Below are 41,075 nucleotides of genomic sequence, written 5' to 3'. Positions count from 1 at the left end.
AGGATCAACCATTTCGCGGGCATTCTTAAGTGATGCACCGAGGGCGTTTCGCGGGCACTTTTCGTGATGCTTGCCGGAACCTTGCGCACGGAGCCAACGAGCGCCACGATTAGCGCAACGAGGGCGACCACAGTCGCTATCGTGCCCAAAGCGATGGCCGGCCACATAGGCCGCCTCCCGGATTGAGCGGCGTAGGTCTGCGTCGACGGGGATGCAGGTCGGAAGTTGTCTGACCTATCACCAACGTCTTCCGACAAGTTGCCCGCCATGTGCCCTCCTAATAGTCCGAAGTTTGAGGCAGCCGCCGCCAAGTACGCCTGCAAACCCATCGACCGAACCTACCGTTTCGATGGTGGAACAGGCATCACGGTGGCAGCAAGTCAATGCATACCGCAACCCAGCCTGGCGCCGTTACTCCGGCGAGCCTTCCAGGCGCGACGCGATGATCCGGATATCGCCGATGCGGAGGTTACTCTCGAACGCTCATCCACCCGCGCGTTACGGTCGAGTGATACCTACACCAACGCCGATGCCCACCAGTTGCGGCGTCAAATTGTTGCAACGTGCAAACAGATGCTTGTTCAGCACGCCATTAGCTAAGCCCCTTCTCCTCCCCTTCACTGTGTCCAGTATCTATTTGCGTTGGAGCGAGTGTCCGCAGGGTCTCGCAAATGGTGTCGATGGTGTGTGCTTCGGAGAACAGTTGCTCTACGCGGTCGCGATTGACGCCCAGCCACTTGAACTCATCGGCAGCCGACCGATGCTCACTTTTATCATTGCCATTCAAATACTGTTTGAGGAGTGATACGGTATACCAATGGTCCGATATCACCGCTTGGGTGGCTCGGTATTGAGCAACATCTGACCTCGATCGTGAGTCAGTCAATTGCCAACTCATGACAGGTCCTGTTAGCATCAGGTAGGCATTGTTCATCGCCACACCGCTCGCGCTCGAATCAGTAATCTGGTACTGCGGGTCGAGATACAGCACGTCGAAGCATTTAAAAACCGCTCCAAGAGCGTTTTCATTTGCTTGTGCCTCCGATAGGCGGAATCCACCTAGCATCGTACTACTGACGATATCCGTGCAACTCAAAGTGTCCTATTTCAGCCGCTGTAAATCTGTCTGGCCCAAGCATATCGAATGGCACCAATATAGTGACCGTGTCGCCGTTCGCGATTGTCATGTCAAGTACATGCTGATTCGCGGCCAATCGTTCGTGGGAGTCGCCGCATTCCATGCGTCCCCTATGTCGAAGCAGCTGGCTCTATGTTACTGCGCGAATTCGATGTATGACGGGCCGCCTCCCGGTTACCCTAAATGGCCCCAGCACGTGTCCTTAGTAACTGGGATGGGACCACTGGTTCGCCACTGTTTGCCACTGGGTTCGGACCACCTATTCGGCTCACTGGGATGATCCGGGGGCCTTTATAGTGTCACAAGTGGTCAGAGGCGTATTTCTTGCGCATACCTTCTCGCTTTGTTCGCACGCCACGGCAGCTTGTGGTATTGACACGCTCTGGATTTACTGGGGCCGCTTGCCACCGAATCTCTCTCGTTCCCTAAGAGATTGGACTGCCCTCAGCTTTATCCCGACTGGTATGACGACCAGATTGGAGGTCTTTCACCTCCAATTGGAACTCACGCGCCTCACGGTGCACTGACAAACCATGATGGGATGACTGTTTGCCACTTACTCTCCGCCCACCCACCGTCTGTCACGCCTATGGTGGGCCCAATAGAGCTATTGCGTAGGTAAGCGACCCTGCGTAAAGCATTTGGCGTCCCACCGTGGGACTGTGGTTCGGTAGCTCACCGCCAGAGAGTGTGGCATGGCATAGCAACCATCCTATTTAATTTTGCACAATGCCATGCTGTGACCATCGGGCCGCTTGCGTTAATCCGTAACGATATTAATAGTGAACCAATCGGCTGGAATGCCCTCACGAAGCAATGTATCGAGTTCCTCGAACGTAAGAACCAAGATATGCGACGCTGCTGCCGCGTCGCTTTCAGCCATCCAGCCGCGATCAGTGGCCTCTTCATCGACCCTAAGGCTCACTCGTCCCGGATAATTTACTGGATCCGGCCTGCTCAAAGAAACCCTGTCGTTCAAGCCCACTTGCGCCCAGCGATAACCGACCGAATCGGTGTACTTTCCAGGCCGGGCCATTTGGCTAATAATGAAAAGCAGATACTTTTCCGCATCCTCATATCGCCTAAACATCCAGTACCTTCGCCGCGAACCCCGTTCCTCGCTATCAATATAGTACTCATCACTTTCGCACGCCAAGTAGTAAGAAACGTCAGCATCGTCAACCAGGCCTAGCTCGCAGTCTTTGATCATCGCCGGCGGCTGTCGACCCCAAAAAACCTGCCCAGGTGTTTCTCGACCCCTCGGTTCGCGCTGATCGCCGCCCGGACAGCGGCCCAACTCGCGGAGATAGATTTCTTGCCACAAATACCATGACTTGACAATCCGATGTAAGAACGGCGGAAATTCGCTCAGATCTACATAGCAATCGGTCATCGTAACTCCTGCGTGCTCTATGGTACCTTTAAGAAGCCTCTATCGATGAGGGCTTGGACTCTGGGGCGCTCACCTGCTGGCGCCATTATGCGATATTGGGGCCCACCACCTGGCTGTCCAAACCAAGGCGCTGCTCGTGAATATTCAATTGTCCACCCAGGTGGAAGACCCTTTTCGGCCTGCACCTCATACACGAAATAGGGCTTGTCTAAGCTGTCATGGGGAATCGCGCGCGTCTCATACGGAGTTCCTTCTGGCGCCAGCCAGCCTCCACCTGGATAACCAATGCGATCTAGCAATGTACCATTCAAATGCGCCAAGATCTCCGCTTCAGTCATATTATGGACGGTTCCGGGAATCGCATAAGGCTTGGCTGGATCATCCGCATCGGGATATATGAGGTGGCCATTCTCGTCTTCGAATAGATTTTGATATTCCGGCTCGGTCAGGTCTCCGTAAGCTTTCGCCTCAGGAAAAACTTCCCTTGCGGTGGGCGGCTTATCGTCTTTACCACGATGCTGACCGTGGTCGCCGCGCTGGCTATCGTCACAGGAGGGCTGGGTTCATGCGGTGCGCCGCCGCCTTCATCCCGGTGCCCGCCCCCTTGCGGTGGTGACGGTTCGTTTGGGTGAGCGTCTCCAACTCCGCCGCTTTGCGTCCCACCGTGGGATAGCTGATGGCCTGCGAGTGTGGAATGACCTGGAGATTCGCTGGTAGGTGTCGAAGCGGCCAGCGGCTTGCTCCCAGCGGCTAATTGCGCAGCTGAGCGAGATTCGCCCGACGAAGCCGCTGGTGCCTGAGCAGGAACGGAGCCACCGTGTTCCGAATGGATTAGCGGTGGTTTCTCGCCTGACGCCGCGGAAACGGATCCCCCGGGCGTACCCACCGAATCCGGTTGTGCCCCGGTGGGTTTGACTGCCTCACCGGTGGCTGGTTTGTTCTCGACTGGTGTCTTGGATTCAGTGGGGCTCTTGGGTAGCGGATTATCTCCGGCTCCGGGTTTGGACTGCGGCCCGGGCGTCGGGCTTCCCGATTGCGGCTCTTGGTCCGTCGGCGGGTGAGGCTGATCAGGCGGTTCTGTTTTTGAGCCAGTGCTTGCGGGCGCCCTGGGAGGCTTCGAGTCACCGGGGTCACGGGTCCCGAACAACCTCTCCCTGAATGCTTTTAGCCTATCGGCGATCTCGCGGGCCCTGTCCAACTTGGCGGCCGGCCCTTCGGGAAAGAAGTTCGTCGCGACGTCGGCTTCCATTTTTCCGTAGGCCTCGCCAGGGCTTCTTGCCCAATCGTCCCAGTGAACGTTGTCTTTCAAGACCTCCTTCCACGACTCCAAGACTCCGGGCGCGTGGTCGTCGCCGAGGCCGACCAGCGGCGCCATCCCCAACGCCATGCCCCCCACATCGCGGCCATAGCCAACCGGGTCGAGCAGGGCGCGGATCTGGTTGTAGTGCCAGGCCGTTTCCCCCAGGCCCCATGCTGCCTTCCCGAGTCCTTCCAGCCGCTGCCCCGCAAAATCAATGACCTGTCCCACCGGATTGGCTTGCAGGAACTGCTCCCATTCCTTGGCGGCGAGCCGGCCCATGTTGGTGATCGTCGTATGGGCCTGCGCAACGGCCTCACCGATCTGGTTGCCGAGCGCATCAACTTCGCCGGTGAAATTATCGACCACGGTGGCGATGTCATGGGCGATGCGGGCGATCTCGTCTTCGTCCTCGTCGGTGACGAAACTCCCAGACTTCTTTGATTCCCGTCAGCGGATCGCAGATACGTGCCAGCAGATCCAGGATCGCCGCATGCACCGCGTCGATTTTGGCCGCATATTTGTCGAGGCCGGTTGCGATGGTCTGACACTGCCCCACTATGGCGGTCGCGCCGGAGTAGGCATCGGAAAACGCGCCCTCGATGAGCCCTGCTTCCGGGAGTTGCTGAGCGCGAATGGCATTCATCGGTCCGGCGGTAGCGTGGATTTCGGCCACCGCGAACTGAGTGCCGGCGTTACGCCAAGCCGCCGCCGCCGCACGCAGCTTCCCCGAATCCCCATTGGGCCAGATCATCCCGATGTAGGGAGCTACCCAGCCCCAGCCCGCCGGGGCGCTATCGCCGTTACCAATGGCCGACGGCGCCGAATTCGCGGCCGCGCAACTCGTCGGCTGCGGCACCGGTAGCGGCGCGGCGCGGCCGGCGACATCGGACATGGCCTCGGCCACCGAGTAGTTGTGCGCGGTCATGCGCACGCCATCGCCGAGGTTGCACAACCCATTACGCGTAACGGCCATCGCCTGCAACACCGTGGCCGCCGTCTCGTCATACGCACGTCCGAACTGCGCGCCGGCCGGATCATCACCGGCCATCCCAGCAGATCCCGCCAGTGCGCCGGTCAGCGTCGAGGTCACCGACCCGAGATTCTCACCCGCAGCCACGACCGCCGCACCGGCGCCATCAAGGGCTGCCGGATCCACCGCCAGCGTGGTCATCAGCTCACGACCACATACGGCTATTCGTCGACACGGCGCCGGTGTAATTGGCATGCGCGCCCTGCCCCGCGGCACGCAGTTGAGCCAATGCCTGGCGCATCATCGCCTCACCCAGAGCCCAATGCCGGTGCGCCTCAGCATGAGCCGCCGCACCCTGCCCCGTCCACGCCACATGCAAGCGGGTCACCAGCGAGTCGATTTCGGCCAGCATGCTTTCGGTGTGACGCTCGAACTCGGCCATCCGCTGCACCGCCTCCGACACCGCCGCCGGATCGACCCGAAACGGCTCAGCCACCACCGACCTCACGCATCGCTTGGGCGGACGCAGTCTCATTTTGCTGATACCCCGCCCCCGCCTCGGCTACCGCCTGCGCCAAGATCGACAACCCCAGCTGCACCTCACCGGCACCGCGATGCCACAACTCCCATGCCGACCCGTACGAGCTTCCCGACGCTCCGCGCCAGCCGCCCAGCACCTCGCCAACCTCAGAGTCAAGATCTGCTAACTGCGTTGCAAAATGCTCAGCCGCACCACGCAACGACTCGGCGAAACCCTGCATCACCACAGGATCTACTCGCAACGTGTCATCAGCGCCCATGGCGGCAACCTAACAACATCGGCACGTCGCCACAATTCAGCCGACGCCTATCCGTCAGCGAAGTGACTTACACCACCGAAGATCGCGATAGCGCACGGCCCGTCGGTCTTGTCGACCGTCACTAGGCCATCGCTAAGCGCGAAACCCTAGCTTGCCGCCACGGTTCCACCAAATGGCAAGCCCTACGACCGAGCGGGTGTTTCGTACGTGAGAGCGCCGCCAACTCTCGGTACCTTCACGGGCACATTTCCGGCCAAGGCAGCAGAAATGTCTCCATGTACGACGAAGGCGACCGCGTCGTATGGAAAATACCATGCTTCTTCTGTTTCTATGATTGCCGAATCGACGATCATCAATTCGCCTAGCCGCTCCGTTCGCATCAATTTGTTGATCGCCTCAACAGCACGCATTCGAGCGCTTTTCAGGTCCATTTCCTTCATCGATACCTCGTGAACTTGGCTACCGAGACAGCCCTGGGTAGCCGGCGGCATCAGGGTCGCTGAATTTCCTTACCGATATCGACGGCCAGCTGGAGTGATCCTTACGGTCATCGAAGGTGTCGCGGCACTCGCTGTCCAGTTTGACGCCGACATGGCTGTTGAATCCTTCCCCGCGGGGCGCGGGCGCTACCACCGTCACGATGGGTTTACGTCCTTCTTCCCTAGTGCCGGCGAACGGGACTTGAAATCGGAGTCGGTGCTTCATCGGTAGGTCCGTCGCGTGAGACACAGAGCATCCAGGACGGCATGTCCGCCACCCCGCGAAACGGTGGCTTTCCCTTGTTATTACGCCGATCAACAGTGGAATGCTTACGTAGCGGAGCTGCATCGCACCGCCCGCAGCTGCGCGGCGTTGCGCTCGTCCATCGCGGTGAACCCCGCCGCCGCTCCACGCGCATTGCCGCCGACCGCGGCGAGCGCCTCTTGGTGGGCCTGCAACGTTTTCACCTGCTGAGCGTGTGCCGAGGTGACTGCGCCATGAAATGCCTCGGCTGCGGCAAACTCTCCGAACATCCCCGACAGCAGTGGTCCGCGCGATAGACGGCCCACCCCGTCCTGGGCATGGTCACCCGCACGGTGAGAATCGTTGGCCCCCAAGTGCAGCAATCCAGTGTCAACGAACATCGCCACCTCTTTTCGGACAGCTTCGGACAGCATTCACGCCGGCTTGGCTCAGCAGTCGCGGGCCAGGCTAACGACCGGGCGCAAGCCGGTCAATTCACAATGAACTGGCGCCATCGGCGGCGCCGTCGCCGTCGGTGTCACGCAGCCTTACGTTCCAATGCCCGTCCCCGTCGGTGTCGACATACGCGGTCACACCCTCGTCCCCGGCACACAGCACCCGGTCGGCCAGCCCATCGCCGTCGGCGTCGATCAACTTGTCGTCGGCATGGCCGTAGCCGTCGAAGTCGACCAGCGGACCGCCGGTGTGCTCGACGCCATCCAGCCCGAACCAGCGCACCTGTCGGCCCCGGTCGACCGCGACCGCCCACGTCCCCGACCCGTCATCGGTGAAGTAGCTTTCCGGCGTGCCGTCGTTGTCGACATCGAGCACGGCATGGTCGGCCAGCCCGTCGTCGTCGAAGTCCGTCAGCGCATCGTCGCGCAGGCCGTCGCCATCCAAGTCCAGCCCGATCGCATCGAGCCGGCCATCATCGTCGAGATCGAGGTCGGGTGCACGGCTCCAGATGGCCGCAGATCCGTCGTCCCCGCCGAGGCAATAGTCCATAACCGATCTGACGCAACGCCCGGGCTAGGGGTTCCCCCGAGTTTTCCACCAGGCCAACAGTTCCGCGGTAGCTTCCTCGGTGCTCAGCGGCCCGCGGTCCAGTCGCAGTTCTTTCAGGTAGCGCCACGCCTCACCCACCAGCGGACCCGGCGGAATGTCGAGCAGCTTCATGATCTGATTACCGTCGAGATCCGGGCGAATCCGGGCCAGATCCTCCTGGGCGGCCAGCTCGGCTATCCGCTCCTCCAGCCGGTCGTAACTGGCCTGCAGCCGGGCCGCTCGGCGCTGGTTGCGGGTCGTGCAATCGGCACGCACCAGCTTGTGCAGCCGCGACAGCAACGGCCCGGCATCGGTGACATAACGGCGCACCGCCGAATCGGTCCACTTGCCGTCGCCGTAGCCGTGAAACCGCAAATGTAGATACACCAGCTGCGAGACGTCGTCGATCATCTGTTTGGAGTATTTGAGCGCGCGCATCCGCTTGCGGACCATCTTGGCGCCGACCACCTCATGGTGGTGGAAGCTGACCCCGCCGTTAGCCTCATGCCGGCGGGTGGCGGGCTTGCCGATGTCGTGCAGCAGCGCCGCCCAGCGCAGTGCCAGGTCCGGGCCCTCATCCTCCAGCGCGATCGCCTGCCGCAGCACGGTCAGCGAATGCTGGTAGACGTCCTTGTGCTGGTGATGTTCGTCGATCGCCATCCGCATGCCGCCGACCTCGGGCAGCACCACCTCACCCATTCCGCTCTGCACCATCAGGTCGATGCCCGCGACCGGGTCGTCACCCAGCAGCAGCTTGTCCAGTTCGGCGGCCACCCGCTCGGCGCTGATCCGGCCCAGCTGCGGGGCCATCTCTTTGATCGCCGTCCGCACCCGCGGGGCAACGGTGAAGCCCCGTTGGGAGACGAACCGCGCGGCGCGCAACATCCGCAACGGGTCGTCACCGAAGGACTCCGACGGTGGTGCCGGGGTGTCGAGCATCTTGTCGCGTAGCGACGCCAAACCGCCCAGCGGATCAAGAAACTCGCCGGGACCGCTTGGCGTGACTCGCACCGCCATCGCGTTCACGGTGAAGTCGCGGCGCACCAGATCGTCGTGCAGGCGCTCACCGAAGGAGACCTCGGGATGCCGCGACACCTGGTCATAGCTGTCGGCGCGAAACGTGGTGATCTCCAGCCGGTAGGCGTCCTTGCCGACACCGACGGTGCCGAAGTCGATACCGGTGTCCCACACCGCATCGGCCCAGGGCCGCACAATCTTTTGGACCTGCTCGGGACGGGCGTCGGTGGTGAAATCCAGATCGGGGCTCAACCGGCCCAGCAGTGCATCTCGTACCGAACCGCCGACCAGATACAACTCGTGGCCCTCTTCGGCGAACGCCGACCCCAGCTCGCGAAGTACGGCGGCGTGCCGATTGAGGGCGACCGCGGCTGCGGTCAGCAGGTCGGCATCCTGGACGGTGTCGGGCACGTTCGATCAGCCTAGTCGGGTCGGTGAACCGCTCGAGCATTCCACCCGGTCCGGTCCCCGAACGGCGCCGGCGTGGCGACACGGCGACACCTCCGGCGTGCGGATCAGATCCATTGGAAGGCACATCGCGTGTCCACCAACCCAGAGACTTCTGTGACGCAAGTGGCCGACGGGACTCGCCTCGTCCGCCGCCGGCCGCCCACCGGCGTGCCCGCACGCGGCCCGGCCAGCCGAACCTGCGCCGACGATGCCGCCCGCGACGGCGAGTACATCCAGAAGACCGGCCCGTGCCAGCTAATATCGCTTGGGTGTCGCAGGGCGAACAAGCCAAACCACGTCGGCGCCGGGGCCGGCGCCGCGGTCGTGGCGTTGCGGGTTCGGCCGAAAATATTACGGACGTCCAACCTGCCGGCAACGGCGCCGCCACCCCGTCATCGGCAAGACCGGCCCGGCCGCGCTCGCGTCGCGGCCGTCCGGACCGGCTGCGCACGGTGCACGAGACATCCGCCGGAGGACTGGTCATCGACGGAATCGACGGACCGCGTGACGAGCAGGTCGCGGCGCTGATCGGCCGTATCGACCGACGCGGACGCATGCTGTGGTCGCTGCCCAAGGGGCACATCGAAATGGGCGAGACGGCCGAACAGACCGCGATCCGTGAGGTCGCCGAGGAAACCGGAATCCGCGGCAGCGTGCTGGCCGCGTTGGGCCGCATCGACTACTGGTTCGTCACCGACGGCCGCCGGGTGCATAAGACCGTGCATCACTATTTGATGCGCTTCTCCGGCGGCGAGCTTTCCGACGACGATCTCGAGGTCGCCGAGGTGGCCTGGGTGCCGATCCGGGAGCTGCCGTCGCGGCTGGCCTACGCCGACGAACGCCGCCTGGCCGAGGTGGCCGACGAGCTGATCGACAAACTGCAGACCGACGGCCCGGCCGCACTTCCCCCGCTTCCGCCCAGCTCACCGCGGCGACGGCCGCCGACCCACTCACGCACCCGGCACGCCGACGGATCGCCGCCGAGCCGAAAGAACTCTCACGGGCCGTGACTGCGTTGCGAGTGCCTTGGGCCGGTTTGTGGCGCCTCGCCGCCGTGATCGGCATCGTGGCCGGTTTCGCGGGCGTGCTCCAAGTACCGCGCGCGACCGCGGGTGAGCCCACCCCCACGCCCTTCGTGCAGGTGCGCATCGATCAGGTGACCCCGGACGTCGTCACCACCACCAGCGACCCAGTGGTCACCGTCAGCGGCACGGTGACCAACATCGGCGACCGCCCGGTCCGTGACGTGATGGTCCGGCTCGAGCATGCCGGAACCGTCACGTCGTCGGCGGCCTTGCGCACCTCGCTCGACGGCACCACCGACCAATACCAGCCGGCCGCCGACTTCGTCACCGTCGCTGCGGAACTGCAGCGCGGGCAGGCGGCGGGGTTCACCCTGTCTGCTCCGCTGCGTTCACTGACCAAGCCGTCGTTGACCATCGACCAACCCGGTATCTTCCCGATCCTGGTCAACGTCAACGGGACACCCGACTACGGGGCCCCCGCCCGGCTCGACAACGCCCGGTTCCTGCTGCCCGTCGTAGGAGTGCCCCCCGACAAGTCCGATAAGGCGGCCGGCTTCGACACCGCCGTCGCACCGGAAACCACCAAGCCGGTATGGATCACCATGCTGTGGCCGCTCGCTGACCGGCCCCGCCTGGCCCCCGGCGTCCCGGGCGGCACCATTCCGGTGCGGCTCGTCGACGACGACCTGGCCAACTCGCTGGCCAACGGCGGCCGACTCGACACCCTGCTCGCCGCGGCCGAGCTCGCCACCAGCCGCGACGTCGACCCTGAGGGCGCGGTCACCCGCGCGCTGTGTCTGGCGGTCGATCCGGATCTGCTCGTCACGGTCAACGCGATGACCGCCGGCTATGTGGTGTCCGACTCGCCCGACGGCCCCGGGCAGCTGCCCGGTACCCCGACCCACCCGGGAACGGGCCAAACCGCCGCCGCCATCTGGCTGAACCGGCTGCGCGCGCTGGCTCATCGCACCTGCGTGGCGCCGCTGCCGTACTCCCAGGCCGACCTGGACGCGTTGCAGCGGGTGAACGACGCCGGGTTGAGCGCGATCGCCACCGTGAGCGCCGGCGACATCGTCGACAAGATTCTCGACATCAACTCCGTGCGGGGTGCAACCCTGATGCCGGACGGGCCGTTGACCACGCGCGCGGTCGACCTGCTCAGCGCCAACGACGGCATGGTCGCGATCGCGGCCGCCGACTTTGCCGCCCCCGAAACGGCTCAAGGAGCCTCCGCCAACGCCGATATCACCCCCCGGCGGCTGTCCTCCCAGCTGGTCGCCGCGCCGTTCGACCCGGCTGTCGGCGCCGCGCTGGCCGCGGCCGGAACCAACCCGATCGTTCCCACCTACCTCGACTCGTCGCTGTCGGTTCGCATCAGTCACGACTCGGCCACCGCCCGCCGCCAGGACGCCCTGGGTGCCGTGCTGTGGCGCAGCCTGTATCCGGACGCCGCCCCCCGCACCCAGATCCTGGTGCCACCGGCGACGTGGAACCTGCAGGGTGACGACGCGCAGGCCATCCTGACCGCCCTGGCCACCACCATTCACGCCGGACTGGCCGTGCCGCGTCCGCTGCCGGCGCTGATCGCCGACGCGGCGGCGCGCACCGAGCCACCGCAGCCCCCGGGCACCGAAACCAACCCCCCCACCGCCCGCGGCCGGTTCAGCGACGACATCACCGCGCAGATCGCCAGCCAGGTCGGCCGATTGTGGAAGCTCACCGCAGCGCTGACCACCGATGACCGCACCGGGCTGACCGGCGTGCAATACACCGCGCCGCTGCGCGAGGACATGCTGCGCGCGCTGAGCCAGTCGGTGCCGCCGGACACTCGCAACGGCCTGGCGCAGCAGCGGCTGGCGGTGGTCGGCAACACCATCAACGACTTCTTCGGTGCGGTCACCATCGTCAACCCGGGCGGCTCCTACACCCTGGCCACCGAACACAGTCCGCTTCCCCTGGCGCTGCACAACGGTCTGGCCGTACCCATCCGAGTCAAGCTGCAGGTCGATGCTCCGCCCGGCATGACGGTCACCGACCTCGGGCAAATCGAGCTGCCGCCCGGATATCTGCCGCTGCGGGTACCTATCGAAGTCAACTTCACCCAGCGGGTCGCCATCGACGTGGCGCTCAAGACGCCCGACGGCATGGCGCTGGGTGAACCGGTGCGGTTGTCGGTGCACTCCAACGCCTACGGCAAGGTGCTGTTCGCCATCACTCTCACCGCCGCGGCAGTGCTGGTGGCACTGGCCGGACGGCGGCTTTGGCACCGGTTCCGCGGCCAGCCCGACCGCGCCGACCTGGATCGCCCCGACCCGCCCCCGGCCCGGCACACCCAACAGCATGGTGCGCCCGACCGTCGGGTCGAAGAAGAGCACCGGGTATGAGACCGGCTCCGCGGCGAGTGCACCCAGCGCCGCAGCGCCCGGATCAGCAGCCAGGCCCGCGCCGGGCTGAACTGTCCGATGCCGCTCTGGTGTCGCGATCGTGGGGAATGGCGTTCGCGACGCTGATCAGCAGGCTCACCGGCTTCGCCCGGATCGTGCTGCTGGCCGCGATCCTGGGTGCCGCACTGTCCAGCTCGTTCTCGGTGGCCAACCAGCTGCCGAACCTGGTGGCCGCGCTGGTCCTGGAAGCCACCTTCACCGCGATCTTCGTGCCGGTGCTGGCCCGTGCCGAGCAGGACGACCCCGACGGCGGCGCCGCGTTCGTGCGCCGACTGGTGACGTTGGCCACCACGCTGCTGGTCGTGGCCACCATACTGTCGGTGGCCGCGGCACCGCTGCTGGTGCGCCTGATGCTGGGCCGCAATCCGCAGGTCAACGAGCCGTTGACCACCGCCTTCGCCTACCTGCTACTCCCCCAGGTCCTCGTCTACGGCCTGTCGTCGGTGTTCATGGCGATCCTGAACACCCGCAACGTCTTCGGCCCGCCGGCGTGGGCGCCCGTCGTCAACAACGTGGTCGCCATCGCGACCCTGGGGGTGTATCTGGCGGTTCCCGGCGAGCTTTCGATCGACCCGGTCAAGATGGGCAACGCCAAGCTGTTGGTGCTGGGAATCGGCACCACGTTGGGGGTTTTCGCCCAAACCGCCGTGCTGCTGGCGGCGATCGGGCGCGAGCACATCAGCCTGCGGCCATTGTGGGGAATCGACCAGCGGCTCAAGCGATTTGGTGCGATGGCCGCCGCGATGGTGCTGTATGTGCTGATCAGTCAGCTCGGCCTGGTCGTCGGCAACCAGATCGCCAGCGCGGCAGCGGCATCGGGCCCGGCGATCTACAACTACACCTGGCTGGTGCTGATGCTGCCGTTCGGCATGATCGGTGTCACCGTGCTGACCGTGGTGATGCCGCGACTGAGCCGCAACGCCGCCGCCGACGACATCCCGGCCGTGCTCGCCGACCTGTCGCTGGCCACCCGATTGACCATGATCACGCTGCTCCCCACGGTGGCCTTCATGACCGTCGGCGGGCCAGCGATGGGCACTGCGTTGTTCGCCTACGGACATTTCGGCCAGGTCGATGCCGGATACCTCGGCGCCGCGATCGCGTTGTCGGCGTTTACCTTGATTCCCTACGGGCTGGTGCTGCTGCAACTGCGGGTGTTCTACGCCCGGGAGCAACCCTGGACGCCGATCGTCATCATCGTGGTCATCACCGGCGTCAAGATCGTCGCCTCGCTGCTGGCGCCGCATGTCACCGATGACCCCGAGCTGGTTGCCGGCTATCTGGGACTGGCCAACGGGCTCGGATTCCTGGCCGGCGCGACGATCGGCTACTACCTGCTGCGACGGGCGCTGCGGCCCGGCGGTGGCCAGCTGATCGGCGCCCACGAGGGGCACACCATCCTGGTGACGACGGCCGCATCGTTGCTGGCCGGCCTGGTTGCCCACGTCGCGGATCGGCTGCTCGGCTTCGCTCAGTTGACCGCCCACGGCGGTGGGGCGGGCTCGTTGCTGCGGCTGCTCCTTCTGGGGCTGATCATGGTGCCGATTCTGGCCGCGGTCATGCTCGGCGCGCAGGTCCCGGAGGCGCAGGCGGCGCTGCGGGTGATCCGGCATCGCCTCGGCGCTCGGGCCGGCAAACCCGGTCGGCGCAAGGGCGCTGCGGCGGATGGATCGTCCGGCCGCTACCGCGTCACGTACCCTGAGCAAAGAATGTCGTCCCCGCCGGGGGAAACTGCGGTCCATCAGCCGATCCGGCGCAGACCTCCGGCAATCAGAGCCGGGATAGCGAAAGGACCGGAGGTGACCGACCGCCCATCGGAAAGTGCCGCCTCGTCCGAGGCCGTCTCCGGCACCGACCTACCGCGGCCCGTTGCCGACGACTTTCAGCCCGACATTCCCACCGACCCCGATCGGAGTGCCGGGTCGCGGCCCCGCCGGCCCGACCGGCTCAACGGCGACGCCGACACCCGTGGGCCGATTCCCTTTGATGCGCCACGCGAGCGTGGTCCGGAACCGTCGGTGCCCCGAGACGACGTCAACCTGGTTCCGGGCGCCCGCATTGCCAACGGCCGCTACCGTCTGCTGATCTTCCACGGCGGCACACCCCATCTGAGGTTCTGGCAGGCCCTGGACACCGCGCTGGATCGCCAGGTGGCGTTGACGTTCGTCGACCCGGAGGGCGCGCTGCCCGAGGAGGTGCGCCAGGGGATCCTGGGCCGCACCCTGCGGCTGAGCCACATCGACAAACCCGGTATCGCGCGGGTGCTCGACGTCCTGCACACCGGCTCCGGGGGTCTGGTGGTCGCCGAATGGATCCGGGGCGGTTCGTTGCGCGAGGTCGCCGAGACCGCGCCGTCGCCCGTGGGAGCAATCCGGGCGATGCAGTCGCTGGCCGCGGCCGCCGACGCCGCGCACCGCGCCGGAGTAGCCCTCTCGATCGACCACCCCAGCCGGGTACGCGTGAGCATCGAAGGCGACGTGGTACTGGCCTATCCGGCGACCATGCCGGAAGCCAACCCACAGGATGACATCCGTGGCATTGGCGCGGCGCTGTATGCCTTGCTGGTCAACCAGTGGCCGCTGCCGGAGTCCGGGTCCCGCAGCGGGTTCCCCCCGGCCGAACGGGATGCGTCCGGCGAGCCCGTCGAACCGACCGTTGTCGACCGCGACATTCCCTTCCAGATTTCCGCTGTCGCCGTACGCTCAGTCCAGGAGGACGGCGGAATACGCAGTGCCTCAACGCTTTTGAACCTGATTCAGCAGGCAACCGCGGTGGCCGACCGGACCGAGGTGCTCGGTCCCGTCGAGCCGCCGCCGCCAGCCGCCGCGCGCCGCTCGGCTGTGGAGGACGCCGAAGCCTATGCCCGGCGTCGCCGCAACCTGCTCATCGGTATCAGCGCCGGCGCCGCCGTTCTGCTGGTCGCACTTCTGGTACTGGTCTCGGTGATCAACAAGGTCTTCGGCAACGTCGGCGCCGGCCTCAACCGTGACCAGCTCGGCCTGAACACCCAAACGTCTTCGGCCTCGCAGGCCACTTCTGCCCCCGCCGGCAGCACCGTCAAACCCACCAAAGCCACCGTCTTCTCCCCCGACGGGGAGGCCGACAACCCAGGCCAAGCCGATTTGGCTATCGACGGCAACCCCAGCACTTCCTGGCAAACCGACACCTACTCCGACGCCGTCCCGTTCCCGGCTTTCAAGAACGGTGTCGGATTGATGTTGCAGCTGCCGAAGCCGACCGTGGTCGGCGCCGTCACCATCGACATTTCCAGCACCGGGACCAAGGTCGAAATTCGCTCGTCACCGACTCCGAACCCGTCGAAGCTCGACGACACCTCCGTGCTGACCTCGGCCACCGCACTCAAGCCCGGCCATAACACCATCGCGGTCAAATCGTCGGCACCGACGTCCAACCTGCTGGTGTGGATTTCAACGTTGGGAACCACCGACGGCAAGAGCCGCGCCGACATCTCGGAGATCACCGTCCAGGCCGCATCCTGATTTCCGCACAGCGCCGCAAACGAGTGAAGTGCCCTGCGGCTACCGATTGGTTACTGTCCGGCCGTGGGTTTTGGGGGCAGGCGGGAACGCAGTGACGCCGAACTGTTGGCCGCTCACGTCGCCGGCGAGCACCATGCCTTCGAGCAGTTGTTCCGCCGCCATCAGCGCCACCTGTACCGGTTGGCCCGGCTCACCAGCCGCACCCCCGAAGACGCCGAGGACGCACTGCAAGACGCGATGATCTCGGCGCACCGCTGCGCGGCCTCCTTTCGGTATGACGCAGCGGTCTGCAGCTGGCTGCACCGCATCGTGGTCAATGCCTGCCTGGACCGGCTGCGCCAGGCCAGGGCCCGGCCGACCGCCCCGCTCGACGACGTGCATTCGGTTCCGGATGCAACGGCCCGAGTCGAGACCGAGATCTTGGTGCAGCGAGCGCTGCTGCAGCTTCCGGTCGAGCAACGGGCCGCAGTGATCGCGGTCGACATGCAGGGGTATTCGATCGCCGACACGGCGCGCATGCTGGGCGTGGCCGAGGGCACCGTCAAGAGCCGCTGCGCCCGCGGGCGGGCACGGCTGGCGCGGCTGCTGGGCTACCTCGACACCGGAACTCGCGCCCTGGACATCGGTTAGCACCGGTTAGCAGGGACCCGCGCGTTTCTGGGCCGTCCGGTCCCTGGTCATCGAACTGGGCATGAAGGACACTGGGCCGGATGAATGAAACCGGACACGACGCCGACGCGAACCCGCCGCTGACCGTCGAGCTCCTCGCCGAGCTGCAGGCAGGCCTGCTCGACGACGAAGCGGCCGCTGGCATCCGCCGACGAGTCCGCACCGACCCGCAGGCAGCGGCAATCCTGCGTGCCCTGCAGCAGGTGCGCCGCGACCTCGCGGCCGCCGGAGCTGATCCGGCGGCCGCGCCGGATCCTCCCACCGACGTCACCGCCAAAATTTCCCGGACGTTGCGGTCCGCGGCTTCCAGTGAGTCGCCCGCCACTCACGCAGCCCGACCGCGCATCCGCCCGGCGAAAATCCTTGCCGGGATAGCCGGGCTCTGTGCCGCCGTGGCAGCGATCGGCGTCGGTACCGCCGCACTGGTCACTGCGCCCGCACCGGCGCCTAGCACGCCCACCACGGCGATGCACATCACCGTCTCGACGCCGCCACCGGTGATTCCGCTGTCGCACGAACAGATCCTGGAACTGCTGCAACGCACACCCGACTACGGCCCGGCCGACGCCGCCCTCGCCGACCCGTCACGGCGCGCGTCCTGCCTGAACGGGCTGGGCTACCCGGCGTCCGCACAGATCCTGGGCGCACAGCCGATCGGCATCAACTCCCGCCCCGGGGTGCTGTTGGTGGTCCCCGGCGACGGCCCCGATACGGTGGCGGTCTACGCGGTGGCCCTCAACTGCAGCGCCGCCGACACCGGCCTGTTGGCCAGCACCACAGTTGCCCGAGCCACCGGCTCGTAGCGGCATCCCGACCTGGTCCAGCGCGCGGAAGGGAACACCAGTGCCTACGCTGGCGTTCATAAAAGTCCGAGTCCAGCTTTCCGCACCCGAAAGGCCCGCATGACCGCCGCCTCCGCCACTCAAGACACCATCCACGACGTGATCATCATCGGCAGCGGTCCTGCCGGGTACACCGCCGCTCTCTACACCGCCCGGGCGCAGTTGGCTCCGCTGGTGTTCGAAGGCACCTCATTCGGCGGCGCACTGATGACCACCACCGAGGTGGAGAACTACCCGGGTTTCCGCGACGGCATCACCGGTCCCGAGTTGATGGACCAGATGCGGGAACAGGCGCTGCGGTTCGGTGCGGATCTGCGCATGGAGGACGTGGAGTCGGTATCGCTGGACGCACCGATCAAGTCCGTCGTCACCGCCGAGGGCGAAACCTACCGCGCTCGGGCCGTGATCCTGGCGATGGGTGCGGCGGCGCGCTACCTGCACGTGCCCGGCGAGCAGGAGCTGCTCGGGCGCGGAGTGAGTTCGTGTGCCACCTGTGACGGATTCTTCTTCCGTGACCAGGACATCGCCGTCATCGGCGGCGGAGACTCGGCCATGGAGGAGGCCACCTTCCTGACGCGGTTTGCCCGTAGTGTCACGCTGGTGCACCGCCGCGACGAGTTCCGGGCCTCCAAAATCATGCTCAACCGTGCCCAGGCAAACGACAAGATCGACATCCTGACCAACAGGGTGGTGCTCGCCGTGGACGGGGACGCGACCGTCACCGGATTGCGGTTGCGCGACACCGCCACCGGTGAAGAAACCGCGCTGCCGGTAACCGGCGTCTTTGTCGCGATCGGACACGAGCCGCGATCCGGCCTGGTGCGCGATGCCGTCGATCTGGATCCAGACGGCTACGTGCTGGTCAAAGGCGGCACCACAAGCACTTCGCTGGACGGGGTATTCGCCGCCGGAGACTTGGTCGACCGCACCTACCGGCAGGCGGTCACCGCGGCCGGCAGCGGTTGTGCCGCTGCCATCGACGCCGAACGCTGGCTGGCCGAACGCGAAGCAACGGGGCACGCCGACAGTACCGACACGCTGATTGGAGCACAACAATGACCGATTCCGAGAAGTCCGGCGCCACAATCGAAGTTTCCGACGCATCCTTTTCCACCACCGTGCTGTCCAGTAATACGCCTGTGCTGGTTGACTTTTGGGCTACCTGGTGCGGCCCGTGCAAGATGGTGGCGCCGGTGCTCGAAGAGATCGCCGCCGAACGTTCGGGCAGCCTCACGGTGGCCAAGCTCGACGTGGACGCTAACCCGCAAACCGCGCGCGACTTTCAGGTCATCTCGATTCCCACGATGATCCTGTTCAAGGACGGCCAGCCGGTGAAACGAATCGTCGGGGCCAAAGGGAAAGCGGCATTGCTGCGCGAGATCTCCGACGTGGTACCGAACGTCGGCTAGCAGCTCGGCCGATACCCGATTCACGGCCCGTCGGGGGTGTAGCGGCGATGCCGCTTGCACACAGTCGCGGCGGCCGGGACTCGGAATGCGGCGGTTCGGTGCTCACGCAGTTCGGGTCCGGGAGCGGCCGGTGGCGCCCTCTGCTACGCGAGGATGCGTGGGAGCACCCGTGACCATCCCTCCGGTGAAATCTGGTTGGACAGAGCGCTTTCCGGATCCGCCCGAACGGTCGACTTTGCGCATCCCGCTCCCGCCAGCAGCCATAAACGCCCGCGACCGAAGCGTCGCCGTTCTGCGGTTCAGATTCCCTGTCTGACGCGAACTCTGCTCCCGTGCAGCCACTTTCGTAGGCCGTCGGCACACACCGGAATGATCCGTATCCGCACCGCCGAACACCGCGACCGACTTGCACCAACGCCGAGCGTGTCAGCGTCCTTCTTTCCAGTCGTTCAGCACGGCACCGCTCTTCAGTCACCTTCGCTTTGCGATACTCGAATCTTGTTATCTGTCGACGGGATTCGCCTGGAACAGGCGCTCGGGCGCCTAGCCTAGCTAGACCATTGGACCAACCTGCTCGAAGCCCAGGTGGTGATCGGCGACTTCAAGCATGAACACAATCGTCGACATCGGCACTCGGCGCTGGGCTATCTGACCCCTGCCGAGTACGCTGCCCGATGCACCCACACGCATACGCCGGTGGTGTCCTGCGCGATCAACTCGAACCGATATCAACAACAACCTGGCTCTAGAACCGGGTGGACCGACTATCGGGGACCTGCCACTCCAACATGTTTGGCCCGGGGGCAAGACCTTCAAGACGGATTCGACTTGATTTTGGAAAACCGTTCGAAATTCAGCAGGCATATAGGCGCTGACCCGTCAAGTCGACAAACTCGCCGATGAATTCGCTAAGCCGGTCACCACCATCGCCCCGTGCCTGCTGGCCATCGAAAGCCGCCGCGCGCTCGCGCAGCAAAGAGCATCGCGCAATTACCCAATCCGCCCAGGTTTAGTTGCGAAAAGCCGTCACAGGTCACAATGCCGCCGCGCCGGTCATCGTCGCAACAGTTGCGGTGCTGCGACTAACCGCCACCTGGACGACGCGTCGGGCCCCAGATCGGCCTGGGGTTTTCCCGAAATTGGGAAGCGTCTGCGACAATGGCGGCTAGCTGTGTTGCATTTGTCAGCGAGATCAGTGAGTCCTGGAGGGCCTTTGGTATGCCGAGTCCGCGCCGCGAAGACGGCGACGCGCTGCGCTGTGGTGACCGTAGCGCCGCTGTCACCGAGATCCGCGCTGCGCTGGCCGCGCTGGGGATGCTGGATAATCCCGACGAAGATCTGACCACGGGCCGCCACGTCGCGCTCGAGGTCTTCGACACCGAACTCGACCAAGCGGTACGGGCTTTCCAGCAGCATCGTGGACTGCTTGTTGACGGAATCGTCGGCGAGGCCACCTATCGGGCGCTGAAGGAGGCTTCCTATCGGCTCGGCGCCCGCACGCTCTATCACCAATTCGGCGCGCCCCTATACGGCGACGATGTCGCGACACTACAGGCTCGACTACAAGATCTCGGGTTCTACACGGGGCTGGTCGACGGATATTTCGGGTTGCAGACCCACAATGCGCTGATGTCGTACCAGCGTGAGTACGGGCTCGCCGCCGACGGTATCTGCGGCCCGGAAACGTTGCGGTCCTTGTACTTTCTCAGTTCGCGGGTCAGCGGCGGCTCGCCGCACGCGATTCGGGAAGAGGAGCTGGTCCGTCGTTCGGGTCCCAAGTTGTCCGGCAAGCGCATCATCGTCGATCCCGGCCGCGGCGGCGCCGATCACGGCCTGATCACCCAGGGCCCAGCCGGGCCGATCAGCGAGGCAGACGTCTTGTGGGACTTGGCGAGTCGCCTCGAAGGACGAATGTCGGCCATCGGCATGGAGACCTTTCTGTCCCGACCAGCCAACCGCAGCCCGTCAGATGCCGAACGCGCCGCCACCGCCAATGCGGTTGGCGCAGACCTGATGATCAGCCTGCGCTGCGAAACCCAAGCCAGCCCTTCGGCTAACGGCGTCGCCTCGTTCCACTTCGGCAACTCGCACGGGTCGGTCTCCACCATCGGTCGCAATCTGGCTGACTTCATTCAGCGAGAAGTAGTGGCGCGCACTGGTTTACGGGATTGCCGTACCCATGGCCGGACATGGGATCTGTTGCGGCTGACTCGGATGCCGACCGTTCAAGTCGACATCGGCTACATCACCAACCCCCATGACCGACAGATGCTGGTCTCAACACAGACCCGCGACGCCATTGCCGAAGGTATTCTTGCCGCCGTCAAGCGCCTCTACTTGTTGGGCAAAAACGACCGGCCCACAGGCACTTTTACTTTCGCCGAGTTATTGGCCCACGAGCTGTCGGTGGAGCGGGCCAGCCGGCTCGGCGGTTCCTGAATTCTTGAAGTTCCCAGGGCACATCGTTTTCCGAGCCGTCAGAGGGCATTGCTGGCCTTGACTGGCCCTGGAACTGGCCCTGGAACTGGCCGCAGTAGCCGCCCCCACGGGTTGTTGCAGCTGCGCATTTTCCAGCAATCGCTCCAAAGCCGCCTCTACCTCGGCCTTCCACCCAAAGCCTTTGTCAAGTTCGAGCCGCAACCGCGGGAAGTACCTGTGCGGGGCCACCACCACAAAACCCATGTCGGTCAAGAAGTCTGCATCGATGACGCAGTGGTCGACGGAGCAGTCACCGACGGCCTCGAGCACCGGGCGCACCTCGGGATCGACCGATCCAGGATCCTGTAAGTCGGCCACCTCCGCAGTGCGGCCGAAAGCCTCCAGCGCGCGTACCCCGCGTCGGACCAGTTCGTCGACCACCCCAGCGATCAGGCTGTGCGGCAAATCATCGGGGGCTTGTCCGCGTTCGATACCCATCGACGTCAACAGCACCGCATCGGCAGACACCGGGGCCGTCGGGAACCGACGGGCCCGCGGTACCGCTCGGGGCGGAGCGTAGAACACATACCCCAAACAGGGCGGTTCGGCGTCACTGCGTTCATCCGGGATGGCCGTCGCCACCTGACCGCACGAACCCCACTCCAACATCACCATTGACAGCCAGGCCTCTTTTTCGAATTCGGGGTCGGCAAGGTGGTGATCGTTGCCCAGGGTCGCGGGGTCCACTTCCCAGAAGACGCACCGGCGCGCGTGCTTGGGAAGCTGCTCGAAGGCTTCGAGCCGCAGCGCTGTAATACGAGCAGACACTAGTCTCCTGGCCTCCGTGCGGTACTGCAACCGTCAGCCCCGCTCCTCTGCGGGCCCTTCGGTCCGCGTTGTCGCACGGCCACGCCCACAGCCCCGATCTCCCCCGGCTGATGTGCACCAGCAACCTCTCCAGGATAGGAGAGTTGGTCGCGGTTGGGCCAGTATCGGTTGGCCACCCGGGCCGCCACCGGCCGCTGCCGCGTCATGACTGGCTCCGCTGATCACAGTGTATCGGCGGCGTCACGAAAACCCTTGGCGCGCATAGGGTCTGCATCGAAGTACACCGCAACGAGCACTGCCTCCCTATTCCGGAACCGCGTCAGTGTCACAGTGACGTAATTACCCGCTGTTACCGCTCACACCTTGGTATCGGTCATCAAGCCGATGATCCGCTGCAAATCGTCCACCGAGCCGAACTCCACCACGATCTTGCCCTTGCGCTTGCCAAGGCTGACCGTGACCCGGGTGTCGAAGGCGGTCGACAGTCGCTCGGCAACGTCTTGAAGTCCGGGCATTTGGATCGGTTTGCGCCGCGGCGGGGTCGGTGTGCTGGCACCGGCTCGGTTGGCCAGGGTGACGGCCTCCTCGGTGGCTCGCACCGACAGGCCCTCAGCAACGATCCGGCTCGCCAGTTCCTCCTGTGCCTCCGGCCCGGCCTCCAGCGACAGCAGCGCGCGCGCATGACCAGCCGACAGCACCCCTGCGGCTACCCGGCGCTGAACGGGGATCGGGAGTTTGAGCAACCGGATCATGTTGGTGATCAACGGGCGCGACCGGCCGATGCGTGCGGCCAGTTCATCGTGGGTGACGCCGAATTCATCGAGTAGCTGTTGGTAGGCGGCCGCCTCCTCCAGCGGGTTCAACTGGACCCGATGGATGTTTTCCAACAGGGCGTCGCGTAGCAGACTGTCGTCACCGGTTTCGCGCACGATAGCGGGAATCGTGGGCAGGCCGGCCTCTTGGGCAGCGCGCCAACGTCGCTCGCCCATCACGATTTGGTAGCGCGCACCGCTCGGTGTTGCCTCGATCGCCCGCACGACAATCGGCTGCAAGAGCCCGAACTCGCGGATCGAGTGCACCAATTCCTGCAGCGCCTCTTGGTCGAAAACCTGGCGCGGTTGCCGAGGATTCGCCTCGATGTCCGACGGGTCTATTTCGCGGTACACCGCACCCATCGGGCTGGCGTCGAGCGTGGGCCCGCCGATCACGACGTCGGCGGTCGCCGACCCCATCCGTGGGCCGAACGACGGCCCCGCCTCACCGTCGGCAGGACCGGTGGGAATCAGTGAAGCCAGTCCCCGCCCAAGGCCGCCTTTCCGGCGTGACGGCTGTGTCATAGTCGTCCCTTCCCGGCTGATGGTCGATCACGATCGGCTAGTTCGCGACTGGCATCGAGGTAGCTCATTGCTCCACGCGAACCGGGATCGTAATCGATGATCGTCATGCTGTAGCCCGGCGCCTCCGATACCTTGACGCTGCGTGGAATCACCGTCCGCAAGACCTTGCTTCCGAAATACCGGCGGACCTCTTCCGCCACCTGATCGGCCAGCTTCGTGCGTCCGTCGTACATCGTCAGGATTACCGTGGTGACTTTGAGTTCGGGGTTGAGGTGTGCCTTCACCATCTCGATATTGCGCATCAGCTGTGACACGCCCTCCAGCGCGTAATACTCACACTGAATCGGGATCAGCACTTCCGGGGCGGCGACCAGTGCGTTGATGGTGAGCAGTCCCAACGACGGGGGGCAGTCGACAAAGACGTAGTCGAAGTCGAGATTGTCGAGCTCGGCCAGCGCGGTACGCAACCGGTTCTCGCGCGCCACCATGCTCACCAGTTCGATCTCGGCGCCGGCGAGGTCGATTGTCGCCGGCACGCAGAACAGTCGTTCGCTGTGAGGGCTACGCCGTATCGCCTGCCGCAACGACACCTCGCCGATGAGCACTTCGTAGGACGACGGCGTCCCGGATTGCCGTTCGGTGATGCCTAGCGCCGTGCTCGCGTTGCCCTGTGGATCGAGATCGATGACGAGCGTCTTGAGTCCCTGCACAGCAAGGGCGGCGGCGAGGTTGACGGCGGTGGTCGTCTTGCCCACACCGCCCTTCTGGTTGGCGACGGTGAATAGGCGCCGCTGATGCGGGCGCGGCAACGGTTCATGGGTGGTGTGTAGGACGCGCATGGCGCGTTCGGCCGCGGCGCCGATCGGGGTGTCGATTTCGGTTGATGTTTCACGTGAAACATTCACCGTGGGATTGTGCGTTGTTTCCGCCGCCGACGCCAAATCTGGCGGTAGCAAGGCTGTCGGCCTACCGCTATCCATCGCATTGGCACCCGCCGAGGTCCTCGCCGAGTGGGCGGTAACCGTCGGCGCGACCTCGGACCCCGGCGGCATGGCGCAGACTGCGGATACTTCCCCGCTGGGCGCGCCTACTGAAGCGAGCGACGCAGGCCGAGCCGACAAGATCCCCGGCTCCGCCGCAGGAACAGCTGGTGCCGGTGCGCCGAAAAGTCGCCGCGCGTTCATATCGTTACCCGGTGCGCTGATTGCCCCCGCTGCGGTCGGTCCCGTCCTTCGCGCCGGGCCACCACCACGGTTGCGATTGGCCGTAAATAGTTCGCGCCACATTCCACTACCCTGACATCACGCACACCCGATGCGGCCATTACACGCCGATACTTTTCCACTTCATCGGCAGCCCGCTCTCCCTTGATCGCAAGCATTCGCCCGTCACGCTTCAGCAACGCCATACTCCACTTCGTCAATTTGTCCAATGGGGCCACCGCTCTCGACACCGCGGCATCGCTGGCGCCAAGCCGCTTCCGTACCGCCGGGTCCTCGGCTCGGCCCCGCACCACATCCACTGCCAGCCCCAGGTCCGCGACGACCTCCCGCAGAAATTCGCTGCGGCGCAGCAGCGGCTCCAGCAGAACGATTCGAAGGTCGGGCCGTGCGAGGGCCAGCGGCACACCGGGCAGTCCAGCGCCGCTACCGATGTCAACTATCCGCTCACCGGGATCCACAAGTTCGCCGATCACGGCACAGTTCAATAGGTGCCGCTCCCACATTCGCTCGGCCTCACGGGGGCCCAATAACCCGCGTTCGGCCCCGGGTCCCGCCAACCAGTCGGCGTATCTCCGGGCAAGTCCAAGCCGGTCACCGAAGATCGCCTCCGGGATGGCGGACCGGTCGGGATGCATCGGTTCCAACCCGGCTCGCACCAGCCTGCGCGGCTCGGGAAAGCGTCCATGTTTCACGTGAAACATTCTCCGATCTTCCGAGCACCGCCGACGGCCCTGCCGCCGGAACCACATAGCTGTAACTCACCGACACCAGGTCGCGCCGAGATAGCGGTCGGATAACGGGTTAGTCGCGCAACACCACAACTCGGCGCGACGGCTCAATACCCTCGCTTTCGCTGTGCACACCGGGCACCGCCGCCACGGCATCGTGGACGATCTTGCGTTCGAACGGTGTCATCGGCGCGAGCTCCTGACGTTCACCGCTCTCGGCAACACGGCGCGCCACCTTTTCCCCCAATGCCGCTAATTCTTCTCGGCGCCGCCGGCGCCAGCTTGCGATGTCGAGCATCAACCGACTGCGCACTCCGGTCTTCTGATGCACTGCCAATCGGGTGAGCTCCTGCAGAGCATCCAGCACCTCTCCCCCGCGACCCACCAACTTGTTCAGGTCGTCGCTGCCGTCGATGCTCACCACCGCGCGGTTACCCTCGACGTCCAGATCGATATCGCCGTCGAAGTCCAGAAGATCCAACAACTCTTCCAAGTAGTCCCCGGCGATCTCTCCCTCGGCGACCAACCGCTCTTCGAGGTCGGTCTCGTCGGCACCGACCTCCGCCGGCATCACGTCTTCTCCGACGTCTGGGACATCCCCCGCCGCCGCCTTGCGCTCTATGTCGAGTTCGGTGGTTTCGGCATCAGTCATGTCTTTCTCCCTCACTCACGGGTCAGTGTTGGCGATGTTTCGCGGCATTCTGCTAAGGCTTTCTGGGCGGTCGTGCCGCTCGTCCCGCAAAGGCTGTGACGCGCTCTTACCGTTTGCGCTTCTTTGGCCGCGCACCCGGGCGCGGTGTACGGCCGGCAGGGGCGTTGTTCCGGCCGGCCTGAGGCGGCTTGCCCGCCTGTGTCCCGGGCGCTTTCTCGGACTTCCCTTCCGGGCTCTCACCGGCCGGGCCCGCGTTCTTGGCGCCACCCGCGGCATCCGGATCGGCCACCGACCCGTCACCGCCGGCAGCCGCCGTCCTGGGCAGGCGCTTCGGCTTGGCTCCCGGGGCAGGGGCGTTGGCCGCCCTGCGCTGCAACACTTCCTGCCTCTTGGCCTCGTCTTCTTTTTCGATCATCCCGAACACGTAATGCTGCTGGCCAAATGTCCAGATGTTGTTCGAAAACCAATAGAGGATGATCGCCAGCGGAAGGAACGGGCCGCCGACGACGACGCCCAGCGGGAAAACATAGAGCGCCAACTTGTTCATCATCGCCGTCTGCGGGTTCGCCGCCGCTTCCGGACTCTGCCGGGCAATGGATGCCCGGCTATTGAAGTAGGTCGCGATCCCGGCCAGGATCATCACCGGAACACCAACCGCAATCACCGCGGGCCGACTGAAATCGACGAAGGCGTCCAACCCACCGCGCTGAGTCATCGACGCCCCGATCGGGGCGCCGAACAGGTTGGCGTCTAGGAAGTGACCCACGTCGGTGGGGGTGAAGACGTAATTGCCGGTGAGCCGGTTCTCCACCACCGACATCTGTGGCTGGCCGAAACCGCCCGTCGTCCGGTTGAACGAACGCAACACGTGATACAGGCCCAGGAACACCGGGATCTGCGCCAGCATGGGCAGGCAGCCCAGGATCGGGTTGAACCCGTGTTCGCGTTGCAGCTTCTGCATCTCCATCGCCATACGCTGGCGATCCTTGCCGTACTTCTTCTGCAGCGCCTTGATCTGCGGCTGCAGTTCTTGCATCTGACGGGTGGTACGGATCTGCCGGACGAACGGTTTGTAGAGCAAGGCACGCAGCGTGAACACCAGGAACATCACTGACAGCGCCCACGCGAAAAAGTTCGACGGCCCGAAGATCAGCCCGAACAGCTTGTACCAAATCCACATGATCCACGACACCGGGTAGTAGACGAAGTCGAGGCTGAAGAAATCAAACAAAAGACTCACTCTCCCCTTGCTTCGCCGGCAGGTCCCCGCGGACATCGCAGTCCGAACATCCCCGGCGCTCTGGTATCGGATCCCATCCTCCCCGATGCCAGGGTCCGCACTTAGCGAGCCTGGCTACCGTCAGCCAACTGCCCCGGATCAGGCCGTATTCGGTCAGCGCAGCCACGGCGTACTGGCTGCAGGTTGGGACGAAGCGACAGGAGGCCGGCCGTAGCGGAGAAACCATGTGCCGGTAGAGATTGATCATGAAAATCAGTCCGCGGGCTGTCCAACGCCCGGTGGCCTTCGCCACGCTCGCGGGACTCCACGCCAACTGGGTCACCGGCCGTTACCCGCCGATTCGGACGCGCGTCGCAAGCCACGTCGCACCTGTTGTTGCAGCCATACCGACGAGACGTGCCGACTGCTCGGCAGTGCCCGGATCACCACCTGGTCGCACGGATGCAGGTCGCCCAACAACGGCCGGGCCACGTGTCGCAACCGACGTGCCACCCGATGGCGTTCGACCGCGGTACCCACCGATTTAGCGATGATCAATCCCACCCGCGGACCGTTGCAGTCCTGCGATTGGTTACCCCGACGGACATGGACGACGACGTCGGGCTGTACGGTACGGATCCCGTACTTGACGGTTGCGTCAAACTCGGTTGACCGCCTCATGCGGTTGCGTGCGGACAGCACCGCTAAGAAACCTGCCGTGACGATCAGGCAGTCAGTGCGCGACGGCCTTTACGGCGCCGGCCGGACACGATGGCTCGCCCGGCCCGAGTACGCATCCTCAGCCGAAAACCATGAACGCGGGCTCGGCGCCGGTTGTTCGGCTGGAAGGTCCGCTTGCCCTTGGCCACGACGTTCTCCTCGATGTGTCTCGCATACCATCCGCCCGCTCATCTCGCACAGTCGGCGGCCGGAGGTGGTCTGGCTGCTGGCCGGCGCGGTCCCCGGAGGCATAATCCAGGTCGCAGCCGTATCGCCGACTTTCGGGCGACTGTTTGAGGGTACTGACGAGGCTTCGCCTGGTCAAACCTCGCCAGTCCCAACAGACTCAGGACGAACCGCCCCGCCCCGAAAGATGGCTGCCTCTAACGCACTCCGTATTGCACGCACATCCAAGGACCGTCAACGGAAAACGAAAGAACTGTTGGCAGCCGCACCGAAAACTGTTAGCTTCGGGCAGTGCTGTTTCGGACTGAAACGGCGGCCGACGATGAAGCGAGGATGGCGGATCGACTAGCTGCCCCGACAGCCTGGTGGTTGGATGCAGCGCGGAAATCGCGAGCCGTGGCCGAAAGGCTACGGAACGTAGTCGACCGTCCTTTCCACAACTGTGGATAACCATGTGGACAGTTTGCTTCTCGCCGACAATTGCACCTCGATCTCGGACCAGGGGGATGCGTCGTTGACCGATGATCCCGGGTCCGGCTTTGCCACGGTGTGGAATGCGGTCGTCTCCGAACTCAACGGGGAACTCAGCGCCGACGGCATCCCGGGCACTGGCACCACCCTCACCACTCCCCTCACCCCTCAGCAACGAGCATGGTTGAACCTTGTCCAGCCGCTCACCATCGTCGAGGGGTTTGCGCTGTTGTCGGTGCCGAGCAGCTTCGTCCAAAACGAAATCGAGCGTCACCTGCGTACCCCGATCACCGACGCGCTGAGCCGACGACTCGGCCACCAGATCCAACTCGGTGTTCGCATCGCGCCACCTCCACCCTCCGCTGACGCCGACGAGAGCGCTCAGCCGGCCGATGAGCCCGGCCTGGAAATCTCCCGGGAACCCGAAACCATCGGAGACAACGACGACGCCGACGAGAATGCCGGCAGCCCCCGACCCAATTGGCCCACCTACTTCACCAAGCGCCCGTCGGGCACCGATACGGTCGCCGCCACCGGTGGAACCAGCCTCAACCGCCGCTACACCTTCGACACCTTCGTTATCGGCGCCTCCAATCGGTTCGCACACGCCGCCACCCTCGCCATCGCCGAAGCACCTGCGCGCGCCTACAACCCCCTCTTCATCTGGGGCGAGTCGGGACTCGGGAAAACTCACCTCTTGCACGCCGCCGGCAATTACACGCAGCGACTGTTCCCGGGGATGCGGGTCAAGTACGTCTCCACCGAAGAATTCACCAACGACTTCATCAACTCCTTGCGTGACGACCGCAAGGTCGCCTTCAAGCGCAGCTACCGCGACGTCGACGTGTTGCTCGTCGATGACATCCAGTTCATCGAAGGCAAGGAAGGCATTCAGGAGGAGTTCTTCCACACCTTCAACACGCTGCACAACGCGAACAAGCAGATCGTCATCTCCTCCGACCGGCCGCCCAAACAGCTCGCCACGCTCGAAGACCGGCTGCGGACCCGGTTCGAATGGGGCCTGATCACCGATGTGCAGCCCCCGGAGTTGGAGACCCGCATCGCCATCTTGCGCAAGAAGGCACAGATGGAACGGCTCGCGGTACCCGACGACGTCCTGGAACTCATTGCCAGCAGCATCGAACGCAACATCCGCGAACTCGAGGGTGCACTGATCCGGGTCACCGCATTCGCCTCCCTGAACAAGACCCCGATCGACAAAGCCTTGGCCGAGATCGTGCTGCGCGACCTCATCGCCGACGCCACCGCCATGCAGATCAGCGCGGCGACCATCATGGCCGCCACCGCCGAGTACTTCGACACCACGGTCGAAGAGCTGCGCGGACCGGGCAAGACCCGATCGTTGGCCCAGTCGCGCCAGATCGCGATGTATCTCTGCCGTGAGCTCACCGATCTGTCTCTGCCCAAGATCGGTCAGGCGTTCGGCCGCGACCACACCACGGTCATGTACGCCCAACGCAAGATCTTGTCCGAAATGGCCGAACGCCGCGAAGTCTTCGATCACGTCAAAGAGCTCACGACAAGGATCCGTCAGCGCTCCAAGCGATGATCCCGGTCCATTTCCGGTCGCTTTCTGCAAAAAACTTCTCTCCCGCCAGTCACAGCAACCACACCGATTCGATGTGTGTAGTTGTGTGTACAGCCACCCGAAACTGGATTGCACACTTGGGTCTTCCTTTGTACACCTGCCGCTTCATCCCCAGCAGCTAACACGGCCCACACAGCCGGCAAGGTCGTCATCCACACCCCGGTTCGTCGCCTAACAGCACCGATTCCGGGCCATCCCCAAAACTCACACCCCTTATTACTGTTATTGAAATCTATTCGAAGGTTGTCCTTAGAAGAACGGGTCTGGGGACACCCGTCATACCGCGTCCCTCGTGAGGGTGCGCAGCCCGACATGTCAGCGTTGACGATTAGCTTTCAACTTGGAGCCAGACGTTCTACGGTTGTTGTTCGACTGCCGTTGCGGCGCTATGTCACGGGCAATCGCGATGCCGGCGGCGGGAGCTGGCTCACGGATCTAGGGATCGAACTCACTGTTAGGTGAAGGGACGCAATGGACGCGGCTACGACCCAGACTGGTCTCACCGACTTGAAGTTTCGCTTGGTGAAGGAGTCGTTCGCCGAGGCGGTGTCGTGGGTGGCGAAGAACCTGCCGACCAGGCCAGCGGTCCCGGTGCTCTCAGGTGTGCTGTTGACGGGCTCTGACGACGGGCTGACAATTTCCGGATTCGATTACGAGGTTTCCGCCGAAGTACAGGTTGCTGCCGAAATAGCTACTCCGGGAAGTGTTTTGGTTTCAGGTCGGCTGTTGTCCGATATCACTCGCGCCTTGCCCAATAAGCCGGTCGATTTCTTCGTCGACGGTAACCGGGTCGCCTTGACTTGCGGAAACGCCAGGTTCTCGCTGCCGACGATGGCGGTGGAGGACTACCCGACGCTGCCGACGCTGCCCGATGACACCGGCACGTTGCCGTCGGATCTGTTCGCCGAGGCCATCAGTCAGGTCGCCATCGCGGCCGGTCGTGACGACACACTGCCGATGCTGACCGGTATCCGCGTCGAGATCTCCGGTGAGACGGTGGTTTTGGCGGCAACCGACAGATTCCGCCTCGCGGTACGCGAATTGACGTGGACCGTGTTGTCGCCCGAGGTCGAAGCGTCGGTGCTGGTGCCGGCCAAGACGTTGGCCGAGGCCGCCAAAGCCAACAGTGACGGATCTGATGTCCGGCTGTCATTGGGTGCCGGCACCGGCGTCGGCAAGGACGGGCTGTTGGGGATCAGCGGTAACGGCAAGCGCAGCACGACCCGGCTGCTGGACGCGGAGTTTCCGAAATTTCGCCAACTACTGCCGGTCGAGCACACCGCGGTCGCCACCGCTGATGTGGCGGAGTTGACCGAAGCGATCAAGCTGGTCGCGCTGGTCGCCGATCGCGGCGCGCAGGTCCGCATGGAATTCGCCGAAGAGACGCTGCGGCTTTCCGCCGGCGCCGATGATGTCGGACGAGCCGAGGAAGACCTTGCTGTCGACTTCGCCGGTGAACCGTTGACGATCGCGTTCAACCCGACATATCTGACCGACGGTCTGGCGTCGTTGCATTCCGAGCGGGTTTCGTTTGGTTTCACCGCCCCGGGAAAGCCTGCTTTGCTGCGTCCCGCATCAGCCGAGGATGTCATGCCGACCGGTAGCGGTCCCTTTCCGGCGGTGCCGACGGACTACGTCTACCTCCTGATGCCGGTTCGGTTGCCGGGCTGATCGCTGTGGTGCCGAAGTAGGTGTACGTCCGGCATTTGGGTTTGCGTGATTTCCGCTCCTGGGCGCACGCGGATCTCGAATTACACCCGGGGCGGACCGTGTTCGTTGGTCCGAACGGGTTCGGCAAGACTAATCTTATTGAAGCACTGTGGTATTCGAGCACTTTGGGTTCGCATCGGGTCGGCACCGACGCGCCGCTGATCCGGGCAGGCGCCGACCGTGCGGTGATCTCGACGATCGTGGTCAGCGACGGTCGGGAATGTGCGGTGGACCTCGAGATCGCCGCGGGACGGGCCAATAAGGCCCGGCTGAACCGGTCACGGGTGCGCAGCACCCGTGAAGTGGTCGGGGTGTTGCGAGCAGTGCTGTTCGCTCCCGAGGATTTGGCATTGGTCCGCGGAGATCCGGCGGATCGGCGACGTTACCTCGACGATTTGGCGACACTACGGCGCCCCGCCGTGGCCGCGGTCCGGGCCGACTACGACAGGGTGCTGCGGCAGCGTACCGCGCTGCTGAAATCCGTAGCGGGCGCGCGGTATCGAGGCGACCGCGGTGTGCTGGACACCCTGGATGTCTGGGACAGCCGACTGGCCGAGCACGGCGCCGAATTGATGGCCGCCCGTATGGATTTGGTCAGCCAATTGGCCCCGGAGGTGGCAAAGGCGTATCAACTGCTGGCGCCGGAGTCCCGCACGGCGTCCATCGAATACCGGGCCAGCATGACGTCGGTGGTCGCCGGACCTGATGAGACCGACGGGGCTGCCGATCGTGAGCAGCTGGAGACCCGGCTGCTGGCCGCGCTGGCCGCGCGCCGCGACGCCGAGGTGGAACGTGGGGTGTGCCTGGTCGGCCCGCACCGCGACGACCTGGAATTGCGGTTGGGTGACCAACCCGCCAAAGGCTTTGCCAGCCACGGAGAATCATGGTCGATGGCGGTGGCGCTGCGGCTGGCCGCCTACGAACTGTTGCGGGTCGAGGGTAGCGACCCGGTGTTGTTGTTGGACGATGTCTTTGCCGAATTGGATACCAAGCGCCGCAGGGCCCTGGCGAGTGTGGCGGAGTCGGCCGAACAAGTTGTGGTGACCGCGGCGGTGCCGGAAGATATTCCGGCGGGTTGGGACGCGAAACGGGTACAGATCGATTTGCGTGACGGTGACGACGGACGAGTATCGGTGGTGTCAGCGTGAACGGCGAACAATCGAGCCAGGAGCCTACCCCGCAACCCGACAACGGTATCGACTTGGTCCGACGGACCCTGGCAGAGGCTCGGGCCGCTGCTCGTGCCCGGGGACGCGATCTCGGCCGCGGGCCGGTGACGCAGCCGGTTTCGTCGCGACGCGTCGCCGGACAGCGCCGAAGCTGGTCGGGTCCGGGACCCGACGTTCGCGATCCGCAACCGTTGGGCAAGTTAGCCCGCGAACTGGCGAAGAAGCGCGGTTGGTCCGGACGTGTCGCCGAGGGCACCGTGCTGGGCCAGTGGGCTGCGGTCGTCGGCCAGCAGATCGCCGACCACGCGACTCCCACCTCGCTGGACGACGGTGTGCTCAGCGTGACCGCCGAATCGACCGCATGGGCCACGCAGTTGCGGATCATGCAGACACAACTACTGGCCAAGATCGCTGCCGCGGTCGGTAACGGCGTGGTGACCAGGCTGAAAATCACCGGCCCGGCCACACCGTCGTGGCGCAAAGGACCGCGGCACATCGCCGGCAGAGGTCCGCGCGACACCTACGGCTAGACCGTGACCCGGGTCCATCAGGCGTCGGGCCTGAGTGGCGTTTCGTCCGCGTCTCAAATCCACCAGGACGAAGCGGACCCGCATCCCCAACGTCGGGAGGCGTCCTCAAAGAAGATATCGAGCGCACGGCGCAGTTAGATAGGTGGAAACGCGCCTAGAGAATCGGTGCGGACAGCTGCTCACGGTAGAGTAGGTACACGACCCGCTGCGGTGACTGAACCGCTCGCATTGCAACCCCGAGGAGAGCATTCGGACCGTGGCTGCCCAGAAGAAGAAGGCCCAAGACGAATACGGCGCTGCATCCATCACGATTCTCGAGGGGTTAGAGGCCGTCCGCAAACGCCCGGGCATGTACATCGGCTCGACCGGTGAGCGTGGTCTGCACCATCTCATCTGGGAGGTGGTCGACAACGCGGTCGACGAGGCGATGGCCGGTTACGCGGCCACCGTAAGTGTGGTGCTGCTCGAGGACGGCGGTGTCGAGGTGACCGACGACGGCCGCGGAATCCCGGTCGCGATGCACGCCTCCGGCATACCGACCGTGGACGTGGTGATGACCCAGTTGCACGCCGGTGGGAAGTTCGATTCCGACGCCTATGCGATATCGGGTGGACTGCACGGTGTGGGTGTCTCGGTGGTCAACGCGCTGTCCATCCGGCTGGAGGTGGAGATCAAGCGCGACGGCCATGAGTGGTCGCAAGTTTATGAGAAGTCCGAGCCGATGGGACTCAAGCAAGGCGCGCCGACGAAGAAGACCGGCACGACGGTGCGGTTCTGGGCCGACCCCAACGTTTTTGAAACCACCGAGTACGACTTCGAAACCGTCGCGCGACGGTTGCAGGAGATGGCGTTTCTCAACAAGGGGCTCACCATCAACCTGACCGATCAGCGGGTAACCCAGGACGAAGTGGTCGACGAGGTGGTCAGCGACGTCGCCGAGGCCCCGAAGTCGGCCAGTGAGAAGGCGGCCGAATTCACCGCCCCCCACAAGGTGAAGAAGCGTACCTTTCACTATCCCGGTGGCTTGGTTGACTTCGTCAAGCACATCAACCGCACCAAGAACGCCATCCACAGCAGCATCGTCGACTTCTCCGGAAAGGGGACCGGCCACGAAGTGGAGATCGCGATGCAGTGGAATGCCGGCTATTCGGAGTCGGTGCACACCTTCGCCAACACCATCAACACCCATGAGGGCGGGACCCATGAAGAAGGGTTCCGCAGCGCGCTCACGTCCGTGGTGAACAAGTACGCCAAGGACCGCAAACTGCTCAAAGACAAGGACCCCAACCTCACCGGCGACGACATCCGGGAAGGGTTGGCCGCGGTGATTTCGGTCAAAGTCAGCGAACCGCAGTTCGAGGGCCAGACCAAGACGAAACTAGGCAACACCGAGGTGAAGTCGTTCGTGCAGAAGGTGTGCAATGAACAGCTCACCCATTGGTTCGAGGCCAACCCCGCTGATGCTAAAACCGTTGTCAACAAGGCAGTTTCATCGGCGCAGGCCAGGATTGCGGCCCGCAAGGCGCGCGAGTTGGTGCGCCGCAAGAGCGCAACCGATCTGGGCGGACTACCGGGCAAGTTGGCCGACTGCCGCTCGACCGACCCCCGTAAGTCCGAATTATATGTGGTGGAGGGTGATTCAGCCGGCGGCTCGGCGAAGAGCGGCCGCGACTCGATGTTTCAAGCGATCTTGCCGTTGCGCGGCAAGATCATCAACGTCGAGAAGGCCCGCATCGACCGGGTGCTGAAGAACACCGAAGTCCAGGCGATCATCACCGCGTTGGGCACCGGTATTCACGACGAATTCGACATCGCGAGACTGCGTTACCACAAGATCGTGCTGATGGCCGATGCCGATGTCGACGGCCAGCACATCTCGACGTTGTTGTTGACGTTGTTGTTCCGCTTCATGCGTCCGCTCATCGAGAATGGTCACGTGTTCTTGGCTCAGCCGCCGCTGTACAAGCTCAAATGGCAACGTTCCGACCCCGAATTCGCCTACTCCGACCGTGAGCGTGACGGGTTGCTGGAGGCAGGGCTCAAGGCCGGCAAGAAGATCAACAAGGAAGACGGTATCCAGCGCTACAAAGGTCTAGGCGAAATGGACGCGAAGGAGTTGTGGGAAACCACGATGGACCCGTCGGTGCGGGTGTTGCGTCAAGTCACGTTGGACGACGCCGCAGCCGCCGACGAGCTGTTCTCCATCCTGATGGGCGAGGACGTGGATGCACGCCGAAGCTTTATCACCCGCAACGCCAAGGACGTTCGTTTCTTAGATGTCTAAGCGTGCCCGCGTACGAGTTGCAAACGAGGAATAGATGACAGACACGACGCTGCCACCTGGTGACGACTCGCTCGACCGGATCGAGCCGGTCGACATTCAACAGGAGATGCAGCGCAGCTACATCGATTACGCGATGAGCGTCATCGTCGGCCGAGCCCTGCCGGAAGTGCGCGATGGTCTCAAGCCGGTGCACCGGCGAGTGCTCTACGCGATGTACGACTCGGGTTTTCGCCCGGATCGAAGCCACGCCAAGTCGGCACGGTCGGTTGCGGAGACGATGGGCAACTACCACCCGCACGGTGACGCGTCGATCTACGACACCCTGGTGCGCATGGCTCAGCCGTGGTCGCTGCGTTATCCGCTGGTGGACGGTCAGGGCAACTTCGGTTCGCCGGGCAATGATCCACCGGCCGCGATGAGGTACTGTGCTTCCGGAGACGCGTTGGTGCGCTTGCCTTTTGGACAGTCGGCGCGCATTGGCGATGTCGTTCCGGGCGCCCGGCCCAATTCAGACAATGCGGTCGAGCTGAAGGTGCTGGATCGGCACGGCAACCCAGTAGTGGCTGATCGCCTCTTTCATTCGGGTGAGCATCAGACCTATACGGTGTGCACGGCCGAAGGCTATGAAGTCACCGGCACCGCGAACCATCCATTGCTGTGCTTGGTCGATGTCGGCGGCGTGCCGACGCTGTTGTGGAAGCTGATCGAGGAGATCCGCCCCAACGACCACGTCGTGCTACAGCGCACCCCACCGGTGGAGTTCGGTCCCGCGGAGCGGCACGACGTCATGGAAGCGATCTTGTTGGGCGCCTTCATCACCGAGGGCTTTGTGTCGGAGGGGCGCGCCGGATTCAACAACCTCGACCGCGATTACTTCGACAGGGTGGTTTCTGCCTATGACGCGGTCGTCGGTGGTAAGCGCTATGTGTGCCAACGCAATATCGCCTCTGGTTCAGTTCTGTATCAACTCAATGTCCACCACGTTGGCGCATTGATGAAGTCCCGCCTTGGCGCCCTCTGTGGGAAACGGTCGGCAGACAAGACGGTGCCCGAATGGCTCTGGGGTTCCCCGGCCGCCGTTAAGCGCGCATTCTTACAGGCCCTCTTCGAGGGTGACGGATCGTGCTCTGCGCTGCCACGAAACACGATTCAGATCTCCTACTCGACGCACAGCAAGCAGCTAGCCGTCGATGTGCAGCAGTTGCTGTTGGAGTTTGGCGTTGTGTCCCACCGATACCGGCATGCCACGGGCGAGCATATGGTGGTAATCACGACCCGGGCACAAGCCGAAACATTCGCAACACAAGTCGGTTTCGGCGGAGCCAAGCAAGCCAAGCTGACCGCGATCCTGGGTTCGATGCCCCCATGCGCCGGAATGGACGCCGACCACGTTCCCGGACTGGCGAAATTCATTCGTAAGCATGCGGGCGGGACGTGGGCCGACCGTGATTGGCTCGATCGCCAGAACATCGACAGTATCCAGAGTTGGCGCATTCGCGGCATGGAGATCCTGTCGCACATCGCCGATCCCGATGTACGTTCGATCGCAACCGATCTCACCGACGGGCGATTCTACTACGCGCGCGTCGCCTCCGTGACCGACGCCGGCGTGCAGCCGGTGTACAGCCTGCGGGTCGATACCGTCGACCACGCATTCCTCACCAACGGCTTCGTCAGCCACAACACCGAGGCCCGGCTGACCCCGCTGGCCATGGAGATGCTGCGCGAAATCGACGAGGAGACAGTCGATTTCATCCCCAACTATGACGGCCGGGTGCAGGAACCGACGGTGCTGCCCAGCCGGTTCCCCAACCTGCTCGCCAACGGTTCCGGCGGTATCGCGGTGGGCATGGCCACCAACATCCCGCCGCACAACCTACGCGAACTCGCCGACGCGGTGTTCTGGGCGCTGGACAATTACGACGCCGACGAAGAGACGACGTTGGCCGCGGTGATGGAGCGGGTCAAGGGCCCGGACTTTCCCACCGCCGGGCTCATTGTCGGATCCCAGGGCATCGCCGACGCCTACAAGACCGGCCGCGGTTCCATCCGGATGCGCGGAGTCGTTGAGGTGGAAGAAGATTCGCGCGGCCGCACCTCTCTGGTCATCACCGAGCTGCCGTATCAGGTCAACCACGACAACTTCATCACCTCGATCGCCGAGCAGGTCCGCGACGGCAAGCTTGCCGGCATCGCCAACATCGAAGACCAGGGCAGCGAGCGGGTCGGTGTGCGCATCGTCGTCGAGCTCAAACGAGACGCCGTGGCCAAGGTGGTGCTCAACAACCTCTACAAGCACACCCAGTTGCAGACGAGCTTCGGCGCCAACATGCTCTCCATCGTCGACGGGGTGCCGCGTACCCTGCGGCTCGACCAGATGATCCGCTACTACGTCGAGCACCAACTCGACGTCATCATCCGGCGCACCCGCTACCGGCTGCGAAAAGCCAACGAACGGGCCCACATTCTGCGCGGCCTGGTCAAAGCGCTCGACGCGCTGGACGAGGTGATCGCGCTGATCCGGGCGTCGGAGACCGTCGACGTCGCCCGGGCCGGGTTGATCGAGCTGCTCGACATCGACGAGATCCAGGCCCAGGCGATCCTGGACATGCAGTTGCGGCGCCTGGCGGCACTGGAACGTCAGCGCATTGTCGACGACCTTGCCAAGATCGAGGCCGAGATCGCCGACTTGGAAGATATCCTGGCCAAGCCCGAGCGTCAGCGCGGCATCGTGCGCGACGAACTCGGTGAGATCGTCGACAAGCACGGCGACGACCGTCGCACCCGGATTGTCGCCGCCGACGGCGATGTCAGCGACGAAGACCTGATCGCCCGCGAGGACGTCGTCGTCACCATCACCGAAACCGGCTACGCCAAGCGCACCAAGACCGACCTGTACCGCAGCCAGAAGCGCGGCGGCAAGGGCGTACAGGGCGCCGGTCTCAAGCAGGACGACATCGTCGCGCACTTCTTCGTCTGTTCGACCCACGACTGGATCTTGTTCTTCACCACTCAGGGGCGGGTGTATCGGGCCAAGGCCTACGAGCTACCGGAGGCATCGCGCACCGCGCGCGGCCAGCACGTCGCCAACCTGTTGGCCTTCCAGCCCGAAGAGCGCATCGCCCAGGTCATCCAGATCCGCGGTTACGAGGACGCGCCGTATCTGGTGCTGGCCACCAAGAACGGGCTGGTCAAAAAGTCCAAGCTGACCGACTTCGACTCCAACCGCTCGGGCGGCATCGTGGCGATCAATCTGCGCGGCGAAGATGAACTGGTCGGCGCCGTGTTGTGCTCAGCCGAGGATGACCTGTTGCTGGTTTCGGCCAACGGGCAGTCGATCCGGTTCTCGGCGACCGACGAGGCGCTGCGGCCTATGGGCCGGGCCACCTCCGGCGTGCAGGGCATGCGGTTCAACGCCGACGACCGGCTGTTGTCGTTGAACGTGGTTCGTGAAGGCACCTACTTGCTGGTGGCGACGTCGGGCGGCTATGCCAAACGCACCGCGATCGAGGAGTACCCGGTGCAGGGCCGCGGCGGCAAGGGTGTACTGACTGTGATGTATGACCGTCGGCGCGGAAGGCTGGTCGGAGCGTTGATTGTCGACGACGACAGCGAGCTGTACGCGATCACCTCCGGCGGAGGCGTCATCCGCACCGCGGCGCGCCAGGTCCGTAAAGCGGGACGCCAGACCAAGGGTGTTCGCTTGATGAACCTGGGCGAGGGCGACACCCTGTTGGCCATCGCACGCAACGCCGAGGAGAGCGAGGAGGCGGTCGGGGAAACCGACGACGGCAACGGAACAGGCAAGTAGGGTTCCCGAGCCCTCGGGCTGGGTCGTGTGGTCGAAACGGCATCAGCGGGAAATCCCTAACGACTCACGGCTGCGACCCGAGCATCGGGGTCGAAATTCCTGGATTCGTCCGCGGCGGCGACTGAAGTATTCTCGCGTGATGGCTGATTTAGCCGGCGATAGGGTTGTCGCCCGAATATTGTGCGCGCAGTGTGGCAAGCAGGCCGCCTTCGTGGAATTGGTGCCGCCGGGACTGCGGCCACACGACTTCGCGACCTGGTCTGACGACGATCGCCGGGTCTACGAACGGCATTACGGTGCTGGCGGCAATTGGCACTCCATCTTCGAAGGCATCGAGGCGGGCAATGGGTTGGGTGACGACATCGGGATAGCCGAGGCTGAGCGGATCGCCCGTGGTTTTGCCGAGCCGTTCACGTACGCGAAGGTACACAGCGCCGGCTTATACGATGACGCTGGTTTCTGCCGACGGTGTGAGGCCCCGTACTGCTGTGCCCATTGGCATGAACGCGGAGAGGGGTTCTGCCCACGGGGGCATTGGAAGAGCCTGGATCCGCACTGGTCGCCAGACTGAGCGGAATCTTTGGCCGCATATCTCCGCGAGGCCGCCCGGCCGGCGTTGTCCACCGCGCCGAGCGGCGTGCCGGTTATGTCGCGGCGCGTCCGGCCCTGCCGGCCGCGCGTCGTGCGGCCTCCTCGTGTTCGGCCGCGCTGACGACGACCGCATCGGAACCCGGGTACACCGTCGCCTCGTGCCCAGTCACCAGCCAACGCACCACGTATGGCGGCGAGCCGTCTTGGGAACGCACCTCGGTGATCTCGGCATGTTGGTCATGTCGTTCGGTGGTGGTGCCCTTGACCACGAGGTAGTCGCCGACCTTCGCCTTCATCGCGTGCCTCCTGTGTGTCCAGAAAGGGTTGGTGGTTGATCGTGTGAACGATTGATGGCTGATTCGTAACAAGCCCGGGCGGGAGAAACCGAATGCCGCCGGTCAACGGCGTCGGTGAGCCGTGTGCGGGAGAACCGCATGCACGGTTCGAGGTGGCGGGAGCTGGAGCGGCACCGACCTGACCAGGGGCACCAGGGGACGGACAACCGGCCGGAAAACCGGCGGCACCAAGGCCCTGGGCCCTACCGTCAGTGCTCATTGCTTCTCCAGTTCCCGACCCAACTCCCATCTTGTGAGAACCGCCGATCTCTCCATGGTGCGCGCGATGGTCACCAAACGGAAGTACGGATTGGGGAGCCACGAGCCCTGCGCAGATTGCCACCGAGAAACGGCATCCCCGACGCGACAACCACCGCGCCGACGAGGTGCGCGGCCGCGCGCGGTGTCGGTATGAACACTCATCGGCAGGGGGAACTACCATGCCCTGTTGCGAGAAACCGCTGTGGCGCAGGTGATCTGCGTCAGATCTCGAAGGCGCTTGCGCCAAGGCGACATGGTGACTTCCGGCC

The 41,075-nt window shown here is 64.3% G+C and carries 36 protein-coding genes and 2 pseudogenes; 16 read left to right on the top strand and 22 right to left on the bottom strand.

The genetic code is table 11. The annotated features are described in order from the left end of the window. Positions 1-592: 592 nt before the first annotated feature. From AWC07_RS26680 to AWC07_RS07475, 12 genes are all read right to left on the bottom strand, one after another. Positions 593-991 (bottom strand): hypothetical protein, encoded by a 399-nt coding sequence (locus tag AWC07_RS26680; protein ID WP_139829593.1) that lies wholly within the window; start codon positions 989-991, stop codon positions 593-595. Positions 992-1,898: 907 nt separating this feature from the next. Beyond that, entirely contained in the window at positions 1,899-2,531 is a 633-nt protein-coding gene (locus tag AWC07_RS07510) for a hypothetical protein (protein WP_139829592.1), read from the bottom strand. A gap of 17 nt (positions 2,532-2,548) precedes the next feature. Then, on the bottom strand, positions 2,549-2,869 hold the full coding sequence (locus AWC07_RS29510) for a glycohydrolase toxin TNT-related protein (protein ID WP_139829591.1): 321 nt from the start codon (positions 2,867-2,869) through the stop codon (positions 2,549-2,551). 107 nt (positions 2,870-2,976) lie between these two features. Then, positions 2,977-4,197 (bottom strand): hypothetical protein, encoded by a 1,221-nt coding sequence (locus AWC07_RS29505; RefSeq protein ID WP_341865243.1) that lies wholly within the window; start codon positions 4,195-4,197, stop codon positions 2,977-2,979. Between the two features lie 10 nt (positions 4,198-4,207). Next, entirely contained in the window at positions 4,208-5,002 is a 795-nt protein-coding gene (locus tag AWC07_RS29500; protein ID WP_051508036.1) for a WXG100-like domain-containing protein, read from the bottom strand. Between the two features lie 4 nt (positions 5,003-5,006). Further along, complete coding sequence (locus tag AWC07_RS07500; protein WP_036414502.1) at positions 5,007-5,297, bottom strand: WXG100 family type VII secretion target; 291 nt, start codon at positions 5,295-5,297, stop codon at positions 5,007-5,009. After that, complete coding sequence (locus tag AWC07_RS07495; RefSeq protein WP_036414505.1) at positions 5,290-5,601, bottom strand: WXG100 family type VII secretion target; 312 nt, start codon at positions 5,599-5,601, stop codon at positions 5,290-5,292. Before AWC07_RS07495 ends, AWC07_RS07500 begins: the two co-directional genes overlap by 8 nt. Positions 5,602-5,783: 182 nt before the next feature. After that, positions 5,784-6,041 (bottom strand): YrhB domain-containing protein, encoded by a 258-nt coding sequence (locus AWC07_RS07490; protein ID WP_167380029.1) that lies wholly within the window; start codon positions 6,039-6,041, stop codon positions 5,784-5,786. 19 nt (positions 6,042-6,060) lie between these two features. Beyond that, positions 6,061-6,240: a hypothetical protein gene (locus tag AWC07_RS27470; protein ID WP_167380028.1), complete on the bottom strand. Its 180-nt coding sequence runs from the start codon at positions 6,238-6,240 to the stop codon at positions 6,061-6,063. Positions 6,241-6,410: 170 nt separating this feature from the next. After that, a complete protein-coding gene (locus AWC07_RS07485) occupies positions 6,411-6,725 on the bottom strand; it encodes a DUF2563 family protein (RefSeq protein WP_036414514.1) in 315 nt (104 codons plus the stop codon). A gap of 94 nt (positions 6,726-6,819) precedes the next feature. Then, positions 6,820-7,329, bottom strand: coding sequence for a hypothetical protein (locus AWC07_RS07480; RefSeq protein WP_036414511.1), 510 nt, complete (start codon positions 7,327-7,329; stop codon positions 6,820-6,822). A gap of 24 nt (positions 7,330-7,353) precedes the next feature. After that, the gene (locus tag AWC07_RS07475; protein ID WP_036414513.1) at positions 7,354-8,796 is read right to left on the bottom strand and encodes a CCA tRNA nucleotidyltransferase; all 1,443 of its coding nucleotides are present in this window, start codon (positions 8,794-8,796) and stop codon (positions 7,354-7,356) included. A gap of 308 nt (positions 8,797-9,104) precedes the next feature. On the opposite strand from AWC07_RS07475, the gene AWC07_RS07470 reads away from it, so the two are divergent. The 9 genes and pseudogenes from AWC07_RS07470 (at position 9,105) to cwlM (ending at position 21,163) form a co-directional block, all read left to right on the top strand. Then, the gene (locus AWC07_RS07470; RefSeq protein WP_036417376.1) at positions 9,105-9,845 is read left to right on the top strand and encodes an NUDIX hydrolase; all 741 of its coding nucleotides are present in this window, start codon (positions 9,105-9,107) and stop codon (positions 9,843-9,845) included. After that, entirely contained in the window at positions 9,842-12,244 is a 2,403-nt protein-coding gene (locus AWC07_RS07465) for a hypothetical protein (RefSeq protein ID WP_036417377.1), read from the top strand. The genes AWC07_RS07470 and AWC07_RS07465 overlap by 4 nt, the downstream gene beginning before the upstream one ends. Further along, on the top strand, positions 12,241-15,804 hold the full coding sequence (locus AWC07_RS07460; RefSeq protein ID WP_085105017.1) for a lipid II flippase MurJ: 3,564 nt from the start codon (positions 12,241-12,243) through the stop codon (positions 15,802-15,804). Before AWC07_RS07465 ends, AWC07_RS07460 begins: the two co-directional genes overlap by 4 nt. A 63-nt stretch (positions 15,805-15,867) precedes the next feature. After that, on the top strand, positions 15,868-16,434 hold the full coding sequence (sigM, locus tag AWC07_RS07455) for an RNA polymerase sigma factor SigM (RefSeq protein ID WP_036418422.1): 567 nt from the start codon (positions 15,868-15,870) through the stop codon (positions 16,432-16,434). An 80-nt stretch (positions 16,435-16,514) separates the two neighbouring features. Beyond that, positions 16,515-17,276 (top strand): hypothetical protein, encoded by a 762-nt coding sequence (locus tag AWC07_RS07450; protein ID WP_036418423.1) that lies wholly within the window; start codon positions 16,515-16,517, stop codon positions 17,274-17,276. Positions 17,277-17,375: 99 nt separating this feature from the next. Further along, positions 17,376-18,374: a thioredoxin-disulfide reductase gene (gene trxB, locus AWC07_RS07445; protein ID WP_036418426.1), complete on the top strand. Its 999-nt coding sequence runs from the start codon at positions 17,376-17,378 to the stop codon at positions 18,372-18,374. After that, positions 18,371-18,724, top strand: a complete 354-nt coding sequence (trxA, locus tag AWC07_RS07440) for a thioredoxin (protein ID WP_036418428.1) — start codon at positions 18,371-18,373, stop codon at positions 18,722-18,724. Before trxB ends, trxA begins: the two co-directional genes overlap by 4 nt. Before the next feature lie 570 nt (positions 18,725-19,294). Continuing rightward, a pseudogene (locus tag AWC07_RS28515) lies at positions 19,295-19,408 on the top strand (IS3 family transposase); the annotation flags it as partial. A 534-nt stretch (positions 19,409-19,942) separates the two neighbouring features. After that, on the top strand, positions 19,943-21,163 hold the full coding sequence (cwlM, locus tag AWC07_RS07435; RefSeq protein ID WP_036418430.1) for an N-acetylmuramoyl-L-alanine amidase CwlM: 1,221 nt from the start codon (positions 19,943-19,945) through the stop codon (positions 21,161-21,163). A gap of 81 nt (positions 21,164-21,244) precedes the next feature. On the opposite strand, the pseudogene AWC07_RS07430 reads toward cwlM, so the two are convergent. The 9 genes and pseudogenes from AWC07_RS07430 to rpmH form a co-directional block, all read right to left on the bottom strand. Continuing rightward, positions 21,245-21,970, bottom strand: a pseudogene (locus AWC07_RS07430) (acetyltransferase); the annotation flags it as partial. Between the two features lie 356 nt (positions 21,971-22,326). Then, entirely contained in the window at positions 22,327-23,307 is a 981-nt protein-coding gene (locus tag AWC07_RS07425; RefSeq protein ID WP_036418432.1) for a ParB/RepB/Spo0J family partition protein, read from the bottom strand. Beyond that, entirely contained in the window at positions 23,304-24,287 is a 984-nt protein-coding gene (locus AWC07_RS07420) for a ParA family protein (protein ID WP_244187509.1), read from the bottom strand. The genes AWC07_RS07425 and AWC07_RS07420 overlap by 4 nt, the downstream gene beginning before the upstream one ends. A gap of 200 nt (positions 24,288-24,487) precedes the next feature. Continuing rightward, positions 24,488-25,165, bottom strand: coding sequence for a 16S rRNA (guanine(527)-N(7))-methyltransferase RsmG (gene rsmG, locus AWC07_RS07415; RefSeq protein WP_244187511.1), 678 nt, complete (start codon positions 25,163-25,165; stop codon positions 24,488-24,490). 166 nt (positions 25,166-25,331) lie between these two features. Next, positions 25,332-25,829, bottom strand: coding sequence for a Jag family protein (locus AWC07_RS07410; protein ID WP_425271228.1), 498 nt, complete (start codon positions 25,827-25,829; stop codon positions 25,332-25,334). 187 nt (positions 25,830-26,016) lie between these two features. Next, positions 26,017-27,150 carry a membrane protein insertase YidC gene (yidC, locus tag AWC07_RS07405; RefSeq protein WP_036418441.1) on the bottom strand — a complete coding sequence of 378 codons (1,134 nt, stop codon included), beginning with the start codon at positions 27,148-27,150 and terminating at the stop codon, positions 26,017-26,019. Next, the gene (gene yidD / locus AWC07_RS07400) at positions 27,134-27,397 is read right to left on the bottom strand and encodes a membrane protein insertion efficiency factor YidD (RefSeq protein ID WP_208622373.1); all 264 of its coding nucleotides are present in this window, start codon (positions 27,395-27,397) and stop codon (positions 27,134-27,136) included. The genes yidC and yidD overlap by 17 nt, the downstream gene beginning before the upstream one ends. Before the next feature lie 71 nt (positions 27,398-27,468). Further along, the gene (rnpA, locus tag AWC07_RS07395; protein ID WP_036418443.1) at positions 27,469-27,831 is read right to left on the bottom strand and encodes a ribonuclease P protein component; all 363 of its coding nucleotides are present in this window, start codon (positions 27,829-27,831) and stop codon (positions 27,469-27,471) included. A 23-nt stretch (positions 27,832-27,854) separates the two neighbouring features. Beyond that, a complete protein-coding gene (gene rpmH / locus AWC07_RS07390) occupies positions 27,855-27,998 on the bottom strand; it encodes a 50S ribosomal protein L34 (RefSeq protein ID WP_068111553.1) in 144 nt (47 codons plus the stop codon). A gap of 551 nt (positions 27,999-28,549) precedes the next feature. Here rpmH and dnaA point away from each other — a divergent pair. The 7 genes from dnaA (at position 28,550) to AWC07_RS26660 (ending at position 40,190) form a co-directional block, all read left to right on the top strand. Next, a complete protein-coding gene (dnaA, locus tag AWC07_RS07385; protein WP_036418483.1) occupies positions 28,550-30,076 on the top strand; it encodes a chromosomal replication initiator protein DnaA in 1,527 nt (508 codons plus the stop codon). A gap of 510 nt (positions 30,077-30,586) precedes the next feature. Next, the gene (gene dnaN / locus AWC07_RS07380) at positions 30,587-31,786 is read left to right on the top strand and encodes a DNA polymerase III subunit beta (RefSeq protein WP_036418445.1); all 1,200 of its coding nucleotides are present in this window, start codon (positions 30,587-30,589) and stop codon (positions 31,784-31,786) included. A gap of 20 nt (positions 31,787-31,806) precedes the next feature. Further along, positions 31,807-32,973, top strand: coding sequence for a DNA replication/repair protein RecF (gene recF / locus AWC07_RS07375; protein WP_036418447.1), 1,167 nt, complete (start codon positions 31,807-31,809; stop codon positions 32,971-32,973). After that, positions 32,970-33,524 (top strand): DUF721 family protein, encoded by a 555-nt coding sequence (locus AWC07_RS07370; protein WP_036418449.1) that lies wholly within the window; start codon positions 32,970-32,972, stop codon positions 33,522-33,524. Before recF ends, AWC07_RS07370 begins: the two co-directional genes overlap by 4 nt. Positions 33,525-33,780: 256 nt before the next feature. Then, positions 33,781-35,808, top strand: a complete 2,028-nt coding sequence (gyrB, locus tag AWC07_RS07365) for a DNA topoisomerase (ATP-hydrolyzing) subunit B (RefSeq protein WP_036418451.1) — start codon at positions 33,781-33,783, stop codon at positions 35,806-35,808. A 34-nt stretch (positions 35,809-35,842) separates the two neighbouring features. After that, positions 35,843-39,619: an intein-containing DNA gyrase subunit A gene (gene gyrA / locus AWC07_RS07360; RefSeq protein ID WP_036418453.1), complete on the top strand. Its 3,777-nt coding sequence runs from the start codon at positions 35,843-35,845 to the stop codon at positions 39,617-39,619. Positions 39,620-39,758: 139 nt separating this feature from the next. Then, positions 39,759-40,190, top strand: coding sequence for a hypothetical protein (locus AWC07_RS26660; RefSeq protein WP_139829586.1), 432 nt, complete (start codon positions 39,759-39,761; stop codon positions 40,188-40,190). A gap of 73 nt (positions 40,191-40,263) precedes the next feature. On the opposite strand, the gene AWC07_RS07350 is transcribed toward AWC07_RS26660, so the two are convergent. Then, positions 40,264-40,506, bottom strand: coding sequence for a DUF1918 domain-containing protein (locus AWC07_RS07350; protein ID WP_036418458.1), 243 nt, complete (start codon positions 40,504-40,506; stop codon positions 40,264-40,266). Positions 40,507-41,075: the final 569 nt, after the last annotated feature.

The organism is Mycobacterium gastri (assembly GCF_002102175.1).
GTDB lineage: Bacteria > Actinomycetota > Actinomycetes > Mycobacteriales > Mycobacteriaceae > Mycobacterium > Mycobacterium gastri.
Note: the sequence above shows the minus strand (reverse complement) of the source record. Positions and strands in the feature narration are given on the sequence as shown.

Coding starts and splice junctions, on each gene's coding strand:
- AWC07_RS07485 (WP_036414514.1), bottom strand. CDS start 6,725: ATGTTCGTTGACACTGGATTGCTGCACTTGGGGGCCAACGATTCTCAC.
- AWC07_RS29510 (WP_139829591.1), bottom strand. CDS start 2,869: ATGACTGAAGCGGAGATCTTGGCGCATTTGAATGGTACATTGCTAGAT.
- dnaN (WP_036418445.1), top strand. CDS start 30,587: ATGGACGCGGCTACGACCCAGACTGGTCTCACCGACTTGAAGTTTCGC.
- AWC07_RS07495 (WP_036414505.1), bottom strand. CDS start 5,601: ATGGGCGCTGATGACACGTTGCGAGTAGATCCTGTGGTGATGCAGGGT.
- trxA (WP_036418428.1), top strand. CDS start 18,371: ATGACCGATTCCGAGAAGTCCGGCGCCACAATCGAAGTTTCCGACGCA.
- AWC07_RS26660 (WP_139829586.1), top strand. CDS start 39,759: ATGGCTGATTTAGCCGGCGATAGGGTTGTCGCCCGAATATTGTGCGCG.
- AWC07_RS07450 (WP_036418423.1), top strand. CDS start 16,515: ATGAATGAAACCGGACACGACGCCGACGCGAACCCGCCGCTGACCGTC.
- gyrA (WP_036418453.1), top strand. CDS start 35,843: ATGACAGACACGACGCTGCCACCTGGTGACGACTCGCTCGACCGGATC.
- cwlM (WP_036418430.1), top strand. CDS start 19,943: ATGCCGAGTCCGCGCCGCGAAGACGGCGACGCGCTGCGCTGTGGTGAC.
- AWC07_RS07425 (WP_036418432.1), bottom strand. CDS start 23,307: ATGACACAGCCGTCACGCCGGAAAGGCGGCCTTGGGCGGGGACTGGCT.
- AWC07_RS07510 (WP_139829592.1), bottom strand. CDS start 2,531: ATGACCGATTGCTATGTAGATCTGAGCGAATTTCCGCCGTTCTTACAT.
- AWC07_RS07410 (WP_425271228.1), bottom strand. CDS start 25,829: ATGCCGGCGGAGGTCGGTGCCGACGAGACCGACCTCGAAGAGCGGTTG.
- AWC07_RS07420 (WP_244187509.1), bottom strand. CDS start 24,287: ATGGATAGCGGTAGGCCGACAGCCTTGCTACCGCCAGATTTGGCGTCG.
- rsmG (WP_244187511.1), bottom strand. CDS start 25,165: ATGCATCCCGACCGGTCCGCCATCCCGGAGGCGATCTTCGGTGACCGG.
- AWC07_RS07480 (WP_036414511.1), bottom strand. CDS start 7,329: ATGGACTATTGCCTCGGCGGGGACGACGGATCTGCGGCCATCTGGAGC.
- trxB (WP_036418426.1), top strand. CDS start 17,376: ATGACCGCCGCCTCCGCCACTCAAGACACCATCCACGACGTGATCATC.
- AWC07_RS07490 (WP_167380029.1), bottom strand. CDS start 6,041: ATGAAGGAAATGGACCTGAAAAGCGCTCGAATGCGTGCTGTTGAGGCG.
- yidD (WP_208622373.1), bottom strand. CDS start 27,397: ATGATCAATCTCTACCGGCACATGGTTTCTCCGCTACGGCCGGCCTCC.
- AWC07_RS29500 (WP_051508036.1), bottom strand. CDS start 5,002: ATGACCACGCTGGCGGTGGATCCGGCAGCCCTTGATGGCGCCGGTGCG.
- AWC07_RS07350 (WP_036418458.1), bottom strand. CDS start 40,506: ATGAAGGCGAAGGTCGGCGACTACCTCGTGGTCAAGGGCACCACCACC.
- AWC07_RS07460 (WP_085105017.1), top strand. CDS start 12,241: ATGAGACCGGCTCCGCGGCGAGTGCACCCAGCGCCGCAGCGCCCGGAT.